The organism is Thioalkalivibrio thiocyanoxidans ARh2 (genome assembly GCF_000385215.1).
GTDB classification, from domain to species: domain Bacteria; phylum Pseudomonadota; class Gammaproteobacteria; order Ectothiorhodospirales; family Ectothiorhodospiraceae; genus Thioalkalivibrio; species Thioalkalivibrio thiocyanoxidans.
The window spans coordinates 1-57,275 of record NZ_ARQK01000055.1; the positions used below are offsets into that span (position 1 = coordinate 1).

Sequence of the window (57,275 nt, forward strand, 5' to 3'; positions counted from 1 at the left end):
CAGGTCATGCCCAAGGGCACCCTCAAGGACCTCTAAAGCCCAATAGGAAACACTGATCCATGTACACACTCGCGTTGGTACCCCAGGTTCTTCGAGACAAGGCGCGCCGTGCAGCGGGTAGTGGTTCTACCCGCAAGCGGCGCAACGCTGGATCGGGGAACTTGGGGTACCAACCCCACAAGCCACTCAATGCAGGGGCTCGGCCGCTTTTGCGCGCGCACGGCGTTGCGGCTCCCTTGTGCAGAATGACTGCACGGCAGTCGCCGCGCCTTGTTCGCACGCAAAAGCGACTCGAGCGCGAGCGTGTACATGGATCAGTGTTTCCTTAAGGGTCTTCGAATATGCGCAATTCCTTTCCGGCGTGGCTGTACGCCCTGATCGTTGTCGTGGTGGTGGGCGCGGGGCTCTATGCCGCGCCCAACCTGTTCCCGGAGGACCCGTCCGTCCAGGTCGGGAATCCGACCACTGGCGAGATCGATCAGAACATCCGTGAGCTGATGGGGACGATCCTCGGTGCCCAGGGCGTCACACCGCATACGCTCGAGGAACAGGACGACGGCCAGATTCTGTTGCGGTTCGCAACCACCGACGAACAGTCGACCGCGGCCGAGATCCTGCGCAATGCGCTGGATGACAATCATACCGTCGCGTTGAACATGGCCCCGGCGACGCCCAACTGGCTGCGCGCCATCCATGGCCAGCCGATGGCATTGGGACTCGATCTCCGCGGGGGCGTGCACTTCCTGTTCGAGGTGGACCTGGATGCGGTGATTGGCACGGCGATGGAACGTTATTCGAACGAACTGCGTGGGCGCCTGCGAGAGGAGCGCATGTCGTTCGACACCGTGGAACGCGATACTCGCGATCTGACGGTAATGTTCGAGAGCGAGGCCGAGCGCGACGAAGCCGAGAGCTGGCTGCAGCGTCAGTATCGCGACGAGCTGGTCTGGGAGTCGCGTGGCTCGGGTGACACGAGCCGCCTGGTGGCCACCCTGGATGACGACCACCTGACCGAGCTGCGTCGCCAGGCGTTGCAGCAGAACATCTCGACCCTGCGTTCGCGGGTCGACGAGCTTGGTGTGGCGGAACCGATCATCGCGCAACAGGGCGAGAACAGGATCGTCGTTCAGCTCCCGGGCGTGCAGGATACCGCGAGGGCGAAGGAGGTCCTCGGGGCGACCGCGACACTGGAATTCCGTCTGGTGTCGGAGAGCGGCGATCCGCGGGAGGCGGACGAGACCGGCCGGGCACCTTCGGGCACGCGGCTGTATCACGAGCGGGATGGAACACCGGTGCTTCTGCAGCGGCAAGTGATGCTGACCGGTGAGTACATTACCGATGCCTCTTCCGGGTTTGCCCAGGACACGGGCGGCCCGGCAGTGTTCATCAACCTGGACGGCCAGGGCGCGCGCATCTTCTCGCGGGTGACCGGCGACAATGTCGGGCGCCTGATGGCGACCGTGTTCATCGAAACCACTACCGAGACGGTGGAGGAAGATGGTGAGCAGGTCATGCGCACCTCGCGCAGCGAGGAAGTGATCAACGTCGCGCGGATCAACGAGCCGCTCGGTGCGCGCTTCCAGATCTCCGGGCTGGACAGCAGCCGCGAGGCCCGCAACCTGGCGCTGCTGCTGCGTGCGGGTGCGCTGGCAGCCCCGATGTCGATCGTTGAGGAACGCACCGTCGGCCCGAGCCTGGGGCAGGAGAACATCGACCGCGGCATGCAGTCGGTTGTCATCGGCTTCATCGCAGTGATGCTCTTCATGGTGCTGTACTACCGGGTGTTCGGTCTCATCGCGAACGTGGCACTGGCACTGAACCTGGTCTTCATCGTGTCCGTGCTGTCCATGCTGCAGGCGACCCTGACCTTGCCGGGCATTGCGGGGATCGTACTGACCGTGGGTATGGCGGTGGATGCCAACGTTCTGATCTTCGAGCGGATACGCGAAGAGCTTCGGAATGGGCTGTCACCGCAGGCCGCTATCGCCTCGGGGTATGACCGCGCGTTCACGACGATCGCGGATGCCAACGTCACTACGCTGATTGCGGCTTTGGTGCTGTTCCTGTTCGGGACCGGACCGATCAAGGGTTTTGCGATCACGTTGTCGATCGGGATCATCGCCTCGATGTTCACCGCGATCATCGTGACCCGCGCCATTGTCAACCTGACCTACGGGCGGCAGCGTCGGCTGAACCGCCTGGCCATCTGAGCGCCGGGAGACCTGCATGCTTCCGCATCTGAATTTCGCCGAATCGAATCTCGATTTTCTCGGCAAACGCAAATACGCGATCACGTTCTCGCTGATCCTCATCCTCATCTCCGTGGCTCTGCTGGCCACAAGGGGGCTGAATTTCGGGATCGACTTTACCGGCGGCACGCTGGTGGAGGTCGGGTATCCCGAGGCGGTCGAGCTGGACCCGATCCGCGACACGCTCGCCGAAGGCGGCTTTGCCGGTGCTCAGGTGCAGACCTTCGGCACTTCGCGCGATGTGCTGATCCGTCTGCCCCCGAGCGAGGATGACGACGATCCGGCCACGCTCTCCAACCGGGTGCTCAACGCCTTGCAGGACGGGGGGCCAGACGATCCGGATCTGCGACGTGTCGAGTTCGTGGGGCCTGCCGTGGGCGAGGAGCTGCGCGAGCAGGGCGGGCTTGCGATGATCTATGCCCTGGCGGGGATCCTGATTTACGTGGCGGTTCGGTTTGAGTGGCGGTTCTCGATTGGCTCGGTCCTCGCGCTGGTGCATGACGTGGTCATTACGCTCGGGATCTTCTCCCTGCTGCAGCTCGAATTTGATCTCGGGGTGCTTGCAGCCGTGCTCGCGGTCATTGGTTACTCATTGAATGACACTATCGTGGTCTACGACCGAATACGGGAGAACTTCCGCATATTGCGCAAGAAGGGTACCGAAGAGGTCATGAACATCGCAGTGAACAAGACACTGGCGCGTACGATCGTCACCAGTACGACGACCTTGCTGGTGCTGTTTTCTCTGGTGTTCCTTGGAGGGGCTGCATTGCAGAACTTCTCGATCGCGCTGATCATCGGCGTGATCGTGGGGACCTACTCGTCGATTTTCATTGCAGCCACCGCGGCTTTGTTGCTGGGCGTTGACCGCCAGGTGCTCCTGCCGGTGAAGAAGGAAGGTGCGGAGGAAGATCAGACGCCTTAGGGAATACATGATCCATGTACACGCTCGCTGCTTCGTCGCTTTTGCGTGCGAACAAGGCGCGGTGACCGCCGTGCAGTCATTCTGCACAAGGGAACCGAAACGCAGTTCCCACGCCTGTTTTTGATAACAACGGGCAGCCGAGCCCCTGCTTCAATGGCTTGTGGGGTTGGCACCCCAGGTTTTCCGAGACAAGGCGCGCCGTGCAGCGGGTAGTGGTTCTACCCGCAAGCGGTGCAACGCAGGATCGCGGAACCTGGGGTGCCAACGCGAGTTTGTACATGGATCAGTGTTTCCCTAGGCGGCGAACGCATAAAAGGCGGGTACAAAAAAGCCCGGCAAGCCTTTGGCTGCCGGGCTTTTTTTGGCTCACGCTGACAATCAGAACGCGAGCGCTTCCTTGATAATGCGCTCGACCAGTTCGTTCACGTCGCGCAGGCTCTTTTTGGAGTCCTTTTCACCGACTTCGGGGACCGGCGAATAACCCATGTAGATGGTGCCGGGCTCGTCTGTCAGTTCGTAGATGGTGATCACGTAGGGGCAGAACACCATATTGTGGGGGTCCGCCTCCATGGTGGCTCGCGAATAGGTCGCACTGCAGAACTCCACTGATCGGCCTTCCAGATAGATGCCTTCGCCCCGTTCCTGATTCGCCGTGCGATCGAGCATGCTGGCGATGTGGCCGACATTGTTGACGACCATTCCCTCGGCGCTGATGGCCTCTTCAATCATTTCGAAGTAGTGATCGAAGTCGCCCTCGATCTTGAATATGACGCGCTCGTCGGTCTCCATCACGGTCTCATAGGCGCTGGCCGTGGCGCCCAGTGCCAGTCCGGCGCTCAGGGTGAGTGCGATGGCCGAACGGCGCAGCAGTTGGGTCAATTGGGAGAATGCCTTCATGGTTCCTTCCTCGTCATGGGTTCCAGGGGGCCAGGCCCCGTTTAGTCTGCTGGGTCGAAGAAATGGCCCGCGAATTGGATCCGTGGGGCCCAGTACGGATTGTCGAGGTCCTCGATGCGAACCTGTCCGCGCGAGCTGGGCGCATGGACGAATCGGCCTTCACCGACATAGACCCCGACGTGGTCGATTTGATTCCCGTTGATTGCGAAGAACACGACATCCCCCGGACTCGGGTCACCCTTGCGCTGTGTGGCGGACTGAGCCTGCTCGGAGGTGGTGCGGGGGACGTCGCTGCCGGCTTCGCGGTAGGCGCGCTGTACCAGTGCGGAACAGTCGAGACCGTTGGCGTCGGTGCCGCCGTAGCGATAGGGCGTATCGAGGTGCCCAAGTGCCGCCAGCACGACTTCCGAACGCTTCAGCTCCGCTTCCGGCGCCAGGCTCATGGGGCCCTCGGCAACCCGGGGTTCCGGCTCGGTCTTGAGGGGTTCCGGTGCCGGGCCGCGCGGCTCCGGGCCGGCCGCGCAGCCGACGAGGGCGAGCACCATCCCGATACAGGCGAACCCGTAGACGATCCGGGCCGCTACCGGGCTAGAACATCTCGGTTTCTTCATAGCTTTCCGGTACCTGGAACAGCGCCTCGCTCAGGGAATCGGTCGACAGGCCCGCGAGCCGGGTCGTGACGCCGTCGTGCTCGCGGACTTCAAGAGGAACCCCCTCCACGCGCGGGAGCAGCGACGCCCCCATCTGGGAGGCCATGGGGCCCCCGGCCTCAAGCGCGCGGAGCGACAGCTCGTAGAGCCGGTCCATCAGGGCGCCGAGGGTCTGGAAGTCGGAGTCCTCAAGGCCCAGAGACTGCGCGTCGGCGACGCAGACGGTGCTCTGGGGCTGGTCGTCGATCAGCACGTCGATCTCGCGGCAGACAAACTCTCCGATCTCGCGCTCTTCGCCGGTCTCGCGCGTGCGGATTTCGGCCTCGAAACCCTCTGGGCCGATGCCCAGTTGCTGCTTGAGCTGCTCGCGAACGTCGGGGGGGAGCTGCTCCATCTGGCGGCGAAGGTCGCTGACCATGTCCGTCATCGCCTGGATCTGCTGATCCATTACCTCGCGCGTGAGCGGCAGATAGGTCTGCTCGTCGTCGTCCACCACGGTCAACTGGTCATTGCGTGCGTCGAACAGCATGTACCCGGAGGTCCCGCTGATGGCCTCGTTCAGCTCCATGCGGATCATGTGATCGCGTACGAGGATCTGGCTCTCGAGGCCTTCATCGTCGATGTAATGCAGGACGGCGTCGGCCTGGGCAGGCAGGGCCGCTGCCAGCAAGAGGAGCCAGGCGGCCGGGAATAGGGCGAGCGTACGGGACATGGGCATTCGCAGGTGTTGAGCCAGGCGCTATTGTGGCATGGAAGCCGGTGGTCAGGCGGGAACCGGCTGCAGGAGCTGGTGTGCCAGGGCGTCGGTGTCCAGCGGCTGCTCCGGGGCGACTTCCACGACGCCCTCGGCACTGGTCGGCCATTCCTGCTGCGGACGTTGCTGTTGCATCACCTGGTAGTCCGCGTCGGATGCGTCCTGACCGGCGGCCGCGCGCTGCTCCAGGCGCTCCTGCAAGACCCTTTCGCTGGCATGGCAGGCGACAACGGCGAAGCCCGCCTGGTGGCGGGCGGCCAGCTTCTGGAACGGTGCCCGCTGGGCGCGCGTGAGGAAGGTGGCGTCGACGATGACCGTGTGCCCGAGTGAAAGCAGGTTGTCCGCGCGCTGGCGCAGACGGTCGTAGATCTGGCCGCGGGCCTCCCTGCTGTAGGAGACGTCGTCCCCCAGGCGCTTGCGCTCGATGTCGGAGCGCAGACGCAACGCCCCGAGTGCCTCGATGACCTGCGTGCTGATCACGGTCTTGCCGCTGCCCGACACGCCGTGCATCAGTACCAGCCGGGGGGTGCCGGGCTCGGTCAGGCGTTCGGCCAGTGCCAGGTAGCGTCCCATCTCGGCGCGGTGAGCGGCCTGTTCGTCCGATGGGAGATGGGACTCCTGGGCGTGGATGCCCTGCACCTTGGCGCGAATGAGTGCCCGGTAGACCTGGTAGAGGGGCAGCAGGGTAAGGCCGGCGATGTCGTCGCGGCCGTCCAGATAGGCATTCAGCAGGCGCCAGGCATGGGCCCGGGCCTTGCGTGACAAGAGATCCATCGTCGTGAACGCGATCTCGGAGATTACGTCGATCCAGCGCAACTCGGGATCGAACTCGATGGCATCGAACGCCGCCAGGGTTTCGCCTTTTTCGTCGTCGATGTAGACGATGTTGCCCAGGTGCAGGTCGCCATGTCCGTGACGGATAAAGCCCTCGCGGTGACGCGATTCGAGAAGAGGCCCGAGTCGTTCAATCTCGCGCCGGGTCCAGTTCTCCAGCGCCTTCAGCCGGGCCCGGTCAGCCTCGCCACGGATCGCTTCGCCAAGGGCCGGGAAGTTGTCCAGCATGGGCTGGGTCGCCGCTTCGGGGGTGCCATGCGGCGAGTCGGCGCCTGCCCGCTCGGTACGCTCATGAAAGGCGGCGATGTACTGGCCGAGGTCATCCATGGCCGAGGTGGGAAGCTGATCCTTGTCCAGCAGGTTGTCTAGTTGCTTGCGGCGATCAAAACGACGCATGCATACCGCGTAATCCAGTATCGGGCCTTCGCCGTTGATGCGAGGAGCCGCGGGGTCGCCGTTCAGGGTCACGACGTCGAGATAGATCTGGGGCGCGAGGCGGCGATTCACCTCCAGCTCGGTCTGGCAGTAGTACTCGCGCGCTTCCAGGGTGGAGAAATCCAGAAACCCCAGGGCCAGCGGCTTCTTGAACTTGTAGGCCCGGTCGCCCGCGAGGATGACCGTCGAAATGTGGGTGTCGATCCGCAGGATCTGATCGCCTTGAGGGGGCGAATCCGGAAACCCGACTGTGTCAATCAGGGCCTGCAGTCGTTGTTGTTGTTCGTCCAGCGCGCTCATCACGCCTCCGTGGGATTGGCAACTCGCGATCGGGTGGACGGCTTTTGTGCCGATTCGTTCCCGGAAACACGGCCTTCGCGGCATGTCCGCGGTTCCGGGTCAGGTTAACATTGGGGCCATTCCTGTTCCTGGCCGCTGTTAGCACATACCCGATGCCCCGAAAACGTACTGCCCGTTCCCGCCGAGGTTCCCCATCTGGAGGCCTGCGCCGTTTCTTCGGTGCCGGGGCGTGGCTGCTTGCCGGGCTCTTGTTGGCCGGTATCGGGGTCGGGGCGGTGTACGTGGTCTCGCTGGACCAGGAGATCCGCGAGCGTTTCGAGGGGCAACGCTGGGCGTTGCCAGCCCGAGTCTATGCGCGCCCGCTGGAGCTCTACGACGGACGGGTGCTCACGCCGCAGGCGCTGGAAACCGAACTCGAGGCGTTGAACTACCGTAGTAGCGCCGAGGGCAGTGGGCCTGGCGAATACCGCGTAGACGGAAACCGGGTCTCGTTCACTACCCGACCCTTCACCTTCGGTGACGGGCCGGAGCCCGCCCATTCGGTCCGAGTGGACTTCGGCGATGGACGGGTCCAGTCCATCCGCGAGCAAGGGAACGACGAGCGGGTGGACCTGATGCGCGTCGAGCCCTTGCTGATTGGGAGCATCTATCCGACCCATGGCCAGGATCGCATCCTGGTCTCGATCGACGAGGTGCCGCGCGAACTGATTGGTGCGCTGCTTGCGATCGAGGACCGGCGCTTCATGTCGCACCGTGGGGTGGACCCGGCGGGGATTGCCCGGGCCGCCATGGCGAACCTGCGGGCGGGCCGGACGGTCCAGGGTGGCAGCACGCTGACACAGCAGCTGGTCAAGAACTTCTACCTCACAAGGGACCAGACGCTGGCGCGCAAGGCCAACGAGGCGGTTATGGCCCTGTTGCTGGAGCGCCGCTATTCCAAGCGGGAGATCCTCGAGGCCTATCTCAATGAGGTGTATCTGGGACAGGCTGGCGAGCGCGCCATCCACGGCTTCGGTCAGGCCTCGCAGTTCTACTACCAGCGCCCCCTGAACGAGCTGCGCCTGGATCAGCTGGCGCTGCTGGTGGGGCTCGCCCGTGGTGCGAGTTACTACGATCCGCGCCGCCACCCCCAGCGTGCCAAGGCGCGCCGCGATCAGGTGCTGCGGGCGATGCTGGAGACCGGCCTGGCCGATGCCGAACAGGTCGAGGCCGCGCTGGATACGGAACTGGATGTATCCCCCGTTGTGCCTCGGGGGCGGAGCCGTTTCCCGGCGTTTCTCGACATGGTGCGTCGCGAGCTTCGCGCCGACTACGCGGACGAGGATCTGCGCAGCGAGGGGCTCCGGATCTTCACCACGATGGACCCGGTCGTGCAGCTGACCCTGGAAGAACGCCTGGAAGCGGGCGTGGATCGTGTGATCGAACAGCGCGGCTCCAGGCTGGATGGACTGCAGGCCGCCGGGGTCGTGACTGATCCGCAGGCGGGTGAGGTGCTGGCCGTTGTGGGGGACCGGAATCCGCAGTATCCGGGCTACAACCGGGCGGTGGAGGCGCAGCGCCAGGTGGGGTCGGTACTCAAGCCATTCGTCTATCTGGCGGCGCTCACGCAGCCCGGGCGCTATACGCTTGCGACCGTGCTCGATGACAGCCCGATGACCGTCCAGCTGCCGCATGGCGAGCCCTGGACGCCACGCAATTTCGATCGCGAACACCGGGGCGAAGTAACGGCATGGGAGGCGCTGGTACAGTCCTACAACGTCGCCACGGTCCGGCTGGCCGAAGAGATCGGCATTTCGCAGCTGATTGATGTGCTGCAGACGCTTGGCCTGCAGCGCACGCCGGCACCGCTGCCCTCGCTGGCCCTCGGCGCGATCGAGTTGTCGCCGCTGCAGGTGGCCGGGCTGTATCAGGCGCTGGCCAATGGGGGCTATGCGACCGGCACCCGTGCGATCCGCGATGTCCTCGATCTCGAGGACGAGGTCCTGTCTCACTATGGTCTGGAACTGCGAGGGGCCGTACCCGATGGCGCGGTCAGCCTGCTGACCCACGCCCTCCATGATGTGACCACGGAGGGTACCGGGCGGCAGATCGCCCAGCGTCTCCCGGGACAAGTGGTCGCCGGCAAGACCGGTACCACGAACAACTTCCGCGACAGCTGGTTTGCCGGCTTCGATGATCGTTACGTCACGGTGGTCTGGCTGGGCATGGACGACAATGAAGCGACGGGCCTGACTGGCGGGGCGGCGGCAGCACCCATCTGGGCCGACGTGATGGCCGGTCTGGGTGTCCAGTCGCTGCGGCTCGATCATCATCCCGAGGTTGCCTACCAGGAGGTTGATCTGAAGTCCGGTCTCCGTGTGGAAGAGGAGGATCATGCCTGCGAGGCGGTGAAAGCACTCCCGTTCTGGCAGAATTCCATTCCCGAGGGCCGTGCCGACTGCGACACGGGCTATGCCCCGGACGAACGAGGCTTTTTCGAGAGACTGTTCCGTTGATGACCTTTATGCCCACCATGCGCCTGAGCCCGTGGCTTCGGCCCCAGCCGTTCGCTGCATTGCTGGCTGCGATGTTTCTGGCTGCCTGTGCGGTGCCGGAAACACGGGCACCGGCGCCGGAGCAGCCCCCGGCAGCCGAGGCACCCGAGCCGGAGCCGATCCCGCACGAGGATGCGCGGGAGCCCGAGCCTGCTGCGGAGCCGGAGGCCACGCCGTCGGCCGCGCTGGCCCTGGCCGAGCAGGCGGAAGGCTCGCGCAGCGAGGGCAACCTCGAGCGCGCTGCCCAGCAGCTGGAACGTGCCCTGCGGATTGCCCCGCGCGATGCCGCGTTGTGGCACCAGATGGCCCGCATCCGGCTGGAGCAGGGCAATTACCCCCAGGCGGACCGTCTGGCCGGGCGCTCGCTGCAGCTGGGCGGCGAACGGGATCGCTCCCTTGCTCTGGAAAACTGGCGGGTGATCAGGGCCGCGCGCGAGGCGATGGGTGACGAAGAAGGCGCTCGGGAGGCCCAGGAGGCCATTCAGAGGCTGGAAACCGGCGTTGTCTGAGTTCGCTGAATCACCCGCGACGGTCGAATCCGGGTCGGCAGCGGTGCGCGCTCTGAGTCCCGGGGGCGATTTGGCCGAGGCACTGCACGGGTTTCGCCCGCGCGAGCCGCAGCAGCGCATGGCGGCGGCCGTCGAGTCGGCTCTGGGGCAGGCCCCGACCGCATTGCTGGTCGAGGCTGCCACCGGGGTTGGCAAGACCTATGCCTATCTGGTGCCGGTCCTGCAGGCACGGCGCAAGGCGCTGGTGTCGACGGGCACCAAGACGCTGCAGGACCAGCTCTTTGATCGTGACCTGCCAACGGTATGCGAGGCGCTGGGCTACCGTCCGCGCACCGCACTGTTGAAGGGCCGCGCCAACTACCTGTGCCATTACCGCCTGGAACTCGCTGCCGCCGAGGCCCGGGGGCAGACGCAGCGTGGCGCCCGGCGCGAGCGCATGCCCGTGATCGAAGCGCTGCGTCAGTTCGCGCGCACCCATCCCACCGGCGATCTTGGACAGGCCGGCATACTGGCCGAAGACTCGCCCCTGTGGCCACAGGTGACCTCCACGGTCGACAACTGCCTGGGCGGCGAGTGTCCGCAGTACAACGACTGCTTTGTGGTGCAGGCGCGCAAGCGCGCACAGGACGCCGATGTCGTGGTCGTGAATCACCACCTCCTGCTGGCCGACATGGCATTGAAGGAAGAGGGCTTTGGCGAACTCCTGCCGGAAGTGGATGCCGTGATCGTGGACGAGGCGCATCAGCTGCCGGAGATCGCCGGGGCATTCTTTGGCGTGGCTGTGGGAAGCCGGGCGCTGCGCGACCTGGCGCGGGACGTGCGTCGGGAGCAAGAGCAGGCCGCCCCGGAGATGGTGGCGATTCGCGAGGCCGCGGTAGATCTCGAGACCGTGGTGAAGACGCTGCTCGATGCGACACAGGGCATGGACGCCCGCGCCGCCTGGGATGCGGTGAACGAGAGGGGCCGGATGGACCCGTCGATCGAAGAACTGGACAAGGCCCTCTGCACGTTGGTTGATGCCCTGGCGCCGGCCGTCGAACGGGGGCCCGGCCTCGAGCAGGTGCAGGGGCGTGTACTGCTGATGCGGGAACGCCTGCAGGCCTGGCGCGAAGATACGCCGGATACCGTGGCCTGGGTGGAGCGCTTCGCCCAGAGCCTGATCCTGCACAGGACGCCGCTGGATGCCGCGCGACCGCTGGCGCAACGGCGGGCCGCACGCCCCGCCGCCTGGGTATTCACCTCGGCGACGCTGGCCGTTGGGGAAGATTTCAGCCACGCCGCGCGCCGGCTGGGCCTTCCTGTGGATGTCGCCCAGGAGCGCCTGGAAAGCCCGTTCGACTTCGGCCGCCAGGCTTGTCTGGTGCATCCGCAGCCGCCGCTGCCCAACCCGAACAGCCCCGACTTTACGCGGGCCTGTGTCGCCTGGGCCTGGCCGCTGCTGCGCGATAACCCGGGTGGCGGGTTCTTTCTGTTTACCAGCCATCGTGCCCTGCAGGAAGCGGCGACACTGCTGCGGGCCGAGCTGCCCGACCGCGAACTGCTGGTGCAGGGCGAGCAGCCCCGGAACGACCTGCTCGCGCGCTTTCGCGAGAGCGGGAACGCCTGGTTGCTGGGGGCCCACAGCTTCTGGGAGGGCGTCGACATCCGGGGCGAGGCCCTGTCGGTGGTGATCATCGACCGGCTGCCGTTTGCGGCGCCGAACGATCCGGTGTTGCAGGCCCGCGCGCAGGCGCTGGAGGCCGAAGGTCGCTCGCCGTTCATGGAGTTCAGCCTGCCGCAGGCGGTGCTGGCCCTGAAGCAGGGGGCCGGGCGCCTGATTCGCGATGCCAATGACTCCGGCATCCTCGCGATCTGTGATCCCCGCCTGACTGGAAAGTCCTATGGGCGCCGGTTCCTGGCCAGCCTTCCACCGTTTTATCGGACGCGGGATCCGATTGCGGCGCTGCAGTTTCTCGCGACCGCCCGGGAGCGTGTGGGATGCGACTGATCGCCATCGAGACCTGTACCGAGATGTGCTCCGCCGCCTTGTGGGTGGACGGCGTCCTGGAAAGCGTCGAGGTCCGCGCCCCGCGCCAGCATGGCGAGCTGATTCTCCGGCAGGTGGAGGAGCTGCTGGCTCGGTCGGATATCGCTCGCACGTCCCTGGATGCCGTCGCCGTGGGGCGTGGCCCCGGGGCGTTCACGGGTGTCCGCCTCGGCTTGGGCGTTGCGCAGGGGATGGCCTTCGCGCTGGATTGTCCGGTCATCCCGATATCGACCCTGCAGACGCTCGCACAGCAGATCGTGAGTGAACGACCCGATGCCCCGCCGGGCGAGGTGCTTGCGGCCCTCGACGCCCGCATGGGCGAGGTGTACTGGAGCCTGCATGCGATTGTCGACGGGCGTGCGCAGTCTGCGCCGGAGCAGGTCACGGCACCCAGTCAGGTGTTGCCCGCCTGGCGCGGCACTCCGGATCGGGGCATTGGCGCCGGGTTCGCCGCCTATCCCGAACTGGTCGAGCGCAGCGGCCTGAGCGAGGAACGGCTCTATCCGGATGCGCTGCCGCGGGCGCGCGAGGTCGCTGTGCTGGCCGTGGATGCCTGGGAACGGGGCGAAGCCATCCCGCCCGAACAGGCCCAGCCCGTTTATCTGCGCGACAACGTCGCCGAGCCGTCGAGGCCGCGAGGGGCGGGAACGTGACCACAACGCCGCTGTACCCGTGGTCGCCGCCGATTACCGGGCGGATGAAAACGGCTCCGGAAGATTTCTGCGTGTTCGAACGCCCCGCGACCGAGCCGGAGGGCAGTGGCGAGCATCTGTGGCTGGAGATCGAAAAGCGCTTGCTCAACACCGAGGATGTTGCCGTCGCGCTGGCGCGGGCGTGCGGGGTGCCGCGGGGCCAGGTGAGCTATGCCGGGCGCAAGGACCGGCAGGCCGTCACGCGGCAGTGGTTCAGCGTGCAGTGCAGGGCCGCGGCCGAACCGGACTGGCAATCTCCGGCGAGCTTGATGGAGCGGTTGGGCGAACACGCAGACGGCGAGGTTCGGGTGATGCGTGCCGAACGGCATTCGCGCAAGCTGCGCACCGGACACCTCGCGGGGAACCGCTTTGTCGTCTGGCTGCGCGAGGTTGCGGGCGATCGCGACATGGCGGAACAGATCCTTCGGCGTATCCGGCAGCAGGGGGTGCCGAACTACTTCGGTCAGCAGCGCTTCGGCCGCCGCAACCTGGAACAGGCCGAGCAGTGGCTGGGCGGCGGAAGGGCGCCCCGGGGGCGCAACCAGCGCAGCCTGCTGCTGTCAGCGGCGCGTTCCGCGATCTTCAATGCTGTGCTGGCCGAGCGTGTGGCTGACGATACCTGGGCACGGTTTCTGCCGGGCGACGTGGCGACGTTCCAGGGGTCCGGCAGTGTGTTCGCGGTTCCCGAGGTGACCGCGGATATCGAGCAGCGCCTGGTGGAAGGGGCGATTCACCCGACGGGCCCGCTATGGGGTCGCGGAGAGGCATTAACGACAGGCGATGTGCGCATTCGGGAGGCGGAGTGCGCCCGACGTTTCGAGACCCTGGCGTCGGGTCTTGAGGCCCAGGGCATGAAGCCGGCACGCCGTGCCCTCAGGATGCTTCCCGGTTCACTCGGCTGGGAGTGGCAGGGAGATGACTTGCGGCTGGAGCTTGAGCTCGGCCCCGGCGAATACGCGACCAGTATTCTTGACGCACTGATCAGCGAGGCACCTGAAGCCCTCGCGCTGTAGTGGCCTGACGGTCAGACGGAACGGGCCCCGGTTTGCCTGAGCTCTTGTTCCGCTTTTTCGGCGCGCTGCTCGGCCTCGATCCGGGCCGTAATGTCTTTCTGGATGCCGATGTAGTAGGTCAGGTGATCTTCGTCGTTGAACACGGGTGTGAGCGACAGCTCGTTCCAGAACAACGAGCCATCCTTGCGGTAGTTGCGCAACGTGACGCGGCAGGGCCGGTTCTCCCGTATCGAGGCGCGGATCTCGGCGCGCGCTTCCTGATCGGTGTCGTCACCCTGAAGGAAGCGGCAATCGCGGTAGAGGATCTCCTCCGAGCGATAACCGGTCAGTTCTTCGAAAGCGCGATTGACGTAGATCAGGATGTGGTCGTCGCCTTCGCGTTCGGCGATCACGACGCCGTCGTTGGAGGCGTCGACCGCGAGGGCCAGGAGCTCGGCATCAATCGTTCGTGTCATGGTTCGGTCACATTCGTTTTCTGGGCGACCCGGCGGGAGCGCCCTTGAGGGGCGACCGCCCTGGCTAACCCGGTGCTTCGAAGTTATCACGAATGTTCCCCGATGCGGGGGTGGTTCTAGCGTCGGACAGGAGAAAGGCCGCCCGGAGGCGGCCTTTCAAGGGTGTTGCTGTCGGGTACTTTACATCTCTTGCGTGATGGTGAAGGCACCGCGAACCTCGCCTTCGCTGTAGCCTGTGGCCTGGTCATCGGGGTACAGGCGTTCCAGGGCGTGTTTCACGTCCCGGTCGATGTCCGTGCCATGGCAGGCGAGGCAGGCACCACCGGTTGGAATCGCCGACATGAAGCGGAAGCGGGCGCCGTCCTCGTCCTCGACCACTTCGTGGCGCGGGGCGAGTTCATTGGCCGGGATGCCGTCGGCATGCTGGGACTCAAAGTGTTCCAGCTGGATTCGTTCCCACTCGTCCGGACTGTTGTCGGGGTTGCGGATCTTCAGGCTGGTGCGGCCCACTTCCCAGCCCGTGTCGGCGGCGATGTCATCCGCGATTTCGGGGGCCCGCTCGTTACACACCTCGATGGCCTGGGTGGGGCCGCCTTCTTCCATTGCGGCGACGAGTTCACCCTGAAGGGTGCTGGCGAACTGCTCGATGGCGGCGCGCGTTTCGGCGATGCGCTCCTGCAGCTCTTCGTCGGTCATCGCCTTGCTCTGCTCGTCGCCAAGGGCGTGGCCACTTGTGCCCACGAATGCGGCCAGGCCAAGGGCGATCGGGGCTAGTTTCCTGATGTTCATGAATAGGGCCTCCCAATGCACGGTCCGTTGCGCCCCACGGGGCTATACAATACTTGTACGGATAATGGTACGAGTTCTGGGGATTTGCAAGGATCGGGACGGGAAAAATGTGAACCAGGCCCGCCTTGCCTTCCCAGCCTGGAACCAGTCTAAGGTCAACGATCAGTAAATGGGAATATGTGACTGAAGTATAGCTGGAGGGCGCCTTAACGCTGCGTTAACGGGGTTTTGCTGCGTGCCGTTTCAGGAGGACATACACAGCCCCGGTGCCACCATCGGTGGGTGGCGCAGAGCAGAACGCCAGCACATCCTGGCGCTGGCGAAGCCAGTGATCGGTCAGGCCCTTCAGTACCGGTCCTTTCTGGCGGGAGCGCATACCCTTTCCGTGGACCACGCGCACGCAGAGCCTCCCGCGTTCGCGCGCCTGATCGAGAAACAGGGCGATGGCCTGTCTGGCCTCTTCGGCGAACATCCCGTGCATGTCGAGCTCGTCTTCCACGCGGTAGTGCCCGTTTCGCAGCTTGCGGAACACACGCTGGCTAATGCCGTTGCGGGCGTAGCGGAGCTCGTCACCCGGCTGGAGATCGGATGCACCGATCGGGTCGCTGAGCCAGTCGGCATGGGCAGCGGCCTCGTCACGGTCCCGCTGGCGTGCCCGGGCGGGCGGGCGGGGTTTGCCCGTATCGGCCTGGTCATGCTGCAGGCGTCGCACATCGCCAATCGCGCGCAGGAATTCGTCCGCGTCGTTGGACATCTGGTTGGGATCGTCGCCGGAGTTCATGGCAGGATACTCGCGTTTTCAGTGGCGTGGACGGAGACGGGCCTCGGGAGTGCGAGGTTCATGATCACGCGCCCTGTTCCGATTCCAGTATATTAGGCATCTTCCCAGCGACCCCAATCCGCATGCGCATTCTGGTAAGTAACGATGATGGTATCCATGCGCCCGGCATACAGTGCCTGGCGGGTTGTCTGCGTGAAGTCGCGGAGGTGCGCGTGGTCGCGCCGGATCGAGATCGCAGCGGCGCCTCCAACAGTCTGACGCTCGTGCGGCCCGTTCGTGCCCGCGAGGTGGCAGGGGAAGGGATCCAGGTGGACGGAACGCCGACCGACTGTGTGCATCTCGCGCTGACCGGTCTGCTCGGGGACTGGGAGCCGGACGTCGTGATCTCGGGGATTAACTCCGGCGCCAACATGGGGGATGACGTGCTTTATTCGGGTACGGTTGCGGCGGCGATGGAAGGCCGTTTTCTGGGGTTGCCGGCCATTGCGGTCTCGCTGGTCGGTACAGACCTGAAACATTACGCGGCAGCCGGACAGGTCGTCCTCAACCTGCTGGACCGGATTCATCGTGTACCACTGCCGGCAGCTACGATCCTGAACGTCAATGTCCCTGATCTGCCTCGCGAGGAGATTCGCGGAGTGCAGGCGACGCGCCTGGGTAATCGGCACCGTGCCGAGCCGATGATCGCGGACGCCGATCCACGCGGGCGCCCGATCTACTGGGTGGGCCCGGCAGGTTCGGAGCAGGACGCAGGCCCAGGTACGGATTTTCATGCGGTGCGAGAGGGATATGTGTCGGTGACTCCCATTCAGGTGGACCTAACGCGTTACGACGCCATCGATACGGTGGGTCGCTGGCTGGAGGATGCAACGCCCGGGAGCCACCATGGTTCCTGATGCGCGTGGGGCCGGGTTGACGTCGGGTCGGGCGAGGGAGCGGCTGATTCGTTTGCTGGAGGGTCAGGGCATTCAGGATCGCCGGGTGTTGGAAGCCATCCGTGCCGTGCCCCGGCATTTGTTCGTGGAAGAGGCGCTGAGCCACCGTGCCTACGAGAACATCGCCTTGCCCATTGGCCACCGGCAGACGATCTCGCAGCCTTTTATCGTGGCGCGCATGACCGAGGCGCTGCTGGAGGGCGGCCCCGTGAGCACGGTGCTGGAGATCGGTACGGGTTCGGGGTATCAGGCGGCAGTGCTGGCGCCGTTGGTGGACCGGGTGTACTCCGTCGAGCGTATCCAGGCGCTCAGTCGGAACGCGAGGGAGTTGCTGAGTCGACTGGGGATCAACAATGTCAATCTGCGCCATGGTGACGGGGCGGAAGGGTGGCCCGAGCGGGCGCCCTTCGACGGGATCCTCCTGACTGCCGCTCCACACAACGTCCCGGAAACCCTGCTGACCCAGCTCGCACTCAATGGTCGTCTCGTTGCCCCCGTCGAGGGACCGGACGGGCGTCAGCAGTTGGTGCGCTACACGCGCACCGAAGAGGCCTACGTGCGCGATATCCTCGACGCGGTGATGTTCGTACCGATGTTGCCCGGTGCGGAGCAGTAAGGTGCCGGTATGGCCGAGCATGACCGATCCAGCCGACGGGATATCGCATGAAGCTGTTTGAGCCGCTCTATGACCGCGTCATGCAGTGGTCCCGGCACCGGCATGCGCCACGTTATCTGGCAACGCTCTCCTTCGCCGAGTCTTCCTTTTTTCCGGTGCCGCCGGATGTCATGCTGGCGCCCATGGCGGCTGCCCGTCCGCGGTCAGCATGGTATCTGGCCGCTCTGACCACGATCTTCTCCGTGCTGGGGGGGCTGCTGGGCTTTCTGATCGGGTGGGCGGCGTTCGAATGGATCGGGCCATGGCTGGAGCGCTGGGGATATGGCGCGGAGCTCGCGCAGGCGGAGGCATGGTTTGCGGTATGGGGGGTCTGGGTCGTGCTGATCGCCGGGTTCTCGCCGATACCCTACAAGCTGTTTACGGTGACGGCCGGGGCCTTGTCCATGGCCCTGATTCCATTCGTGATTGCTTCGCTGATCGGGCGGGGGTTGCGGTTCTTCCTGGTGGCGCTGGTCATGGCGTGGGCGGGTCCGCGCGCCGAACGGCATCTGCGACCCTATATGGAGCGAATTGGCTGGGCGGGCGTGGTGGTGCTGCTGGGTGCGATCGCGATCGTCTGGTTCATGGAATAGTCCCTTGACACGGGCATTGGGACAAGCAGTTGCACTGGTGGCGATCGCCGGGCTGGTGATCGCGCTGTTCAGCGGCTGTGCCGCGCGGGCGCCCAGCCCGGCACCCGATTCGCCGCGCACGGGCGAGCGGGTCCCCGAGACACATACTGTTCAGCGCGAAGAGACTCTGTACCGCATTGCGCAACGCTACGGTCTGGAGTGGCGTGAACTGGCCCAGCGCAATGCGATCAGCGCTCCGTACATTATCTATCCCGGCCAGGAATTGCGCCTGCGCGGTGGCGCGCGCTCGTCCCCCCCCGAAGCCCCCCGCCGGGAGCAGGAAGAAATGGGGACCGCGACCCGCAGCGACGCCGACGATGGCAGCGCCGGGGAATCCACGCGCTCTGAGCCACCGCCGGATGACCCGGGCGGTTGGCAATGGCCAGCCGACGGCGACGTGTTGCGTAACTTCTCGAGCAGCGGGGCCCGGCGCGGTCTGGCCATTGGCGGAGAACGCGGTGACGACGTACGGGCAACGCGGAGCGGTGAGGTGGTCTATGCAGGTGGCGGCCTCGTGGGGTATGGTCGACTAATAATCCTGAAACATGATGCGCGCTTCCTGAGCGCCTATGGCCACAATGACGAGCTGCTGGTGGCTGAAGGGGATCAGGTCGAGGCCGGTGACACCATCGCGCGCCTGGGGTCATCCGGAGCGGAAAGGCCCATGCTGCATTTCGAGATACGGGTGGACGGGACGCCCGTGGATCCGACGCGGTATCTGCCGGACCGCTAGGGAAACACTGATCAATGGATGGGTACTTAACATCGCGGTCGTTTGTCTCAGGCCCGCGGGGCGCGCTCCCTCGGTCAGCGGCTTGAGGGGGCCTTTGGTGTTTGGATCCGCGTTGTCGGGCCTCCAGGTGCGTGGACATCGGTTGTGCCGGTCGAGCGCCGCGGCTGGCTGCAGCGGTGGGTTCGCAGCGGGAGGCATGGGTAAACGTATGCGCCAGCATGTGGCTCACTAGCCCGGCTTAACAGGGAGTACAGTTCATCCATGGCGAAATCCCGGAAACCGGTCGACTCGGAGACGGACGCAGACCACTTGATGGGCGAGGAAAGTGGTCTGTCGAGTGGAGGAGATCCGGACCATCTACTACGTGCGAACGGTGATCCCCTGGCGACGGATCAGGGTAATCCGGAAGACGGCGTATTGCCGGCGCCGGATGACGAGAAGGAGCTTTCCCCGGAACAGGATTTGCCAGTGCGCCCCCGCACGCTGCGCGATGCGCGTCCAGCCGAGCTCGACGCGATCCAGATCTATCTGCGCGATATCGAGTATCGGCCGCTGCTGACCCCCGAGGAGGAGCGCAAGTACGCGCGTCTGGCACGGGACGGCGATGAAGCGGGTCGGCGGCGCATGATCGAATGCAACCTCCGCCTGGTGGTGAAGATCGCACGGCGCTATCTGAATCGTGGTCTCCCGCTACTGGATCTGATCGAGGAGGGCAATCTCGGGTTGATGCATGCGGTCGAGAAGTTCGACCCCGAGCGGGGCTTTCGTTTCTCGACTTACGCGACGTGGTGGATCCGGCAGACGATCGAGCGGGCCCTGATGAACCAGGGCCGGACCATTCGCATACCCGTGCATGTCAGCAAGGAACTTCGCATGCATGCACGTATCGCGCGCAACCTGACCCAGGAGTTGGGGCGCGACCCTACGGAAGAGGAACTGGCGCAACGTCTGGGCAAGCCGGTGGCCGAGGTCCAGAAACTGAGGGCGATGTCGGAGCCCTCTACCTCCATGGATCTGCCGCCAGGACCGGATGGCGAGCGATCCCTGACGGATATCCTCGCCGACGTCAACGCTCAGGAGCCGTCGTCTCTGCTGGAAGACCAGGATATCCAGCACCTGGTGGAGGAGTGGTTGGGGGAACTCGACTACAAGCAGCGCGAGGTCCTGGTGCGGCGGTTCGGGCTTCACGGGTTTGAACGCTCGACCCTGGAGCAGGTGGGGGCCGAGATCGGCGTGACGCGGGAGCGCGTGCGGCAAATCCAGATGGACGCGCTCAAGCGTCTTCGCCGCCTGCTCGAATCGCGCGGCATGAAGGGCGACGAAGTCCTGCCGAAATCCTAGGGTCTAGGGTAGGCCCGTGGCCGGGTCGGGAGCCTGCCCTTACTCGCCGCCGTCGATGATTAGCGCGGCCGCGACCTCGCGACCCTCCGCCATGATGAGATTGTACGTCCGACAAGCGGCGGCGGTATCCATGATCTCCACCCCGAATCCCTCGTTGCGCAAGTAGCGCCAGACCTTCCGGTCCGGGAATTGCTGTACCTCGCCGGTACCGATTAGCAGCACTTCGGGGGGGTGGTGGATCACGGAACTCAGGTGTTCGACTGCCAGCGCATCGATGGTATCAACCGGCCACTCCTGCTCCAGTGAGTTCGGGCGCACGATCAGGCTTCGGGTATACCCGACCTGATTGATCCCTACCGCGCCGGACTCGTAGCCGGTCACGATGTAGGTTTCCTCGCTGGTGACTTCGGAGAACAGCATGGGCTACACGCTACTCCGGGCGCGTGGCAGGCTCAAGAACAGCCATTTGCAACGTGGCCGATCCAGTGCCGGATTCGTTGACAGAGGCGGGCCCGGGTTATACTTTGGCGCGCTTTCCGGTGCAAGGGGATTCCGCGGCGTTCCCCCGATCTGCTGCCGGCTCGCTTGGCCCAACCAGGACCTGACCCGTGACCGACGCCTTTCCTCGTATCGAACGCCTACCGCCCTACGTCTTCAACATCGTGAATCAGTTGAAGGCCGAGGCGCGTGCCCGCGGAGAGGACATTATCGACTTTGGCATGGGCAACCCGGACCAGCCGACGCCGCGTCACATCGTCGACAAGCTGTGCGAGGCGGCCCAACGGGGCGACACTCACCGCTACTCTGTGTCGAAGGGGATCCCGCGCCTGCGCCGGGCGATCACCCGGTGGTACAAGACTCAATTCGACGTCGAGCTGGACCCGGAGACCGAGGCGATCGTGACCATCGGCTCCAAGGAAGGCCTGGCGCACCTCGCGCTGGCGACGCTGGGGCCGGGGGATGCCGTGCTCGTCCCGAACCCCGCCTATCCGATCCATCCTTATGGCTGCGTGATTGCCGGGGCGGATGTGCGCCATGTGCCCCTTACGCCGGAGGTCGACTTCTTCGCCGAGCTGGAACGGGCCATTCAGGACTCCTGGCCGAAGCCGAAGATGCTGATCCTGAATTTCCCGGCCAATCCGACCACGCAGTGCGTCGATCGGGAGTTTTTCGAGCAGGTCGTTGCGATCTGCAAGGAACATGGGATCTGGATCGTGCATGACCTGGCCTATGCGGAGATCAGCTTCGACGGCTACAAGGCGCCGTCGATTCTGGAAGTGCCGGGGGCGAAGGACATCGCGGTCGAGTTCTACACCCTGTCGAAGACCTACAACATGCCGGGCTGGCGTGTTGGTTTCATGTGTGGCAATCCGACGCTCGTGGCCGCGCTTGCGCGTATCAAGTCCTATCTGGATTACGGAACCTTCACACCGATCCAGGTCGCTGCGATCGCGGCGCTGGAAGGCCCGCAGGACTGCGTGGAGGAGATTCGCGAGCTTTATCGTTCTCGGCGCGACGTGCTGTGCGAAGGGCTCGACAAGCTGGGCTGGCACGTGGAGAAGCCGAAGGCGACCATGTTTGTCTGGGCACCGATCCCGGAGGCCTACCGCGAGATGGGATCGCTCGAATTCGCCAAGAAGCTGCTGCGTGACGCCAAGGTGGCCGTCTCGCCGGGGATCGGCTTCGGCAACTACGGGGACGATTTCGTGCGCTTCAGCCTGATCGAGAACGAGCAGCGCACGCGCCAGGCGCTACGGGGCATCAAGGCCATGTTCCGTGCCGACTCGATCCTGGCGGATGCGGCCACCGAGCCGCCGGCGCCGGCTCGAGGCGAATAGCAATCAGGAATTCATCCGGGCGCACCGCCCGCACGCAGAGCAGACAAGACAAGGCTTTTATGACGCCGGTAAAGATTGGAATCCTGGGACTGGGCACGGTTGGCTGCGGCACAGTCAATGTGCTGGACCGCAACGGAATCGAGATCGCGCGACGGGCAGGCCGTGGCATCCAGGTAGTGGCCGCCGCCGCGCGCGATGTCCAGCGTGAGCGCGAATGCGACTGCTCGCAGATCCGCCTGACCACGGACCCGGCGGCGGTCGTCAACGACCCGGAAGTCGAGGTCGTTGTCGAACTGATGGGCGGCACCGACCCGGCGCTGAACCTGGTCCTGGCCGCGATCGATGCCGGCAAGCACGTCGTCACCGCCAACAAGGCCTTGATCGCATTGCATGGCAATACGATTTTCCAGCGTGCCCAGGAGAAGGGCGTGATGGTGGCGTTCGAGGCCGCGGTGGCCGGGGGCATCCCGATCATCAAGGCCATCCGCGAGGGCCTGGCCGGCAATCAGATCGAGTGGCTGGCCGGGATCATCAACGGCACCGGCAACTTCATCCTGACGGAGATGCGCGACAAGGGTCGGGATTTCGACGACGTCCTGGGCGAGGCGCAGGCACTGGGCTATGCCGAGGCCGACCCGACCTTCGATGTGGAGGGTATCGATGCCGCGCACAAGCTGGCAATCCTGGCGTCCATCGCGTTCGGCATCCCGCTGCAGTTCGACCGTGTGGCGGTCGAAGGCATCAGCAATATCACGCGCGAGGATGTCGGATTTGCTGCCGAGCTGGGCTATCGCATCAAGCATCTGGGAATCGCGCGGCGCACCGACAAGGGCTACGAGCTTCGCGTTCACCCGACGCTGATCCCGGAGCGCCGATTGATTGCCAATGTCGATGGCGTGATGAACGCGGTGCTGGTCAATGCCGACGCGGTCGGCCCCACGTTGTACTACGGCGCGGGTGCCGGTGCCGAGGCGACCGCCTCCGCGGTGGTGGCCGATCTGGTCGACGTCGTGCGCGCCCTGACCACGGACCCCGAGAACCGGGTCCCGCATCTCGCCTTCCAGCCGGATGCCCTGTCGGACAAGCCGGTGCTGGACCTGTCCGAGGTGGAGACGTCCTTCTACCTGCGCCTGCGCACCCAGGACCGTCCGGGCGTGCTGGCCGATATCACCCGTATCCTGGGCGAGCACGGCATCAGCATCGAGGCGATTCTCCAGCGCGAGCCGGACCCGGAGCGCGGCGAGGCCACGATCATCATGCTGACGCACAAGGTCCGCGAGGGTGCGATGAACGAGGCGATCGCCGCACTCGAAGCACTGGACCACCTGCTGACCCCGATTACTCGCATCCGCATGGAAGGGCTGGGCCGCTGAGCCTGCGCTCTTGCTTTCGCAAAGACTAAAGAGAACACCATGGCCTTTGGACACCGCTATACCGGACTGATCGAGCGCTACCGTGACCGCCTGCCGGTCCACGACGACACCCGCATCATCTCGCTGGGCGAGGGCAACACGCCGTTGATCCGACTGAACAACATCCCGCGCGATCTGGCGCGCGAGGTCGAGATCTACGTGAAGTTCGAGGGCCTGAACCCCACCGGTTCGTTCAAGGACCGCGGCATGACCATGGCCGTCACCAAGGCTGTGGAAGAGGGTTCGCGTGCGATTGTCTGCGCCTCTACCGGCAACACTTCGGCCGCGGCCGCCGCCTATGCGGCACGGGCCGGGATCACCGCATTCGTCGTGATCCCGGATGGCAAGATCGCGATGGGCAAGCTGGCCCAGGCGATGATGCACGGGGCGACGGTCATCCAGATCGAAGGCAACTTCGACGATGGCATGCGCCTGGTGAAGGAGGTCGCCTCCAACACGCCGGTGACACTGGTGAACTCGGTCAATCCGTACCGGCTGCAGGGCCAGAAGACCGCCGCGTTCGAGATCGTCGAGGAGCTCGGCCGTGCGCCGGACTACCACTGTCTGCCGGTGGGCAATGCAGGCAATATCACCGCGCACTGGATCGGCTACAGCGAGATGGCGGCCAAGAGCAGCGACGACGTGACCGAGGCCTGTTCCTACTGCAAGGGCCACTGCAAGTACGCCGGCGGCGGCATGGTAGGGAACCGGCCGCACATGGTCGGCTATCAGGCGGCCGGGTCCGCGCCGTTCATGCGCGGGGCGATGGTCGACAACCCGGACACCGTGGCTACTGCGATCCGCATCGGGCATCCGCAGTCCTGGGACATGGCCTGGAAGGTGCGCGAGGAGTCCAGCGGCTGGTTCGACGAGTGCCAGGACGACGAGATCCTGGCCGCGCAAAAGCTCCTGGCCGAGAAGGAGGGCGTGTTCTGCGAGCCGGCGTCTGCGGCATCGCTGGCCGGCGCCCTGCGCGACATCCGCGAGGGCAGGATTCCGGAAGGGTCCACCGTGGTGTGCACCCTGACCGGTAATGGCCTGAAAGACCCGGACACCGCGATCGCGCAGAGTGTGGTGCAGCCGACCAAGGTGCCGGCGGAACTGGAAGCGGTCTCCCGCGCGATTCGCGACAACCTCGCCTGAGGGGCTGAATCAGGGCCACTGGCGCGCCCCGTCGCATGTACAGGGGGGCGTCAGGGCTTGCTGCGCAGATCCAGGTCGTACAGGGTGTCACCACCCAGACGGAAGATGCGACACGGGGGACGCAGGGCTTGATCGAGCGTCTCGATCTCGGGCAGGGTGATACCGTGCCGCCCGGACCCGATCAGCATCGGTGCGATCGTCAAATGCAGGCGGTCCAGGGCGTCACTGGCGAGGAAACGCGAGACCGTTCGGCCTCCGCCCTCGACGAGCAAACGATGCAGGCCGTGTTCCGCCGCCAGGCGGTCGCGGATCTGCGGCGGGGCAAAGCGCCCGTCCTCATCGGCTGGAATCTCCATGCATTCGACATGGGCGGGCATGTCACACGGACCAAACCCCTCTGCGTGAACAACGAGCGTTTTCACCTCGTCGTGACGGAATACATGCGCAGTCGGATCAATGCGTCCTTCGGGGTCGAGAATCACACGCACCGGATGGGCGCCCTCGGCCTTGCGGACGGTCAGACGGGGATCATCGGCGACCACGGTGCCGGCACCTACCACGACGGCGTCCACCAGCGCGCGCAATCGATGGAGATGCTCGATGTCCTCGGGGCCGGTCACGAACTGGGAATGCCCGGTGTAGGTGGCGATGCGGCCGTCGAGGCTCTGGCCGAGTTGCGCCACGGTGATACTTTCCGACTCGATAATCGGGCCGTACAGTTCCAGCAGGTCGTGTGCGGCCGGGGCGAGGGGGCCGGGCAGGGGGCAGCAGCCCGGATCGGCGCGCTGCGCCAGCAGCCAGCGCCAGGCCTGCTCCTCGGTGACTGGATAGGCCGTCACGCCGGGAATTTCCGGGTTTCGCGACCCTGAGGGCGCACATGCGATAGGCTTGGGGGAAGCTGGGGCGACTGGTCGCGGCCGGACAAGGTGGAATTCGCGTCCTGCGGGCTGGTCATAAGACAAACTCCATTGGGAAGGACCTGATGCACAACGCCGATCGTGGGATTTTCGACCTTCGCCGGGGCCATCCGGTATTGCTGAGCGGTGAACAGTCCAGTGTACTGGTAGCCGCCGTTGAAGGTCTGACCCCGGTGTTGCTGGATCGTCTGACGCACATGACCGGCGGCCGCCCGCGTCTGATTCTAACGCCCCATCGTGCGTCCGCAATGGGTTGGCCGCAACCGCTGGCCGAGGGTTGGGAAGGCGTCGCGCTGGAATTTGCGCCCGGGACCGACCCGGAGGCCCTGTTTACCCTGGCCAGTGCCCCGGAGGCCTCAAACGAGGGGGAACACCCGACCCATGCCCTGGATCAGGCAGACGTGCTTCCGGCTGAGCCGTCGGAAGTGGCGGCGCTGGAGCTGGCCCGTGCCGGGCGCCTGTTGCCGGCCGTCGTGTCTGCCCGGGTCCCCGAGCCGACGCCCGAGGCCATCCGTTCGGCACTGGCAGACGGGATGTTCCTGGATGTGGACGAACACGAGGCACGCGCGGTCGCCCATCACCCGCGGCTGGAACTGGCCTACGTGAGCGAGGCCCCGGTCCCCCTGGCCGATGCTCCGGTAACCCGCTTCATGCTCTTTCGGGAGGGGAACGGGATTCTCGAGCATGTGGCGGTCGTCATTGGCGAGCCCAGCGAGTGGCCGGAAGCGGTTCCAGTACGGTTGCATTCGGCCTGCCTGACAGGCGACTTGTTCGGCAGCCTGCGCTGCGATTGCGGTGATCAGCTGCGGCTTGGCGTGAAGGCCATCAACGAAAGCGGCGGGGGAGTACTGCTTTACCTGGCGCAGGAAGGGCGCGGTATTGGCCTGGCCAACAAGCTGCGCGCCTACACCATGCAAACAGCCGGGCTGGATACCATCGACTCCGATTGCCAGCTGGGCTTCGAGGCCGATGGGCGGCGCTACGACGCGGCCGTGGAGATGCTGGAGTTCCTCGGCATCGATACAGTGCGTGTGCTCACCAACAACCCCGCGAAGATCGAGGCGCTACGCGCCGGGGGTATTCAGGTAGCCGCTCGCGAGCCCGTACACGGGACGCTCAATCCGCACAACCTGCGCTATCTCAGCACCAAGGCGGATCGCGGCGGCCACTGGCTGCAGGAACTGCTGGCCTCGGAAGCGGAGCGGGGCTGACTCGGGCTCCTGCCTGCGAGGGGAGCCAGCGCTATACGTCAGATCAGGTTCAGGTCGCTGCGCGCCCGCACGATCTTGCGCAGGGCAATCAGATAGGCTGCCGTGCGGTAATCCAGTACCGCCCCATTGCTTTCCACCTCGCGGGTCTCGTGCATCTCGCTGAAGGCCTCGCGCATGGTGTCGTCGAGGCCGGAGCGCACCAGGTCGATCTCCTCCGCGCCACGCACGATGGACTCGCGGATCCAGTCAGGGAGCTGGTGGTCCGTGGACATCTCGATCGCGGTGACCAGATGCTGTCCCTGGGACTGGTCGTAGCGCCGTTCGAGACGGCCGAAGCGCATGTGTGCGAGATTGCGCACCCATTCGAAGTACGAGACCACGACCCCGCCGGCGTTGACGAAGACATCGGGCAGGATGGTAATGCCGCGTTCCTGGAGGATCCGGTCGGCCTCGAAGGTCACCGGGCCGTTCGCGGCCTCCGCGATCAGGCGGGCCTGGATGTTGGAGGCGTTCTCGCGATGGATCGCGCCCTCGAGCGCGGCCGGGATCAGGATGTCGCATTCGCGCTCCATGATCCGGTTGCCGTTGCGCTCGAATTCCGCTCCGGCGAAGCCCTCCATGGTCCCGGAGCGGCGTACATAGTCGTTCAGGGCATCGACATCGATGCCATCCTCGCTGTAGACCCCGCCATCACTCTTGATCACGCCGACGATCTTCGCGTGGTCGTCGTTCTGCAGGAAGTGTGCGGCGTGATAGCCGACATTGCCGAAGCCCTGCACGATGATGCGCTGGTCGCCGAGGCCGCCTTCCAGCCCCGCCTCGCGCGCGGCGTTGCCCTCGCGGAAGAAGGCCTGCAGGGCGTACTGCACGCCCCGCCCGGTGGCCTCCAGACGACCGCGCATGCCGCCCAGGTCGATTGGCTTGCCGGTCACGGCTGCGCCATGGTTGACGTCTTCCGGGTGACGGTCGCGATAGGTCTCCATGATCCAGGCCATCTCGCGCTGCGAGGTTCCGACGTCCGGGGCTGGCACGTTCTGCGAGGGACTGATGTAGTCGCGCTGGATCAGTTCGTGGGCGAAACGGCGGGTGATCCGCTCCATCTCCCACTCGTCATATTTGCGCGGGTCGATGCGCAGCCCGCCCTTGGAACCCCCGAACGGGATGTCCACGATCGCGCACTTGTAGGTCATCAGGGCGGCCAGGGCCTCGGCGTGTTCCTGGTCCATGGTGGGGGAGAACCGCAGCCCTCCCTTGGACGGGAGGCGGTGGGCGGAGTGCACGGCACGCCAGCCGGTAAACACCTCGATGCGGTCGCGAAAGCGGATCGGAAAACTTACCTGGATCACCGAGTCACAGGCCTTGATCGCCTCCATCGCACCTTCGGGCAGTTCGAGGAAGTGCATGGCGCGATCGACCATGTGTGAGACACTGTCCAGAAAGGTTTCCGGCGTTTCGTTTTCCGACATGGGCATTTATTCCTTGGCATTCCGGGCGCCACCCGCCGGGCGGGTGGCGCCGTGACTGAATCGTTGCGTATTCCCGATCCACGTTTTTCGGTGGCGCCGATGATGGACTGGACCGACTCCTGGTGTCGGCGTTTCCATCGGCTTCTGACCCGGCGCGCGCTGTTATACACCGAAATGGTACACGCCAACGCGGTGATCCACGGCGATCGCGACCGGCTGCTGGGCCATGTCCCGGCGGAACACCCGCTGGCGCTGCAGCTGGGCGGATCTGATCCCGCCACTCTCGCTCAGGCTGCACGCATCGCGGAAGAACGCGGCTTTGACGAGATCAACCTGAACGTGGGCTGTCCCTCCGACCGCGTGCAGTCGGGCACGTTCGGCGCCTGCCTGATGGCGCAGCCGCAGCGGGTGGCCGAAATGGTGCGTGCGATGCAGGATGCCGTCGCGGTTCCGGTAACGGTCAAGCATCGGATCGGGATCGATGACCAGGATTCGGAGGCCGATCTGCGCGCGTTTGTCGAGACCGTTGCGCGGGGCGGCTGCCGGCATTTCATCGTGCATGCGCGCAAGGCGTGGCTGCAAGGCTTGAGCCCCAGGGACAACCGCGATGTTCCGCCTCTGGACTACGAGCGCGTGTTCCGACTGAAAGCGGAGTTTCCGGAACTGACTATCGTGCTGAATGGCGGTCTGGACGATGTCCGCGCCGCGCGCAGCTATCTCGATCGGGTGGACGGGGTGATGTTCGGGCGGCTGGCCTACCATCAGCCGTGGGTGCTGTCCGAGGTCGACCGGCTGTACTTCGACGTGCCCGGCCAGGTGACGCGCGAGGCCGTGCTGCAGGGTCTGATCGACATGGCGCGCGACATGCACGCCGAGCGGATCCCGCTGGCGCGGCTGACCCGGCATGTGCTGGGGCTGTTTCACGGCGAGCCGGGGGCGCGCCAGTGGCGGCGCATCCTGACCGAGGGTGCACACCGGTCGGATGCTGGCCCGGAGCTAATAGAGCGCGCGGCGGAGCCCTGCCTGCGCGCCTGTGCCTGATTACAGGGGCCTAAGTGTCGGGAACTAAGGTCTGGGTTGGGTCTTCAGCGGGCTCCAGCCAGCCTTCCTCCAGTCCGTCGCGAAGCATCTCGTGAATCGCCGGCCAATGGCGCTCCCACTGCTCCGGATCGAGGGTCTCCGTCGCGCACAGCCGCTCCAGTTCCTCCGGCGAAAGCTCGTGCGCCGAATAGCTGTGGCCGGCGACGCAGAGGACCGGCCCTGCCGGTGTCCCCAGCCAGTGGCGTCGAACGCCCGGGTGAATACGGCACGCCCTCGCTGCGGCGACCGGATCACCGGGTTGCAGTTCGACGTTCGCCGCCGGCCGGCTCAGGAAGCGCCCGAGGAAGGCATCCAGTTCCGTATCGTCGGCGGCGAGCATATCGCGCAGGATACCGCGCAGGCGGGTACGGTCGTGTACCGGGAGTTCGCTTGCGTATGCGGACGCCGGGCGCTGGGGATCGCTGTATCGGGGCTCTTCGCCGACCCGGTTGGCCCGCTCCTCCAGAAATCCGGTCAGCAGGTCGAGATAGGTGGGGGCACGAAAGCCGACCGACCAGGTCATGCACCGGTCATCCAATGACAGGCCGTAGTGAGGCAGGTTGGGGGGCAGGTAGAGCAGGTCGCCCGGTTCGAGCTCCCAGCTCTCGCTTGGATCGAACTCGCGCAGGATCGCCAGAGGCAGGTCGTCGTGGCAGTCCAGCGGCCCGGGTGGCGACTGGATCTGCCAGCGCCGGCGCCCGGCCGCCTGGAACAGAAAGACATCGTAGGCATCGACATGGGGCCCGACCGAGCCTCCGGGTGCCGCGTAGGAGATCATCAGGTCGTCGCGGCGCCAGCGCGGGACAAAGTCGAACTGCGCGAGGAAGTCCCGGCCTTCGGGCCAGAACCGCTCGACGTCGCTGACCAGCAGCGTCCAGGCGCGATCGGGCAGGGAAGCGAAGCGATCTTCTTCGAACGGGCCGTATTCGACCGCCCAGTCGGCTTGGTCGGTCCCGCCGAGCACGAGCCGGGCGCTGGCATCCGGGTCACAGGCGAGCCCGGCCAGATCGTCGGGCTCGATGGGGTTGGCGAAGCCCGATACCGCGCCGCGTACGAGCAGCGGCTTTTGTTGCCAGTAGTCGCGCAGAAACTCCGCCGGTGAGAGCCCGCCCAGCAGCTCCAGGCCCTGATTCGGGTCGTGGGCGGGCACGCCTTACTCGTCGCGAGCCAGCTGGCTGGCGATCCCGGTGTACCGTCCGGGGGTCAACTCGCGCAGGCGCTGTTTGACCTCGTCCGGAATCTCCAGGCCGTCGATGAACTCGGCCAGCGCCTGTGGCGTGATGCGCTGGCCACGGGTCAGGGCCTTCAGCTTTTCGTACGGAGATTCGATCCCGTAGCGGCGCATCACCGTCTGCACCGCCTCGCCAAGCACTTCCCAGTTCTGGTCGAGATCCTCGTCCAGCCGGCCGGGCTCGATCTCCAGCTTGCCCAGACCGCGCTGGAAGGCCTTGTAGGCAATCAGCGACCAGGCGAAGCCCATGCCGATGTTGCGCAGCACGGTGGAGTCCGTCAGGTCACGCTGGAAGCGCGAGACGGGCAGCTTGCTCGCCAGGTGATCGAATACGGCATTGGCGAGCCCGAGGTTGCCCTCGGCGTTCTCGAAGTCGATCGGATTGACCTTGTGGGGCATGGTCGACGATCCGACCTCGCCGGCCACGACCTTCTGCTTGAAGTAGCCCAGCGAGATGTAGCCCCAGATGTCGCGCGAGGCATCCAGCAGGATCGTGTTCAGGCGCATGAAGGCGTGAAACAGCTCGGCCAGGAAGTCGTGCGGCTCGATCTGCGTGGTGTGGGTATTGGGGGCCAGCCCCAGGCTCTCCACCATGCGCCGCGAGAGCGACGGCCAGTCCACCTCCGGGTAGGCCGCGTAGTGGGCATTGAAGTTGCCCACCGCACCGTTGATCTTGCCCAGGCACTCGTTGGCGGCGATTGCGGCGCGCTGCCGTTCCAGACGATGGACCACGTTGGCCAGTTCCTTGCCCATGGTCGTGGGCGAGGCCGGCTGACCGTGGGTCCGGGCCAGCAGGGGCTGATCGGCGAAGCGCCGGGCGAGCTCGCGCAGCGGCTCCAGCACGGCATCGAGCGCCGGCAGCATCACGTGATTGCGAGCCTCGCGGACCATCACCCCGTAGGCGAGGTTGTTGATGTCCTCGGAGGTGCAGGCAAAGTGCACGAACTCGATCTGGCTCTGCAGATCGGACCGGCCGCGCATCTGCTCCTTGATGTAGTACTCGATGGCCTTGACGTCGTGATTGGTCGTGGCCTCGATCTCCTTCACCCGGGCACCGGCGATCTCGTCGAATTCCAGGGCGATCTCGTCCAGGAACGCCTCCGCCTCTGCGGTTAGCGGCGGCACCTCGGGGATAGCGGGCTCGGCGGCCAGGGCCTTGAGCCAGGCAATCTCCACCCGTACCCGAGCCTGCATCAGGCCCTGTTCGGAGAAATAGGGGGCCAGGTCGCGGGTGTGCCGGGCATAGCGGCCATCGACGGGACTGATCGCGGACAGTGGGCTCAGGGACATGGTGTACTCGAGTCGGAATGGATGGGTCCGTCAGGTGCATGGGGATGCGCCCATCGGACGGTCGATTGACGCGGCGCAGTATAATACATCGCCAGGGAGACGCCGATGAGTGCCCACGCCCGCGTTGACGCCCCATTTTCTCGAAACAAGGCACTGCCGTGCGGTGCTGTCGTTGCTCGGGATCAGGCGGCGCAACGGAGGTATCGGGGAAAATGGGGCGTCCACCCATCAAGGGCTCGGCCACTTTTGCGTCCTGCCGGCGTTGCGCCTCGCTTATGTAGCTCGGCTACACTGCGCTCACCGCGCCTTGTCAGAACGCAACAGTGACTCGAGCGCGGACGTGTGAACTCATCAGCGTCTCCCTCGTCCCGATCATTTGGAGGAGTGCATGTCGAAGTCCCCGACCCGCCAGGAGCAGGACAGCCTCGGACCGGTGGAAGTCCCCCGGGATGCCCTCTGGGGTGCCCAGACCCAGCGCGCCATCGACAACTTCCAGATCGCCGGCCGGCCCATGCCCCATGCGTTCATTCGGGCCCTCGCGCTGACCAAGGCGGCCTGCGCGGAGGCCAACCAGGAAGTGGGCCAGCTCCCCGATGCCGTGGCGAACGCGATTGTGGCCGCTGCAGAGGCGGTCGCCGCGGGCGAGCATGCGGACGCCTTCCCGGTCGACGTCTATCAGACCGGCTCGGGCACCAGCACCAACATGAACATGAACGAGGTGCTCGCGCGAATCGCTTCAGGTGGCGGCGAGCCGGTTCATCCGAACGATCATGTGAACCGCTCGCAGAGCTCCAACGACGTGATCCCTACCGCGTTACATGTGTCTGCGGCGCTGGCGCTGGAGCAGGAACTGGTGCCTGCGCTGCGCCACCTGATTGCCACGATTGCCCGGCGCGAGGGCGAGGTCGGGGCGCTGGTCAAGACCGGGCGCACGCACCTGATGGATGCGATGCCCGTGACGCTGGGGCAGGAACTCTCCGGCTGGCGCAGGCAACTGGAACTGGATCTGGATCGCCTGGAGCATACCCGCGCGCGCATTCAGCGTCTGGCCATTGGCGCCACTGCCGTGGGCACCGGCATCAATGCACCCGCCGGCTTCGGCGGGCGTGTGGCAGGGCGCCTGGCCGAGCGAACCGGCCTGTCGTTTGTGCATGAGGGCAATGGCTTCGCGGCGCTGGCCAGTCAGGACAGCGCGGTGGAGCTTTCCGGACAGCTGCGCACGGTTGCCGTCGGGCTCACCAAGATCGCGAACGACCTGCGCTGGATGAACTCGGGCCCCCTGGCGGGGTTGGGCGAGATTGCCCTTCCGGCCCTGCAACCCGGCAGTTCGATTATGCCGGGCAAGGTCAACCCGGTGATCCCGGAGGCGGTGATTATGGCCTCGCAACAGGTGATCGGTCTGGATGCAGCGATCGCGGCCGCCGGCGCCGGGGGTAATTTCCAGCTGAATGTCGGCCTCCCGCTGATTGCCGACAACCTGCTGACCCAGATCGGCCTGCTGGCGCGTGCCTCCAACCATCTGGCGGACCGGGCGATCGCGGGCTTTACGGTGAACGAGGACAATCTGCGTGCTGCGCTGGATCGCAACCCGATCCTGGTGACGGCCCTGAACGCGGAGATCGGCTACGAGTCGGGCGCCCGCATCGCCAAGGAGGCCTATGCCACCGGACGACCGATACTGGAGGTCGCGGCGGAGCACACGGATATCCCGCGCGAGCGGCTGCAAGCACTGCTGGATCCGGCGAAGCTGACGGGCCCGGGCGGTGCCGGCGGATAGGTTTATCCGGCCCGCGGGAGACGCGCCCGGTCCTGCAACAGGGCGTGGAACTCGTTGAATGCCATGGGGTGGGCAAAGAAGTAGCCCTGGGCCTCGTTGCAGCCGAACTCGCGCAGGATCTCGGCCTGGCGTTCAGTTTCAACGCCTTCCGCGATGATGTTCAGGCCCAGCGTATGCGCCATCTGCACGATGGCCTGGACGATCTTCGCATCGCCGTCGCTGCGCTCGAGATCCTGGACGAAGGAACGGTCGATCTTGAGGGTGTCCGCCGGGAGTTTCTTGAGCTGAATCAGCGAAGCATGGCCGGTGCCGAAGTCGTCCACGGCCAGCCGCATGCCGATCTCCCGCAGGCGCTCGAACATGCGGGCGGCACCCTTCGGGTCATCCATGATGGTGGTTTCGGTCAGTTCCAGCTCGATGCACTCGGGGGCAACGTTCGCGGTCTGCAGGATGGCGTGAAAGTCGCCGGCGAGGTCGGGCTGGCGCAGCTGTCGCGCGGAGACGTTGACCGCGATGCGGAAGGCCTGATTCCGGGCCGGAGAGGGCAGGCGCTTCAGATCCCGACAGACCTGGCGGAGCACCCATTCCCCAATCGCCTCGATCAGCGTCATGTCCTCTGCCAACTCGATGAAGTGGCTGGGGGGCAACAGACCGAGTTTCGGATGCTGCCAGCGGATCAGGGCCTCCGCGCCCAGGATGTCACCTGTATACAGGTCGACCTTCGGCTGGTAGTGCAGGACCAGCTGGTCTTGCTCGATGGCGGTCCCCAGTTCCTTTTCCAGTTCGAAATGGCGGAAGGTGCGGGAATTCAGGTCCTGGGTGTAGAAGCGAAAGCCGTTGCGGCCGCGTTGCTTGGCCTCGTACATGGCGGCATCGGCGTTGCTGAGCAGGACATCGGAGTCTTCCCCGTCGTAGGGAAATACGGCGATTCCGCACGACGCGCTGGTCACCACGGGGTGATCGAAGATCGTGCGTTCTACCGCGGTCGTGCGCACGATGTCGGTCACCAGCCGGACACAGCCCTCCAGGCCCTGCAGATCCTCGACCAGGATGCCGAACTCGTCGCCCCCCAGGCGCGACAGGGTTGCGCGCAACGCGCGCCCCGCGCGGTCACGGCCACGTTCCAGCAGTCTGCCCAGGTCCTGTGCGACCTTGCGGATCAGCTCGTCCCCGGCGCGATGCCCCAGCGAGTCGTTCAGGCGCTTGAAGTTGTCCAGGTCCAGCAGGATCAACGCAATGTGATGATCGGTGCCCCGATGGCGATCAATCGCCTGTGAGAGCCGGTCGCTGAACAGCATCCGGTTGGGCAGGTTGGTCAGGGAGTCGTGCGACTGGTGATGGAGCAGTTCGCGCGACTGGTGTTCGGTAATCCGCTGCAAGGCCTTTTGCCGCCGTTCCATCATCTGGAACAGGTCCGCGCTCTCCAGCGCATAGGCCGTGTTGAACAGCACCATGGTCAGCGTCGAGAGGGTCATCTCGTGGCGCTGGAGGTCGTTCTGGCGAAAACGGGCGGCGAACATGCCGCGAATACGGGTTCGGGTCGAGATGACATGGAGCAGCACGCTCTCGCCCTCGAAGTGTGAAGGCAGGCAGACAGGATGATTCTGGTGCAACGCCCAGGAGAAGGTGCCTTCCCGAATCAGGTCCTCGACCGCATCCGCGAGATCGTATGCATCCTTTTGAGGGTGCTGCTGATAGGCGAGATCAAACGAAGACTCGCCGTCGAGGATGTAGACCGCCATGTCGCGGGCCGGCAGCAGACGTCGGATGGATTCCAGACTGCTCTGGATGATCAGGTCCGGGCTGCGATTGCGGTCGGTGTCGCCAAAGATCGCGGTGGTCGAGGCGAGCACGTCCATCGCGTAGGCGTTTGCCTCCAGCGCTTCCTCGAGGAAGCGGATGCGCTCGTGCAGCGCATTGACCTCGTCAGGCGTCTTGTAGGAAGGGCTCATGCCGGGTCGTCCTTTACCTGCGTCCGTGCGCTCATCCGTCCCTCGTCAGTCCAGCAGGATCGCCTGCATCTGTCCGAGCTGCTTCCGGGCATCGCCGATCACGGCTTCGTAGGTCTCGATCTCAAGGCCGATGCGGTCAAAGGTCTCCGCCTCCACGGGCGGGACGAAGCGTTCGCCCGACGACCCCAGTCGAAAGGCGTTGGCGATGCTGTCGGCTACATGGACGATCGCGGTCTCGACCGGGAAGGCCTGTGCTTCGGTCGGCGCATGGTGGAAACGGGTGGCCTCCACCTGTGCCGGTGACATGCCCCATTGCTCCATCAGCTCCGCGCCAATGGCCGCATGGTCGAAGCCGAGAAACTCCGTCTCCGCCTCGAACAGCAGGATGCGCTCCCGCTCGCGGATGTTGATCAGCTCCTCGGTGCGACTGGACAGATGCAGGAACATCAGCAAGCGCCCGAGGTCGTGCATGATCCCGTAGAGATAAAGTCGTTCGATGTTGGCCTCGCGCCGGAACCGCGCGATTGAACGGCTCAGCACGCCGACGGCGAGGCTGTGACGCCAGAAGGACTCCATGTCCACGCCGATCACCGGAACACCGCGAAAGTGTTCGATCACGACCGTCGACATCACGATCTGCCGCATCTGTTGCAGGCCGATGATGGAGACCGCCCGGTGCAGGGTGTCGATCGGCTCCGGGAAGCCATAGAGCGAGGAGTTGGCCACCTTGAGTGTCTTGGCTGCGATCGTGGGGTCCAGCTCCACGGCCTCGGTGATGGCCGCGACATTGGCTGTCGGGTCGCTGAGGCGCGTAAAGATGGTGTTGTAGCTTCCGGAGAAGCTGCACAGGGCATCGTCCGCGGCGAGAAAATCGTCGACCGTCATGCCTGTTCGCTCCGCCTTCTCGGTGCGTAGCGGCACAGCTCGTCCAGCAGGGCCTGCCGCGCCAGGCGGTAGATGCCGGACATGGGGTGCTCGTCCACCGTGCAGTGCTGAAAGCGCTCGGCAAGGATCTCGTCGGCGCGGGCCTCTATCTCGGGGGTGGGTTCGGCGGCAGGGGGTTCTTCGTTGTCCTGCGGGGCCGACATCGGTGCGTCGTCGGCACCCTCCTCGAGCACCTCGACGGCCGTGATCCCCCAGGACAGCAGTACTCGAATCTGCTTGTCCTGGAGAACCATGCCAGCGGGGACCAGAAGCCGGCCGGAGCGGTCATGGACCGCAGCCGCCAGCGTATGGCCGGACCTCACGTCCTCTATGGGTACCCGCCGCGTCATGCTGTGACCTTAGTCTCATTGTGCCAGTTGGCGCAACACATAGGGCAGGATGCCCCCGTGGCGGTAGTAGTCGATCTCCTGCGGGGTATCCAGCCGCACACGGACGTTGAAGGTCGTGCGCTCGCCGTCATCGGCCACGGCGGTGACGGTGGCCTCGCGGGCCTCGCCGTTGTTCACGCCGGTGATCGAGAACGTCTCGCGACCGGTCAGACCCAGGCTGGCCGCGTTGTCGCCCGGCAGGAACTGCAGCGGCAGCACACCCATGCCCACCAGGTTGGAGCGGTGGATTCGCTCGAAGCTCTCCACGATCACGGCCTTCACGCCCAGCAGCAGCGTGCCCTTGGCCGCCCAGTCGCGCGAAGAGCCGGTGCCGTATTCCTGCCCGGCGATCACGATCAGGGGCGTGTCTTCCTCCTTGTACTGCATGGCCGCGTCATAGATGGACATCGGCTCGCCATCCGGCAGGTGGACCGTGACGCCGCCCTGGGTGCCGGGGGCCAGCAGGTTGCGCAGGCGCACATTGGCAAAGGTCCCGCGCATCATCACCTCGTGGTTGCCCCTCCGCGAGCCATAGGAGTTGAAGTCCGCGGGCTTCACGCCCTGTTCCTCGAGGTAGCGTCCGGCCGGGCTGTCCTTGGCGATGGAGCCGGCCGGCGAGATGTGGTCGGTGGTCACCGAGTCGCCCAGCAGCGCCAGTACCCGGGCACCATCGATATCGGTTACCGGCTTGGGCGTCATGCCCATCCCCACGAAGTAGGGCGGGTTGCGCACGTAGGTGGAGTCGTCCTGCCACTCGAAGCGGTCCCCAGTGGGGGCCTCGAGATTGCGCCAGCGATCCTCGCCGGTGTACAGGTCGCCGTAGGCGGTGGTAAAGCTCTGGGCATCGACATGCGCCTGGACGGCCTGGTTGACCTCTTCGGTGGTCGGCCAGACGTCCTTCAGGAACACGGGGCTGCCCTGGGCGTCCTCGCCGATGGGGTCGTTGTACAGATCCAGCGTGCTGCGCCCGGCCAGCGCATAGGCCACCACCAGCGGTGGCGAGGCGAGGAAGTTCATCTGCACCTCGGAATGGATCCGCCCCTCGAAGTTGCGGTTGCCGGAGAGCACGGAACTGACGATCAGGTCGTCCTTGATGATGGCCTCGCTGATCGGCTCGGGCAGGGGCCCGGAGTTGCCGATGCAGGTCGTGCAGCCATAACCGACCACGTGGAAGCCGAGCGCCTCGAGATCCTCGAGCAGCCCGGCCTTTTGCAGATAGTCGGTCACCACTCTGGAGCCGGGGGCCAGTGATGTCTTCACCCAGGGCTTGACCTGCAGGCCGCGTTCGCGGGCCTTGCGGGCGACCAGGCCGGCCCCCAGCATGACCGACGGGTTCGAGGTGTTGGTGCAGGAGGTGATGGCTGCGATCACGATGTCGCCGTGGTCGAGGGTGAAGCTCTCGCCGTTCATCTCGATGGCCGTGTGATGCGGCTCTTCCGCCTGGTGCTCCACACCGACCGCGGTATGACCACCCTCCGCGGCGAAGCGCTCGGCCTCCTCGGGTTCGTCCGCGCCGCTGTCGCGCTCCTTGAGCATGGTGTCCAGGTGGCGGGTGATCTCGGCTCCGGCCTGGCTCAGGGCGATGCGGTCCTGCGGGCGCTTGGGCCCGGCCAGGCTGGGTTCGACGGTGGACAGGTCGAGCTCCAGCATGTCGGTGTAGCGCGCCACCGGGGCATTGTCGTTGCGCCACAGGCCCTGGGCCCTGGCGTAGGCCTCGATGAACTCGATATGGCCCGCCTCGCGGCCGGTCAGGCGCAGGTACTCCAGGGTCTCGTCGTCGATCGGGAAGATGCCGCAGGTCGCGCCATATTCCGGCGCCATGTTGGCGATGGTCGCGCGGTCGGCCAGCGGCAGATCCGCCAAGCCGTCGCCGAAGAACTCGACGAACTTCCCGACCACACCCTTCTTGCGCAGCATCTCGACGATCACCAGCACGAGGTCGGTCGCGGTCGCGCCTTCGGCCAGACGACCGGTCAGGCGGAAGCCCACGACCTGCGGGATCAGCATGGAGATCGGCTGGCCGAGCATCGCGGCCTCGGCCTCGATGCCGCCGACGCCCCAGCCCAGCACCCCCAGGCCATTGATCATCGTGGTGTGGGAGTCGGTGCCCACCAGGGTGTCGGGGTAGGCGAGGCAGCTGCCATCGGCGCGGTCCTCGACAAACACAGTGCGGGCCAGGTGCTCCAGATTGACCTGGTGCACGATCCCGGTATCCGGCGGCACCACCTTGAAGGTATCGAACGCCTGCTGGCCCCACTTCAGGAAGCTGTAGCGCTCGCGGTTGCGCGAGTATTCCAGCTCTGCGTTCAGGTTCATCGCATTCGCATTGCCGTACTCGTCGACCTGCACCGAGTGGTCGATCACCAGCTCGGCCGGCTGCAGAGGCGTGATCTTCTTGGGATCGCCGCCGAGGGCCTCCATCGCGTCGCGCATCGCCGCCAGATCGACGACCGCGGGCACGCCAGTGAAGTCCTGCAGCAGTACGCGGGCCGGGCGGAAGGCGATCTCCTGCGTGGGCTCGGCCTTCGGATCCCAGTCCAGCAGGGCCTCGATATCGGCGCGCCTGACCGTGCGCTCGTCCTCGAAGCGCATCAGGTTCTCGAGCAGGATCTTCAGCGCGTAGGGCAGGTCCCGGGCGCGCGGGTCATCGGTGATCGGAACGTACCGGCACTCGCGGCCGCCGGCAGAGAGGTTTTCGGTCTTTTTCGGTTCTGCGTGGCTCATGATGCGCTATCCGCTGTCAGGTGTTCAGTCGTTGAAGGATGTGGTCCGCTTGGCGAATCAGTCGTTTGCGGCCCAGAAGGAGTTTCCAGCGAGATCCACCCGCCTGGCGCCAGAGCACGGCGGCACGGATGCCGGCCAGCAGCAGGGCGCGAACGCGCGCGGCGATCTCGGGATTGGAAAGATGATTCTGTTCGCCCTGGACGACGATACGCGGACCCAGCTCGGAGATGGTCTCCTTGTAGATCTCGGCCAGGCGCGCGATCACGCTCTCGTGCGTGATGGTGAAATAGTCCACCTGCCGTTGGGCACCCTGCAGCCCGTCGCCCAGTTTCTGCAGCATGTCCGGGCGTTTTTGCAGCTTGCGTTCCAGAAAGATCAGGCCCACCGCGTAGCGTGTGATCTCCATATCCGGTGGTTTGCCGCCATTTTGCAGCTGGCTGTGCACCCGCTCCAGGCCCGGGCGCAGGCTGCTGGCGCCGCGGTAGACATCCTCGGGCGTCTCCGCGTCGAACGCGAACAGGCTGCCGATCAGGATCTCGAATTCGTATTCGTCGCAGCTGCCGCGCCAGGCCAGGTCCTTGACCAGGCTGGCGCATTGGAAGAGGGCGGCCAGCGCCAACGTGCGGTTGTGGTCGTTACGGTCCAAGCCGGAGGGCTCCCGGAACAGGCGTGAGTGGGTGGCTGCGTAAAACGCGCCTACTATACCGGAACCGAGGCTTCTGACTCACTGGCCAGTGTGCGGCGGCTGGCAATCACGGCCCCGCCCAGACAGACGTCACCGTCATAAAAAACCGCCGACTGGCCGGGTGTGGCCGCACGCTGAGGGGTCTCGAAGCGAACACGTAGCCGACCCCCATCCATGGATTCCAGCCGGCAGGTTTGCAAGGGCTGGCGATGACGCAGGCGCAGCATCAACGGCTGTCCCGGCTCAGGCGGCCGGTGAATCCAGTGCGCGGTCTCCGTCTCGACCGCGGGACTCATCAGCAGCGGATGCTGCGGGTCCTGCGCGACGACAAGCCGATTGCCCCCCAGATCCTTGTCCACGACATACCAGGGGGCCTCGGGAAACCCGTCGATCCCGCCGATGCCGAGCCCCTGGCGCTGGCCCAGGGTGTAGAACATCAGGCCCTGGTGGTGCCCCACGACCCGACCTTCCGGCGTGCACATCTCGCCCTCCGGCGCGCGCAGGTACTGCGCCAGGAAGTCGCGGAAGCGGCGTTCACCGATAAAGCAGATGCCGGTGGAGTCCTTGCGGGCATGGTTGGGCAGCCCCAGCTCGCGGGCGCGCTCGCGCACCCTTTCCTTGGGGATGTCGCCGAGCGGGAACAGCGCGGGGCGCAGCTGCTCCTGCGTCAGGGTGTGCAGGAAATAGGTCTGATCCTTGTTGGCATCCGCGGCCATGCACAGCTCGCTGTGGTCGGGGCGGTGGCGCACACGGGCGTAGTGGCCGGTCGCGATCCATTGCGCGCCCAGTTGGCGGGCGTGATCCAGGAATGAACGGAACTTGATCTCGCGGTTGCACAGGATGTCCGGATTCGGCGTCCGGCCGGCCTCGTATTCGTGCAGGAAGTGGCGGAACACCCGCTGGCGATAGTCCTCGGCGAAGTTCGCCTTGTGCAGGGGGATCTCGAGACAGTCCGCGACCTCGCGGGCCATCTCGTAGTCGGCCTCGGCCGCGCAGTATTCCGCGTCGTCGTCATCCTCCCAGTTCTTCATGAACAGGCCTTCCACGCGATAGCCGGCCTCCAGCAGGCGGCTGGCCGCCACGGCCGAATCCACCCCGCCCGACAGGCCCACGATCACCCGCTCGGGACCGCTCACGGCCCCTCCGCATGAACCAGTGAGCCGGCCGCGGCGAGCGGAAGGCGTACGCCATCCTGATAACGGCGGATGGTGCGCAGGACCAGCGGGCTGCGCAGCGGCCAGCCGCGACGCGCCTCGTCCGGTGTCAGCCAGTGGAGCGCATGGATGGCGGGATCGCGGGCCGGCGGGTGGCTCGGTTCGCTCGCCGTGCCGCAGAATGCGACGCGCAGCGTCACCGCGCCATTGGCGAGCGCGAGCAGGTCGCAGCCAAGCAGGGCCTCCGGCTGGAAGTCCAGACAGGTCTCCTCGCGGACCTCGCGGATCACCGCTTCCACCAGGTGCTCCTCGGCATCGAGATGGCCGGCCGGCTGGTTCAGTACATGGCGTCCGTCATCGGTCTCCTCGACGAACAGGAAGCGCCCGTCCCGCTCGATGACGGCGGCGACGGTGATATGGCAGGGCAGGCGTTCGGTCATGCCGCGAATGATAACGCAGCGGCCCGTCTTGCTGGCGTTCTCGAGACCACGTTCCCCTCGGCGGGGGCGGATGGGTATGTATAATCCGGGAGAACGATTTCAATTCTTGCGCACAAGGAGTTTGCATGGCCTACCAGCACATTCAGGTCCCGGAAAAGGGCGAACGCATCACCGTCGACGAGCAGGGCAAGCTGGTGGTGCCAGAACGCCCGATCATCCCCTTTATCGAGGGGGACGGGATCGGTGTGGACATCACGCCGGTGATGCGCCGGGTGACCGATGCGGCCGTGGAAAAGGCCTACGGTGGCCAGAAGGCGATCGAATGGATGGAGGTCTACGCGGGCGAGAAGGCCACGCAGGTCTACGACGACGACTCCGGGTTGCCGGATGAGACTCTGCAGGCGGTCAAGGACTACAGCGTGTCCATCAAGGGCCCGCTGACCACGCCGGTGGGGGGTGGTTTTCGCTCCCTGAATGTCGCGCTGCGCCAGAAGCTGGACCTGTTCGTCTGCCTGCGCCCGGTGCGCTACTACGACGGCACCCCGAGCCCGCTGAAGGAGCCGGAAAAGACCGACATGGTGATCTTCCGCGAGAACTCGGAGGACATCTACGCCGGCATCGAGTTCGAAGCGGGCACGCCGGAGGTGAAGAAGGTCATCGACTTCCTGCAGAACGAGATGGGCGTAACCCAGATCCGCTTCCCGGATACCGCCGGCATCGGCGTCAAGCCGGTCTCCAGCGAGGGCACCAAGCGCCTGGTGCGCAAGGCGATCGAGTACGCGATCGACAACGATCGCCCCTCGGTGACGCTGGTGCACAAAGGCAACATCATGAAATTCACCGAGGGTTCCTTCAAGGCCTGGGGCTACGAGCTGGCGCGCGAGGAGTTCGGTGCGAAAGACCTGGACGGCGGGCCGTGGCAGACCTTCAAGAACCCGAAGACCGGTCGCGACATCGTGATCAAGGACGTGATCGCGGATGCCTTCCTGCAGCAGATTCTGCTGCGCCCGGAGGACTACTCGGTGATCGCCACGCTGAATCTCAACGGCGACTACATCTCCGATGCACTGGCCGCCCAGGTCGGGGGCATCGGGATCGCCCCCGGCGCCAACCTGTCCGACACCACGGCGATGTTCGAGGCGACCCACGGGACCGCCCCGAAATACGCCGGTCAGGACAAGGTCAACCCGGGCTCGCTGATCCTGTCGGCCGAGATGATGCTGCGCCACCTCGGCTGGTCCGAGGCCGCCGATCTGGTGGTGAAGGGCATGGGCGGCGCGATCAGTGCCGGCGAGGTGACCTATGACTTCGCCCGCTTGATGGACAACGTCGAGCCGGTGAGCTGCTCGGCCTTTGGCGAGGCCCTGATCAAGCACATGTAGTGACTGAGGGTGCGGGCACTTGGCCCGGGCCCGGAACCGAACGACCATGAACATAGCCTAAGGACACAGGGAGACATTGGATCAGTGTTTCCCTGGATGGCCGAACTGGCATGACCAACCGCTGAAAGCGTGAGTTCGACCGATGAGTGAGAAAAAGCCCCAGATCCCCGATCATGACAGCAATACCGCCGTCGAAGAATCGAGGCCGGAGCTCAAGCCACCGCGGCAGTACAAGGTGGTGTTGCTCAACGACGACTTCACGCCTATGGAGTTCGTGGTCGAGGTGCTGGAGACCTTCTTCAGTATGGATCGCGAAAAGGCCACCCAGGTGATGCTGCACGTGCACACGCGCGGCAAGGGAGTATGCGGCATCTATACCCGGGATGTGGCCGAGACGAAGGTGGCACAGGTGAACGATTACGCCCGTAGCCACCAGCATCCACTGCTTTGCTCGATGGAGGAGGTCTGACTCCCATGCTCGACAAGGAACTCGAATTCAGCCTGAACATGGTCTTCAAGGAAGCGCGGGAGAAGCGCCACGAGTTCGTGACCGTGGAGCACCTCCTGATGGCGCTCGCGCAGAACCCCAGCGCCGCGACGGTGTTGCGCGCCTGTGGCGGTGATCTCGACCGCATCCGCGACGAGCTCGAGGCCTATATCGACGAGAACACGCCGCGCATCCCGCCGAACGATTCACGCGAGACGCAGCCGACCCTGGGGTTCCAGCGGGTCCTGCAAAGGGCGGTGTTTCACGTGCAGTCCAGCGGCCGCAAGGAGGTCTCCGGGGCGAACGTCCTGGTCGCGCTGTTCGGCGAACAGGACAGCCAGGCCCTTTACGTGCTCGGCCAGCAGAACATCAGCCGCCTGGACGTGGTGAATTTCATCTCCCATGGCATCTCCAAGGTCGGAGAAGATGAACTGGGGGGACAGCAGAACCCGAACGAACCACAGCCGGAGCCGGTCGAGGGCGAGCGCGAGGAAAAGACAAACGCTCTGCAGCTGTACGCGACCAATCTCAACGCGAAGGCGAGCAAGGACGAGATCGACCCGCTAATTGGGCGCGACCACGAGATCGAACGCACCATCCAGATCCTCTGTCGTCGGCGCAAGAACAACCCGCTTCTGGTGGGCGAGGCCGGTGTCGGCAAGACCGCCATTGCCGAGGGTCTGGCGCGGCGTATCGTCGACGAGCAGGTGCCCGAGGCAATCGAGTCCGCGACCGTCTACGCGCTCGATCTGGGCGCGCTGGTGGCCGGCACCAAGTACCGCGGGGATTTCGAGAAGCGCCTGAAGGGTGTGCTGGCGCAGCTGAAGAAGGAACCCGGCGCGGTGCTGTTCATCGACGAGATCCACACCATCATCGGTGCGGGCGCCGCCTCCGGCGGGGTAATGGACGCTTCCAACCTGATCAAGCCGATGCTCGCCTCGGGCGAGCTCAAGTGCATCGGCTCGACCACCTATCAGGAATATCGCGGGATCTTCGAGAAGGACCGCGCCCTGGCCCGTCGCTTCCAGAAGATCGAGGTGCCGGAGCCGACCGTGGACGAGACCGAGCAGATCCTGCGGGGGCTGAAATCGCGCTTCGAGGCACACCACAATGTCCGCTTCACGCGCCCGGCGCTGCGCGCCGCAGCGGAACTGGCGGATCGCTACATCACCGACCGGTTCCTGCCGGACAAGGCGATTGACCTGATCGACGAAGCAGGTGCCAGCCGGCAGCTGCTGCCGATGAGTCAGCGCAAGAAGACCATTGGCGTGCAGGATATCGAGACGATCGTGGCCAAGATCGCGCGCATCCCGCCGAAATCGGTCTCCAGCTCCGACAAGGAGACGCTGCGCAACCTCGAACGCAACCTGAAGATGACCGTCTTCGGCCAGGACGAGGCGATCGGGACGCTCGCGACCTCGATCAAGATGGCGCGTTCCGGCCTGGGCGACATGGACAAGCCGATTGGTTCGTTCCTGTTCGCCGGCCCGACCGGGGTCGGCAAGACCGAGGTTACGCGTCAGCTGGCACAACAGCTGGGGATTCATCTGGCGCGCTTCGACATGTCCGAGTACATGGAGCGCCACACGGTCTCGCGCCTGATCGGCGCGCCGCCCGGCTATGTCGGCTACGACGAGGGCGGGCTGCTGACCGATGCGATCCTGAAGCATCCGCACTCGGTGCTGCTGCTGGACGAGATCGAGAAGGCCCACCCGGATGTCTTCAATGTGCTGCTGCAGGTGATGGACCACGGCACCCTGACGGACGCCAATGGCCGCGAGGTGGACTTCCGCAACGTGATCCTGGTGATGACGACGAACGCCGGGGCGGAGCAGGCCAGCCGCCCGTCCGTGGGCTTTACCCAGCAGGATCACTCAAGCGATTCGATGGAGGCGATCAAGCGGACCTTCACGCCGGAGTTCCGCAACCGCCTGGATGCCACCATCCAGTTCGGTCCGCTGGACGAGGCGACTATCCTGAATGTCGTGGACAAGTTCCTGACGCAGCTGCAGGCCCAGCTGGACGAGAAGAAGGTGCACCTGACGGTGGAGCCGGACGCCCGTGCCTGGCTGGCCGAGCATGGCTACGACGTCAAGATGGGCGCACGCCCGATGGCACGCACGCTGCAGGAGCATATCAAGAAGCCGCTGGCCGACGAGTTGCTCTTCGGGCGTCTGGCGCAGGGCGGAGAGGTCGTGGTCCGGGTGGCCGAGTCCGGGCTGGAGCTCGATATACGCGAGCCGGCCGTCTCCTGAGGGAGCCACTGGGCCGAATCCTGGCCTGCAGAAACCACGAAGCCCCGGTCCGGCCGGGGCTTCGTCATTTAGGGGTAGGCCATGCTCTTTCGAGTGGGCCCGCAACCCCTGGGGCGGGACTACTTGTTACGGTAGACGATACGGCCCTTGGTCAGGTCGTAAGGGGTCATCTGCACGATCACCTTGTCGCCACGCAGGATGCGGATGTAGTGCTTGCGCATCTTGCCGGAGATGTGGGCGGTGATGGTGTGCCCGTTTTCGAGCTCTACCCGGAACGTGGTATTCGGCAGGGTCTCCACCACCGTTCCTTCCAGCTCGATTTCGTCTTCCTTCGCCATGCAGGTCCTCGCGTATTGAATTCGGTGGCGACATTATCCGGATGCTACGCGCGAACACAAGTCAACACGGGGTTTCCGGCGCGATGTTGGCGGTTGCGGATCGCCGAGTGATCCACGTTCGCCGAGGATTAGAGGCTGTTTGCCGACGTTGCGTCTAGGGCCTACACTACGCCCGCTTTTCTATGCGCGAGACGATTGGCGAATGACCACTAAATGGGCCGCAGTCTTTCCGGGGCAGGGTTCCCAGTCCGCCGGCATGCTCACCGATCTGGGCGACGACCACGCGGTCGTACGCGATACCTTTCAGGAGGCGTCGGATTGCCTGGATGCGGATCTGTGGAGCCTGTGTCAGCACGGTCCAGTCGAACAACTGAACCAGACCGAATGGACACAGCCGGTCATGCTGGCTGCCGGGGTGGCCACGTGGCGCTTGTTGGCACAGCAGACCGATGTACGCCCCGCTGGGGTCGCGGGTCACAGCCTTGGCGAGTACAGCGCGCTGGTGGCGGCCGGGGCGCTGCGATTCCCGGATGCCGTGCGTCTGGTGGCCGAGCGCGCCCGTGCCATGCAGGCCGCAGTACCCGAGGGCGAGGGCGCAATGGCCGCGATCCTTGGTCTCGACGACACCGCGGTCGAGCAGCTTTGTGCGGACAACGCCGAGGGGCAGGTCCTTGAGGCCGTTAACCTGAATGCACCCGGGCAGGTGGTGATCGCGGGTGCGGCCGCGGCGGTCGATCGAGCGGTTGGTGCCGCCAAGGACACCGGGGCAAAGCGCGCGCTCAAGCTGCCCGTGTCCGTTCCGTCGCACTGTGCGCTGATGCGTCCGGCTGCCGAGCGCCTGCAGTCGGCACTCGATGCAACCACCTTTGCGACTCCGGAAATCCCCGTTTGGCAGAACGTGACTGCGGCGCCGGCCGAGACGGCCGAGGCAATCAAGGCGAATCTGGCCGCGCAGCTCTATCGGCCGGTACGCTGGGTGGAGACCATCCAGGGGCTTCGCGCGCAGGGTGTCGAGGTACAGGTGGAATGTGGCCCCGGGCGCGTGCTCACGGGGCTGGCCAAACGGATTGACAGGGGCCTGGAGCTGTTCGACGTGGCCGACCGTGAAAGCCTGGATGCCACCGTCGGCCGACTGAAGGCTGGTTGACGCTCTACACTCGATTCCGAGCACGTCCAAAAACAAAAGGCGAATGATGTCCGATAACAAACGAGTGGCCCTGGTGACCGGGGCCAGCCGCGGCATTGGCGCGGCCATTGCCCGCCGTCTGGCGGAACAGGGCCTGCAGGTCGTCGGGACCGCGACCAGCGAATCCGGTGCCCAGCGCATCACCGAGGCGCTGTCCGAATGGAACGGGCGGGGTATCGCCATGGATGTAACCGACGCGGATTCGGTTGCGGCCGGCCTCGCCAGCGTCCAGGAGCAGGAAGGGGCGGTGGAGGTGCTGGTGAACAACGCCGGCATCACGCGCGACAACCTGTTCATGCGGATGAAGGACGAGGAGTGGGATGCCATCATCAACACGAACCTGTCCGCCGCCGCTCGCCTGACACAGCGCCTGCTGAAGGGCATGATGAAGCTGCGCCGCGGCCGCATCATACTGGTGGGCTCGGTGGTGGGGTCCACCGGCAATGCCGGTCAGACCAACTACGCGGCCGCCAAGGCGGGGTTAGCGGGGTTCGCGCGCTCGCTGGCGCGCGAGGTGGGCAGCCGCAACATCACGGTCAATACCGTCGCCCCGGGCTTCATTGATACCCACATGACCCGCGAACTCGGGGACGAGACGAAGGAACACCTGCTGGGCCAGATCCCGCTGGGGCGCCTGGGCGACCCGGAGGAGATCGCGGCGGCGGTGGGCTTCCTCGCATCCGAGGAGGCCGGCTACATCACCGGCGAAACGCTGCATGTGAACGGCGGGATGTTCATGCACTGATCAACCCGCGGGGCCTGGGGTCCAGCGCAGCCCAAGAGGCTCGCGTCTCCCTGGATCGCGGCCGGGCTTTTCTCTAGAATGGCGAACCTTCAAACGAAGCCGCCTCAATTGGAAGGGGATTTCTGAACCATGAGTAGCATTGAAGAACGCGTCAAGAAGATCGTTGTCGAGCAGCTGGGTGTCAAGGAAGAAGACGTCACCAACAGTGCCGCCTTTGTCGACGACCTGGGTGCCGACTCGCTCGACACCGTGGAGCTGGTGATGGCGCTCGAAGAGGAATTCGAGACGGAAATCCCGGACGAGCAGGCGGAAAAGATCACCACCGTGCAGCAGGCGATCGACTATATCAACGAGCACATGAAGGACTGATTGGGCGCCCCTGGGCGCTCGAACAGGACACGGACGGGCCTCTCTGCGAGCAGAGTGGCCCTTCGTCGTTTCGTTGAGCGCTTATTTCAGTCTTTCCAAGGAGAACATCATTGGCTAAGCGACGTGTCGTGATTACCGGGCTGGGCATTGTGTCCCCGGTCGGCTCTACCATCGACAAGGCCTGGTCCAACATCAAGGCCGGCAAGAGCGGCATTTCACCGATCGACGTGTTCGATGCATCGGAGATGCCGGTCAAGATTTCCGGGGCCGTGCGGGACTTCGAAGCCAATGAGTATGTCCCGCCCAAAGACCAGAAAAAGATGGACACGTTTGTCCTCTACGGGCTCGCGGCCGGGATTCAGGCCCTGGACGATTCCGGTCTCGAGGTGACCGAGGAGAATGCGGACCGTATTGGTGTCGCGATCGGTTCCGGGATCGGTGGCCTGCCGTATATCGAACGCTCTTACGCCGCGTACCTCAAGGGTGGCGCGCGCAAGATCTCGCCGTTTTTTGTCCCCAGCGCGATCATCAATATGGTCGCGGGAAATCTCTCCATCATGCGCAACCTGCGCGGTCCGAATATCTCGATTGTGTCGGCCTGTGCGACGGCTACGCACAACATCGGCGATGCCGCCCGCATGATTGCCTACGGCGATGCCGATGCGATGGTGGCCGGCGGGGCCGAGATGGCGACGACGCCGCTCGGCATCGGCGGGTTTGCGGCCGCACGTGCACTGTCGACCCGTAACGATGACCCGGAACGCGCCTCGCGTCCCTGGGATCAGGATCGCGACGGCTTTGTGCTGAGTGACGGGGCCGGCGTGATGATGCTCGAGGAGTACGAGCATGCGAAGGCCCGAGGCGCCAACATCTACTGCGAGGTAGCCGGCTTTGCCTGGAACGCCGATGCGCATCACATGACCCAGCCCTCGCAGGATGGGGCGGGAGCTGCTCGGTGCATGCTTCGTGCCCTGAACGACGCGGGCGTTAATCCGGAGGAAGTCGGATACATCAACGCCCACGGCACCTCGACGCCGGCCGGCGACGTGGCCGAGACACAGGGGCTGAAGAAAGCCTTTGGCGATCACGCCTACAAGCTGCTGGTGAACTCCACGAAGTCCATGACTGGACATCTGCTGGGTGCAGCCGGTGGCATCGAGGGCGTGTTCACGGCGCTGGCGCTACGCGATCAGGTTTCCCCCCCGACGATCAACCTCGACCAGCCGGGTGAGGGTTGTGATCTGGATTACGTGCCCAACGAGGCGCGCGAGATGAATACGAAGGTGGGTCTGTCGAACTCCTTCGGGTTTGGGGGCACCAACGGGACTCTGGTGTTCCGCAGCCTCTAGTCCGCCAGCATATGGCAGTCGAGCGGCTGGGGCGCGGGATCGATCTGGCGCCCCTGGCCCGGCGCTTTCCGGAGCGCTATCCACACCTGCTCGAGTCGGCCCTGATCGGTCAGGCGCCGGCTCGTTATTCCATCCTGTTTGCCTTTCCGGGCATCACGCTGGATGCCCGAGGCGATGACGCTCTGTGGTCCGTGCTCGACCAGGACCTGAGCGATGCAAGGGCCGACTCGGAAGTCGAGCCCGGTTATGACCACCTCCCGTTTCTCGGGGGCTGGTTTCTCTATCTGGGCTATGAATGGGCCTGGCAGCTGGAACCCGCGCTGGGCGCCTGCCGCTCGGACCCCTGGCTGCCCCCCGCCCGGGTCACCCGGTTTCCCGCCGCGATCATTGTGGATCATCACGACGACCAGACCTTCCTGGTGAGCGAGGAGGGGGCAGACCCAATCGCCTCCATGCGCGCTGACGTCGAGGCGTGCCGGGAGGAGAGTCTGGGAGCAGGGGCCTTGCCGGCGCTCGCGATCGACGAGGAAGAGCCGGAACGTTATCGCGCGGCGGTGCGGCAAGGGCTGGAGTACATTCGCGCGGGCGATACCTTTCAGGTGAATCTGTCGCGCGAATGGAGGGCGTCCAGCCGGGAGGCACTCGACGGAGGTGCGCTGTATGCGCGCCTTAGGAACGCGAATGCGGCGCCCTTTGCCGCCTGGCTGCAGTTTCCCGAGGGGCAGGTGATCAGTTCGTCGCCCGAGCGCCTGGTGTCGGTGGAAGGGGGTGAGGTTGAGACCCGGCCGATCGCGGGTACCCGCCGGCGCGATGATAACGCGGAAAAAGATTCAAGTCTTTTTAGCGAGTTACGGGGAAACCTTAAGGAGCGTTCCGAGCATGTAATGTTGGTGGACCTTGAGCGCAACGACGTCGGCCGGGTGGCCTCTGCCGGGAGCGTGCGGGTTGCCGAACTGATGACCGTCGAGAGCTACCGACGCGTCCATCACATTGTGTCGAGTATCGTGGGGCGATTGAAGCCGGAGACGCGTGCGGGCGATGTGCTGCGAGCCGTGTTCCCTGGCGGGACGATCACCGGGTGTCCGAAGATACGCAGCATGCAGATCATCCAGGAGCTGGAGGCCGGCGCACCCCGCGGGGCGTACACCGGGTCCTGCGGCTACTTGAGCCGGCATGGGCGGATGGACACGAACATCCTCATCCGTACCCTGGTGCTGCGCGGCAACGAACTGCGCTTTCGGGCGGGGGCGGGCATCGTGGCGGACTCGGATCCCGATCGCGAGCTGGCCGAGACCCGCCACAAGGCGCATGGGCTGCTGGATGCGCTTGGGGGCCGGGCGTGATCCTGGTCAACGGCATCGAGGCCCACGTCCCGGGCGACGACCGCGGCGTTTTGCTGGGCGATGGCTTGTTCGAGACGGTGATGATGGATTCCGGCCGCCCCCGGCTGTGGCCTTATCATGTCGCTCGGCTGGAACGGGGGCTGGAACGACTCGGATTCCCGCCCGTGGATGAATCGCACCTGCGTGAGGAACTACAGCGAGTCGCGCCAGAGGGGCGTTGCATGGCTCGCGTTACGCTGACGCGAGGGCAGGGGCCCCGTGGTTACTTGCCGCCCGACCACGTCACCATGACCCGGATTGTCGCCGGTGGCCCCGCGCTGGCTCAGTCCATGGGGGTGGAACCGAAGCCGTTGCGGATGGGCTGGTCGCCGGTGTCGATGGCGATTCAGCCAGCGCTCGCGGGCCTGAAACATACGAGTCGCCTCGAACAGGTCGTGATCCGGCAAAGCTGGGAAGCCGGATGGGACGAAGCCATTGTCTGCGATACACAGGGGCGTCTGGTCAGCGCGACGCAAGGCAACCTCTGGTGGCGCCAGGGGACGGACCTGTTCACGCCTCCAGTGGACGAGGCGGGGATTGCGGGTACGCGCAGGGCGTGGATATTCGACCATGCAACGGCCCACGGTTTCACCGTCCAGGAGCAGCGCGCGACCCCCGAGGCCTTGCAGCGGGTCGACGGCCTTTATGTCAGCAATGCGCGCCTGGGATTATACCCAGGCCGCCTGATCGAAACGGACATGCCTGATACGACATGGCAGGATGACCCGGTTCGGGTTCTGAGTATGGCGCTGCATGAAGCGGATTAGTGGTCTGATAACCGGGGTCTTGCTGATCGGCCTGCTGGCGGGAGGCTGGTGGTTCGGGGATCGCTATCACCAGGATCTCAACCAGCCGCTGGCGCTGGATCAGACGGAACGGTTCCAGCTCGAGCGGGGCCAGGGGCTGCGTCAGGTGAGCAAGGAATTCGAGCGCCGCGGCTGGGTCGAGCAAGCCTGGATGGTCGAACTGTACGGGCGCCGCCAGGGCCTGGCACCGCGACTGCAGGCAGGCGAGTACGCGGTGGATGCCGGTGCGACCCCGCGCAGCCTGCTGCACGCCATGGCACGCGGAGAGGTCGTGCAGCACCGGCTGACGGTTCCGGAGGGTTGGACCATCGCGCAGGCCCTGCGCGCCTTGCGCCAGCACCCCGAGATCGAGGGGCCGTCGGAATCCGTTGGGGTGGAGAACCTGCTGGAGGCGCTGGGGCTCGAAGAACTGGAGCATCCCGAGGGCTGGTTCTTGCCGGACACCTACTTCTTCGGGTCCGGGACCGATGCCCTGGAGGTGCTGCGGCGCGCATACCGCGCAATGGATGCCACGCTGCACTCCGCCTGGGAGTCACGCACCGAGGACCACCCGGTGGAGTCACCGTACGAACTCCTGATCCTGGCCTCGATCATCGAGCGCGAGACCGGGCGCGGCGAGGAGCGTGACCGGGTCGCGGGCGTGTTCGTCAATCGGCTGCGCCGAGGGATGCTGCTGCAGACCGATCCCACGCTGCTCTATGTGCAGGAGCCTGGCGTGCAGCGGCTGACCCGTGCGGAGCTGCAGCGCGACCATCCCTATAACACCTATACCCGTACCGGGCTGCCACCCACGCCGATCGCACTGCCGGGACGAGCAGCGATCGAGGCGGCTGCGCGGCCGGCCGAGACAGACGATCTGTTCTTCGTTTCCCGCGGCGACGGCACACATCACTTCTCCGAGACCTATCGCGAGCATCGCCAGGCCGTGATTCGCTATCAGCTCGGCGGTGATGGGTCCCGCTACGGCATCCGGAACCGCCGATGACCGCCGACGCATCCACCGAACACGTGTCCAGTGGCGCCCGCTTCGTAGTCCTGGAAGGTATCGAGGGCTCGGGAAAGTCCACACAGCTCGCTACTGTGGTGGAGACCCTGCGGGCAAGAGGGATCGAGCCCGAATGCACCCGCGAACCGGGTGGCACGGCACTGGGCGAGCGACTACGGGGTCTATTGCTGGATCCCGACCTTCCCGGTATGTGCCCCGAGGCGGAGCTGCTGTTGATGTTCGCCGCCCGTGCACAGCACCTCGCCTCGGTGATACGGCCGGCACTCGCGGCGGGCCGCTGGGTCGTCAGTGACCGCTTCACCGATGCGAGCTTTGCCTATCAGGGTGCGGGGCGAGGGCTGGGCACGGAGCGCGTGGCCCGACTGGAAGACTGGGTGCAGGGCGATCTGCGCCCCGACCTGGTCCTATTGCTGGATATCGATCCGGCCACCGGGCTGGAACGAGCGGTGCAGCGGGGTCGCCGAGACCGCATCGAGCGGGAGGCCCTGGAATTCTTTGCACGGGTGCGCGAGGCCTACCTGGAGCGTGCCCGCGCGCACCCGGATCGCTACCGTGTCATTGATGGACATGCCACTCCCGAGCAGGTGGCCGACTCGGTCCGTCGGGCACTGGAGGAATGGCAGACCCATACCATGGCTCGGGGAAGCTGATGTCGACGCAACCACCCTGGCTGGACCCCATACGGCAGCGCCTCGTGCGGCGCGGGCGGGACGGCAGGCTGCCCAGCGGGATTCTGGTCAATGGAAGCCCCGGGGTGGGCAAGGCCCTGCTGACGACGAGCGTCGTCCAGAGCCTGCTGTGCCAGCGTGTGGACGGCGACGAGCCCGCCTGTGGCGAGTGCAATGCCTGTCGCAGCCTGGAGGGCGGCGTGCACCCGGAGGTACGTCTGCTGGAGCCGGCCGAGCCCGGCAAGGACATCCTGGTCGATGCCGTGCGTGACGCCACGGAGTTTCTGACCCTCAGTGGCTCGGGCGGGGCGCTGCGGGCGCTGATCATCCGTCCGGCCGATGCGCTCAACATGAACGCGGCCAATGCGCTGCTCAAGACCCTGGAGGAACCACCCGCCGGGGCCGTCGTGTTCCTCGAGTCCGCGCGTCCGGCCAGTCTGCCGGCCACCATTCGCAGCCGCTGCCAGCAAACGGATATTGCCAGCCCTGCCCTGGGCGAAGTGCACGAGTGGCTCGCCTCGGAAAGCGATCAGCCTGAACGGGTCGCGGAGGCCTATGCCGCCAGCCTCGGGCGTCCGCTTCTGGCGCGGGAGATCCTGACGGATGCCGCGGCCCTGGAAGCCTGGGAAGCCGATCGTCAGATCCTGACCGCGGTGCTGAATGCGACCGATCTGCATTCCACCGCCGCCGTGCTGCAGCGCAGCGTGCCCGAGCGCCTGATCCCGCGCCTCCAGGCCCTGCTGCTGTCGGCGCAGCGCCTTTTGCTGGTGGGGCAACTGGATGCCTTTGGCGAGCAGTTCCCGCGCGATCAGTTACTCAACTTTGCACGGACGCGAGGTGCACGTCGCCTCGCGTGGCTGGTGCAGCAGTCACTCGAATGGCAGCGCCAGAATGGTGCCAACCTGAATCCTGCGCTGCGCAGCGAGGCCATCGCACTGGCGCTGGGCAGGCGCTGATCGGATTGCGCATTCGCGCTCGCGGTGCTGTTGCCGTGCGGGCATGCTGCAAAACGGACCCGCAACGCTGCGTGAAACAGGGCAGTCGACGCGCCCGGGTTTCAGGCAGCGTCGCCCCGGGGGGGTGGCGCACGCCAGCCGGGATGGGGGATACTCGCGGGTCCAGACAACGTGGTGGGAGGGAACATGGCCGGGCAGGGCATGCTGACCTTGGCAATCAAGGAAAAACCCGCACTGTACGCCGCGTACATGCCCTTCGTGACCAACGGCGGGCTGTTCATCCCTACGGACAAGTCCTACAAGCTCGGGGACCAGGTGTTCCTGCTGTTGTCCCTGCTGGACGATTCCGACCGCCTGCCGACACCATGCACCGTTGTGTGGATCACGCCCGCCCGGGCGCAGGGCAACCGCCTTCGTGGTATCGGCGTTCAGTTCAACAAGTCCGACAAGGGCGTGACGCACCGCCGAATCGAGGAACACCTCGGCGGTATGCTCAACTCGGACCGCAAGACCCACACATTCTGAGCATCTGAACCCGGGACCGGTCGTCAGGCCGCGATCCCAAGTGCCTTCTGCACCTGATCCAGGGCACGCTCAATCTGCTGATCCGTCAGGTAGTAGTGGGGCGAGAAGCGGATCCCCCCGCCACGCACCGCGCACAGGACTCCGCCGGCCTGAAGGCGCGCGTAGACGGCGTCGAGATCCGCCGAGGGGGGGCGGAAGGTCAGGATCCCTGCCCGTCGGCCGCGCGGCGTGAGCACCTCGCAACCCATCGCTTCCAGCTCCTCGGCCAGGTGATGCCAGTGAAAGCAGATGTCGTGATCGACGTTCTCGATGCCCACCTCCAGCAGTAGCGACAGGCTGGCGTGCAGCGCATGGATCCCCAGCATGTTGTGGCTTCCCGGCTCGAACCGGCGGGCCGACGGGGCAGGGGTCAGCCCCGGGTTCGAGAAATCACCGGCATGCGCCAGCATGTTCCACCCGTACTCCTGTAGCCGGAGTTGCTCGCGAATCTCCGGGTTGACGTAGAAGATCCCGATCCCCTCTGGCGCCAGCATCCACTTGTGGCCGTCCGCCATTACAAAATCTGCGTGGCAACCCGGGGCATCGAAGGGCAGCGCCCCCAGATGCTGAATCGCGTCGACACAGAACAGGATCCCCCGGGCCCGCAGCTCTGCCCCGAGTGCCTGGATATCCACGCGGATGCCCGAGTCGTAGCGAACCGCGCTGGTCGCCACCAGCCGCGTCTGGCGGTCGCAGGCGGCCAGCAGGTCGCGTTCGGGTTCATCGCCCACCTCGACCTCGCGCACCTCGATGCCGAATCGTTCGCCCGCTGCGTGCCAGACGACCCGATTGGACGGGAACTCTCCGGTCGGGAGAACAATGTTGTCCCCCTCCGACCAGGGCAGGCCGAACGCCACCATCGACAGCGCTTCCGAGGTGTTCTTGACGAAGGCGATATCCGCCGCGTCGCTGGCCCCGATCAGGGCGCGGGCCAGCTCGCGCGTCGCATCCACCCGCTTGAGCCACTGGCCATAGTCCTTCGAGCCCTGACGCACGTTCTCGCGGGCGAACTCGCAAACCGCCTCTTCGGTACGTCTGGGCCAGGCACCCACCGCCGCGTGGTTGAGATGGATGATGTCCTGCTGCGGAAATTCGGGGTGCATGGGATCCTCCTGGCCGGCAGGAAAGGGTACCTCATAAGCGCGCCCGCGCTAAATCCCGAATCCCGACGGGGAAGGAGCCTTGTTCGCCCCCGGGGGGGCTGCTACTTTCCGCGCACTGAATTACGGCCCCCGGCAAGCCGCTTGCGGGGGGCTAACCCACTGCCCCGAGAGCCCACCGCATGGACAACGAACAGCTCAAACGCCGGGACCTGCGCGCCCTCTGGCACCCCTGCACCCAGATGAAGGATTACGGAGAGGAGGGGACCTTGCCCCTGCTGCCGATCCAGCGCGGGGAGGGCGTATGGCTGTACGATTTCGACGGCAACCGGTATCTGGATGCGATCAGCTCATGGTGGGTCAACCTTTTTGGCCATGCGAACCCTCGCATCAATGCCGCGGTCCGCGACCAGCTGGACCAGCTCGAACACGTCATCCTTGCGGGCTGCACGCACGAGCCTGTCGTGGAGCTGTGCGAACGCCTGATCGACCTCACACCCGAGGGTCTCGATCGGGTGTTCCTGGCCGATAATGGCAGCGCCGGTGTCGAGGTGGCGCTCAAGATGAGCTTTCACTACTGGCTCAACTGTGGCCGCGGCGAAAAGACCCGTTTCATCCGCCTGTCCAACAGCTACCACGGCGAGACTCTGGGTGCCCTTTCAGTAAGCGATGTCCCGCTCTACAGCGCCACCTACAAGCCCCTCATGCTGGATGTCATCACCGTTCCCGCGCCGGACTGCTACGAGCGCGAGCCGGGCGAGAGCTGCGCCGATGTCGCCCGGCGACAGTTTGTCCATATGGAGGCGGCCCTCGCGAACCACGCAGAGGAGGTCTGCGCCGTCATCGTCGAGCCGCTGGTGCAGTGCGCAGGGCACATGCGCATGTACGACCCGGAATACTTGCGCCTGCT

General features: G+C 65.4%; 53 protein-coding genes (1 of these 53 running past the window's edge). 32 read left to right on the top strand and 21 right to left on the bottom strand.

What is annotated here, in order from left to right; all coding sequences use genetic code 11:
• Positions 1-341 precede the first annotated feature (341 nt).
• The gene (secD, locus tag G372_RS0109090; protein WP_018864245.1) at positions 342-2,210 is read left to right on the top strand and encodes a protein translocase subunit SecD; all 1,869 of its coding nucleotides are present in this window, start codon (positions 342-344) and stop codon (positions 2,208-2,210) included.
• 16 nt (positions 2,211-2,226) lie between these two features.
• The gene (gene secF / locus G372_RS0109095; protein WP_018864246.1) at positions 2,227-3,174 is read left to right on the top strand and encodes a protein translocase subunit SecF; all 948 of its coding nucleotides are present in this window, start codon (positions 2,227-2,229) and stop codon (positions 3,172-3,174) included.
• Between the two features lie 378 nt (positions 3,175-3,552).
• Here the strand turns inward: secF and G372_RS0109100 are convergent, their stop codons facing one another.
• From G372_RS0109100 to G372_RS0109115, 4 genes are read right to left on the bottom strand one after another with little or no spacing between them, the layout of a single operon-like run.
• Positions 3,553-4,071 carry a DUF302 domain-containing protein gene (locus G372_RS0109100; protein WP_018864247.1) on the bottom strand — a complete coding sequence of 173 codons (519 nt, stop codon included), beginning with the start codon at positions 4,069-4,071 and terminating at the stop codon, positions 3,553-3,555.
• 41 nt (positions 4,072-4,112) lie between these two features.
• Positions 4,113-4,616, bottom strand: coding sequence for a C40 family peptidase (locus tag G372_RS0109105; protein ID WP_018864248.1), 504 nt, complete (start codon positions 4,614-4,616; stop codon positions 4,113-4,115).
• Positions 4,617-4,659: 43 nt separating this feature from the next.
• A complete protein-coding gene (locus G372_RS0109110; protein WP_019624193.1) occupies positions 4,660-5,433 on the bottom strand; it encodes a hypothetical protein in 774 nt (257 codons plus the stop codon).
• A 51-nt stretch (positions 5,434-5,484) separates the two neighbouring features.
• A complete protein-coding gene (locus tag G372_RS0109115; protein ID WP_019624194.1) occupies positions 5,485-7,044 on the bottom strand; it encodes a bifunctional aminoglycoside phosphotransferase/ATP-binding protein in 1,560 nt (519 codons plus the stop codon).
• Positions 7,045-7,196: 152 nt separating this feature from the next.
• On the opposite strand from G372_RS0109115, the gene mrcB reads away from it, so the two are divergent.
• Genes mrcB through truD form a run of 5 tightly spaced genes read left to right on the top strand, consistent with a single transcriptional unit; the run spans position 7,197 to position 13,818 of the window.
• Positions 7,197-9,539, top strand: a complete 2,343-nt coding sequence (mrcB, locus tag G372_RS0109120) for a penicillin-binding protein 1B (RefSeq protein WP_038070561.1) — start codon at positions 7,197-7,199, stop codon at positions 9,537-9,539.
• A complete protein-coding gene (locus tag G372_RS0109125; RefSeq protein WP_019624196.1) occupies positions 9,539-10,087 on the top strand; it encodes a tetratricopeptide repeat protein in 549 nt (182 codons plus the stop codon). The genes mrcB and G372_RS0109125 overlap by 1 nt, the downstream gene beginning before the upstream one ends.
• Positions 10,088-10,130: 43 nt before the next feature.
• Complete coding sequence (gene yoaA / locus G372_RS0109130) at positions 10,131-12,074, top strand: DNA repair helicase YoaA (protein ID WP_026278997.1); 1,944 nt, start codon at positions 10,131-10,133, stop codon at positions 12,072-12,074.
• Positions 12,065-12,766, top strand: coding sequence for a tRNA (adenosine(37)-N6)-threonylcarbamoyltransferase complex dimerization subunit type 1 TsaB (tsaB, locus tag G372_RS0109135; RefSeq protein WP_019624197.1), 702 nt, complete (start codon positions 12,065-12,067; stop codon positions 12,764-12,766). Before yoaA ends, tsaB begins: the two co-directional genes overlap by 10 nt.
• Positions 12,763-13,818 (top strand): tRNA pseudouridine(13) synthase TruD, encoded by a 1,056-nt coding sequence (gene truD, locus G372_RS0109140; protein ID WP_155998821.1) that lies wholly within the window; start codon positions 12,763-12,765, stop codon positions 13,816-13,818. Before tsaB ends, truD begins: the two co-directional genes overlap by 4 nt.
• An 11-nt stretch (positions 13,819-13,829) precedes the next feature.
• Here truD and G372_RS0109145 read toward each other — a convergent pair whose 3' ends face one another.
• The 3 genes from G372_RS0109145 to G372_RS0109155 all read right to left on the bottom strand — a co-directional run bounded on the left by G372_RS0109145 (position 13,830) and on the right by G372_RS0109155 (position 15,843).
• Positions 13,830-14,273, bottom strand: coding sequence for a PAS sensor domain-containing protein (locus tag G372_RS0109145; protein WP_018864256.1), 444 nt, complete (start codon positions 14,271-14,273; stop codon positions 13,830-13,832).
• Between the two features lie 180 nt (positions 14,274-14,453).
• On the bottom strand, positions 14,454-14,969 hold the full coding sequence (locus tag G372_RS0109150; protein WP_026340376.1) for a Tll0287-like domain-containing protein: 516 nt from the start codon (positions 14,967-14,969) through the stop codon (positions 14,454-14,456).
• 310 nt (positions 14,970-15,279) lie between these two features.
• On the bottom strand, positions 15,280-15,843 hold the full coding sequence (locus G372_RS0109155) for a Smr/MutS family protein (RefSeq protein ID WP_018864258.1): 564 nt from the start codon (positions 15,841-15,843) through the stop codon (positions 15,280-15,282).
• A gap of 122 nt (positions 15,844-15,965) precedes the next feature.
• Between G372_RS0109155 and surE the strand changes: the two genes are divergently transcribed.
• The 5 genes from surE (at position 15,966) to rpoS (ending at position 20,139) form a co-directional block, all read left to right on the top strand.
• Positions 15,966-16,739, top strand: coding sequence for a 5'/3'-nucleotidase SurE (gene surE / locus G372_RS0109160; protein WP_018864259.1), 774 nt, complete (start codon positions 15,966-15,968; stop codon positions 16,737-16,739).
• Positions 16,729-17,394, top strand: a complete 666-nt coding sequence (locus tag G372_RS0109165) for a protein-L-isoaspartate(D-aspartate) O-methyltransferase (protein WP_026340377.1) — start codon at positions 16,729-16,731, stop codon at positions 17,392-17,394. The genes surE and G372_RS0109165 overlap by 11 nt, the downstream gene beginning before the upstream one ends.
• 47 nt (positions 17,395-17,441) lie before the next feature.
• Positions 17,442-18,026, top strand: coding sequence for a YqaA family protein (locus G372_RS0109170; protein ID WP_018864261.1), 585 nt, complete (start codon positions 17,442-17,444; stop codon positions 18,024-18,026).
• Positions 18,027-18,063: 37 nt separating this feature from the next.
• Positions 18,064-18,798, top strand: coding sequence for a peptidoglycan DD-metalloendopeptidase family protein (locus G372_RS0109175; protein WP_019624201.1), 735 nt, complete (start codon positions 18,064-18,066; stop codon positions 18,796-18,798).
• A 261-nt stretch (positions 18,799-19,059) separates the two neighbouring features.
• Positions 19,060-20,139, top strand: coding sequence for an RNA polymerase sigma factor RpoS (gene rpoS / locus G372_RS0109180; RefSeq protein WP_026278999.1), 1,080 nt, complete (start codon positions 19,060-19,062; stop codon positions 20,137-20,139).
• Positions 20,140-20,178: 39 nt separating this feature from the next.
• Here the strand turns inward: rpoS and G372_RS0109185 are convergent, their stop codons facing one another.
• On the bottom strand, positions 20,179-20,559 hold the full coding sequence (locus G372_RS0109185) for an Mth938-like domain-containing protein (RefSeq protein WP_018864264.1): 381 nt from the start codon (positions 20,557-20,559) through the stop codon (positions 20,179-20,181).
• Between the two features lie 188 nt (positions 20,560-20,747).
• Here G372_RS0109185 and alaC point away from each other — a divergent pair, with 188 nt between their 5' ends.
• Genes alaC through thrC form a run of 3 tightly spaced genes read left to right on the top strand, consistent with a single transcriptional unit; the run spans position 20,748 to position 24,532 of the window.
• Positions 20,748-21,977 carry an alanine transaminase gene (gene alaC / locus G372_RS0109190; RefSeq protein WP_018864265.1) on the top strand — a complete coding sequence of 410 codons (1,230 nt, stop codon included), beginning with the start codon at positions 20,748-20,750 and terminating at the stop codon, positions 21,975-21,977.
• Between the two features lie 59 nt (positions 21,978-22,036).
• Positions 22,037-23,350 carry a homoserine dehydrogenase gene (locus G372_RS0109195; RefSeq protein WP_019624203.1) on the top strand — a complete coding sequence of 438 codons (1,314 nt, stop codon included), beginning with the start codon at positions 22,037-22,039 and terminating at the stop codon, positions 23,348-23,350.
• Positions 23,351-23,389: 39 nt separating this feature from the next.
• Positions 23,390-24,532 (top strand): threonine synthase, encoded by a 1,143-nt coding sequence (gene thrC, locus G372_RS0109200; protein ID WP_018864267.1) that lies wholly within the window; start codon positions 23,390-23,392, stop codon positions 24,530-24,532.
• Between the two features lie 50 nt (positions 24,533-24,582).
• Here the strand turns inward: thrC and G372_RS0109205 are convergent, their stop codons facing one another.
• A complete protein-coding gene (locus G372_RS0109205) occupies positions 24,583-25,371 on the bottom strand; it encodes a RibD family protein (RefSeq protein WP_018864268.1) in 789 nt (262 codons plus the stop codon).
• A gap of 143 nt (positions 25,372-25,514) precedes the next feature.
• On the opposite strand from G372_RS0109205, the gene ribA reads away from it, so the two are divergent.
• Positions 25,515-26,660, top strand: coding sequence for a GTP cyclohydrolase II RibA (ribA, locus tag G372_RS0109210; protein ID WP_018864269.1), 1,146 nt, complete (start codon positions 25,515-25,517; stop codon positions 26,658-26,660).
• A gap of 38 nt (positions 26,661-26,698) precedes the next feature.
• On the opposite strand, the gene G372_RS0109215 is transcribed toward ribA, so the two are convergent.
• Positions 26,699-28,126, bottom strand: a complete 1,428-nt coding sequence (locus G372_RS0109215) for a Glu/Leu/Phe/Val family dehydrogenase (RefSeq protein ID WP_019624204.1) — start codon at positions 28,124-28,126, stop codon at positions 26,699-26,701.
• A gap of 99 nt (positions 28,127-28,225) precedes the next feature.
• Here G372_RS0109215 and dusA point away from each other — a divergent pair, with 99 nt between their 5' ends.
• A complete protein-coding gene (gene dusA, locus G372_RS0109220) occupies positions 28,226-29,167 on the top strand; it encodes a tRNA dihydrouridine(20/20a) synthase DusA (RefSeq protein ID WP_019624205.1) in 942 nt (313 codons plus the stop codon).
• Positions 29,168-29,177: 10 nt separating this feature from the next.
• Here the strand turns inward: dusA and G372_RS0109225 are convergent, their stop codons facing one another.
• Positions 29,178-30,356, bottom strand: coding sequence for a cupin domain-containing protein (locus G372_RS0109225; RefSeq protein WP_018864272.1), 1,179 nt, complete (start codon positions 30,354-30,356; stop codon positions 29,178-29,180).
• 3 nt (positions 30,357-30,359) lie between these two features.
• On the bottom strand, positions 30,360-31,727 hold the full coding sequence (purB, locus tag G372_RS0109230) for an adenylosuccinate lyase (RefSeq protein WP_019624206.1): 1,368 nt from the start codon (positions 31,725-31,727) through the stop codon (positions 30,360-30,362).
• 388 nt (positions 31,728-32,115) lie between these two features.
• Here purB and G372_RS0109235 point away from each other — a divergent pair, with 388 nt between their 5' ends.
• Positions 32,116-33,504 carry a class II fumarate hydratase gene (locus G372_RS0109235; RefSeq protein WP_019624207.1) on the top strand — a complete coding sequence of 463 codons (1,389 nt, stop codon included), beginning with the start codon at positions 32,116-32,118 and terminating at the stop codon, positions 33,502-33,504.
• A gap of 2 nt (positions 33,505-33,506) precedes the next feature.
• On the opposite strand, the gene G372_RS0109240 is transcribed toward G372_RS0109235, so the two are convergent.
• Genes G372_RS0109240 through G372_RS0109270 form a run of 7 tightly spaced genes read right to left on the bottom strand, consistent with a single transcriptional unit; the run spans position 33,507 to position 41,772 of the window.
• The gene (locus tag G372_RS0109240) at positions 33,507-35,456 is read right to left on the bottom strand and encodes a putative bifunctional diguanylate cyclase/phosphodiesterase (protein WP_019624208.1); all 1,950 of its coding nucleotides are present in this window, start codon (positions 35,454-35,456) and stop codon (positions 33,507-33,509) included.
• 45 nt (positions 35,457-35,501) lie between these two features.
• Positions 35,502-36,341, bottom strand: coding sequence for an HDOD domain-containing protein (locus G372_RS0109245; protein ID WP_018864276.1), 840 nt, complete (start codon positions 36,339-36,341; stop codon positions 35,502-35,504).
• The gene (locus tag G372_RS0109250; protein ID WP_019624209.1) at positions 36,338-36,730 is read right to left on the bottom strand and encodes a hypothetical protein; all 393 of its coding nucleotides are present in this window, start codon (positions 36,728-36,730) and stop codon (positions 36,338-36,340) included. Before G372_RS0109250 ends, G372_RS0109245 begins: the two co-directional genes overlap by 4 nt.
• A gap of 15 nt (positions 36,731-36,745) precedes the next feature.
• Entirely contained in the window at positions 36,746-39,493 is a 2,748-nt protein-coding gene (gene acnA / locus G372_RS0109255) for an aconitate hydratase AcnA (RefSeq protein WP_019624210.1), read from the bottom strand.
• Between the two features lie 16 nt (positions 39,494-39,509).
• Positions 39,510-40,139 (bottom strand): high frequency lysogenization protein HflD, encoded by a 630-nt coding sequence (gene hflD, locus G372_RS0109260; RefSeq protein WP_018864279.1) that lies wholly within the window; start codon positions 40,137-40,139, stop codon positions 39,510-39,512.
• 53 nt (positions 40,140-40,192) lie between these two features.
• Positions 40,193-41,314: a tRNA 2-thiouridine(34) synthase MnmA gene (mnmA, locus tag G372_RS0109265; protein ID WP_018864280.1), complete on the bottom strand. Its 1,122-nt coding sequence runs from the start codon at positions 41,312-41,314 to the stop codon at positions 40,193-40,195.
• Positions 41,311-41,772 carry an NUDIX hydrolase gene (locus tag G372_RS0109270; protein ID WP_019624211.1) on the bottom strand — a complete coding sequence of 154 codons (462 nt, stop codon included), beginning with the start codon at positions 41,770-41,772 and terminating at the stop codon, positions 41,311-41,313. Before G372_RS0109270 ends, mnmA begins: the two co-directional genes overlap by 4 nt.
• Positions 41,773-41,897: 125 nt before the next feature.
• Between G372_RS0109270 and icd the strand changes: the two genes are divergently transcribed.
• The 3 genes from icd (at position 41,898) to clpA (ending at position 45,896) form a co-directional block, all read left to right on the top strand.
• On the top strand, positions 41,898-43,154 hold the full coding sequence (icd, locus tag G372_RS0109275; RefSeq protein ID WP_019624212.1) for an NADP-dependent isocitrate dehydrogenase: 1,257 nt from the start codon (positions 41,898-41,900) through the stop codon (positions 43,152-43,154).
• Positions 43,155-43,296: 142 nt separating this feature from the next.
• Complete coding sequence (gene clpS / locus G372_RS0109280; RefSeq protein WP_018139417.1) at positions 43,297-43,623, top strand: ATP-dependent Clp protease adapter ClpS; 327 nt, start codon at positions 43,297-43,299, stop codon at positions 43,621-43,623.
• Between the two features lie 5 nt (positions 43,624-43,628).
• On the top strand, positions 43,629-45,896 hold the full coding sequence (clpA, locus tag G372_RS0109285; RefSeq protein ID WP_018864283.1) for an ATP-dependent Clp protease ATP-binding subunit ClpA: 2,268 nt from the start codon (positions 43,629-43,631) through the stop codon (positions 45,894-45,896).
• Between the two features lie 119 nt (positions 45,897-46,015).
• Here the strand turns inward: clpA and infA are convergent, their stop codons facing one another.
• Positions 46,016-46,234 carry a translation initiation factor IF-1 gene (gene infA, locus G372_RS0109290; protein WP_012982660.1) on the bottom strand — a complete coding sequence of 73 codons (219 nt, stop codon included), beginning with the start codon at positions 46,232-46,234 and terminating at the stop codon, positions 46,016-46,018.
• Positions 46,235-46,436: 202 nt separating this feature from the next.
• On the opposite strand from infA, the gene fabD reads away from it, so the two are divergent.
• The 10 genes from fabD (at position 46,437) to G372_RS0109340 (ending at position 55,226) form a co-directional block, all read left to right on the top strand.
• On the top strand, positions 46,437-47,381 hold the full coding sequence (gene fabD, locus G372_RS0109295; RefSeq protein WP_081621274.1) for an ACP S-malonyltransferase: 945 nt from the start codon (positions 46,437-46,439) through the stop codon (positions 47,379-47,381).
• A 46-nt stretch (positions 47,382-47,427) separates the two neighbouring features.
• On the top strand, positions 47,428-48,165 hold the full coding sequence (gene fabG / locus G372_RS0109300; protein WP_026340378.1) for a 3-oxoacyl-ACP reductase FabG: 738 nt from the start codon (positions 47,428-47,430) through the stop codon (positions 48,163-48,165).
• A gap of 129 nt (positions 48,166-48,294) precedes the next feature.
• Complete coding sequence (acpP, locus tag G372_RS0109305; protein WP_012982657.1) at positions 48,295-48,534, top strand: acyl carrier protein; 240 nt, start codon at positions 48,295-48,297, stop codon at positions 48,532-48,534.
• Positions 48,535-48,662: 128 nt separating this feature from the next.
• Positions 48,663-49,883, top strand: coding sequence for a beta-ketoacyl-ACP synthase II (gene fabF / locus G372_RS0109310; protein ID WP_018864286.1), 1,221 nt, complete (start codon positions 48,663-48,665; stop codon positions 49,881-49,883).
• Between the two features lie 11 nt (positions 49,884-49,894).
• On the top strand, positions 49,895-51,226 hold the full coding sequence (locus tag G372_RS0109315) for an aminodeoxychorismate synthase component I (protein WP_019624215.1): 1,332 nt from the start codon (positions 49,895-49,897) through the stop codon (positions 51,224-51,226).
• Positions 51,223-52,032: an aminodeoxychorismate lyase gene (gene pabC, locus G372_RS0109320; protein WP_019624216.1), complete on the top strand. Its 810-nt coding sequence runs from the start codon at positions 51,223-51,225 to the stop codon at positions 52,030-52,032. Before G372_RS0109315 ends, pabC begins: the two co-directional genes overlap by 4 nt.
• On the top strand, positions 52,019-53,056 hold the full coding sequence (gene mltG / locus G372_RS0109325; protein WP_026279002.1) for an endolytic transglycosylase MltG: 1,038 nt from the start codon (positions 52,019-52,021) through the stop codon (positions 53,054-53,056). The genes pabC and mltG overlap by 14 nt, the downstream gene beginning before the upstream one ends.
• Positions 53,053-53,727 (top strand): dTMP kinase, encoded by a 675-nt coding sequence (gene tmk / locus G372_RS0109330; RefSeq protein ID WP_019624217.1) that lies wholly within the window; start codon positions 53,053-53,055, stop codon positions 53,725-53,727. Before mltG ends, tmk begins: the two co-directional genes overlap by 4 nt.
• On the top strand, positions 53,727-54,701 hold the full coding sequence (locus G372_RS0109335; RefSeq protein WP_155998823.1) for a DNA-directed DNA polymerase: 975 nt from the start codon (positions 53,727-53,729) through the stop codon (positions 54,699-54,701). Before tmk ends, G372_RS0109335 begins: the two co-directional genes overlap by 1 nt.
• 186 nt (positions 54,702-54,887) lie before the next feature.
• A complete protein-coding gene (locus G372_RS0109340; RefSeq protein ID WP_018864292.1) occupies positions 54,888-55,226 on the top strand; it encodes a PilZ domain-containing protein in 339 nt (112 codons plus the stop codon).
• A gap of 23 nt (positions 55,227-55,249) precedes the next feature.
• Here G372_RS0109340 and G372_RS0109345 read toward each other — a convergent pair whose 3' ends face one another.
• Positions 55,250-56,368 carry an aminotransferase class V-fold PLP-dependent enzyme gene (locus tag G372_RS0109345; protein WP_018864293.1) on the bottom strand — a complete coding sequence of 373 codons (1,119 nt, stop codon included), beginning with the start codon at positions 56,366-56,368 and terminating at the stop codon, positions 55,250-55,252.
• Between the two features lie 179 nt (positions 56,369-56,547).
• On the opposite strand from G372_RS0109345, the gene G372_RS0109350 reads away from it, so the two are divergent.
• Positions 56,548-57,275, top strand: the 5' portion of a protein-coding gene (locus G372_RS0109350) for an adenosylmethionine--8-amino-7-oxononanoate transaminase (RefSeq protein WP_019624219.1). It continues 634 nt past the right edge of the window; the window shows 728 of its 1,362 coding nt (coding positions 1-728); it begins with the start codon at positions 56,548-56,550; its stop codon lies beyond the right edge, outside the window.

Coding starts and splice junctions, on each gene's coding strand:
- secD (WP_018864245.1), top strand. CDS start 342: ATGCGCAATTCCTTTCCGGCGTGGCTGTACGCCCTGATCGTTGTCGTG.
- secF (WP_018864246.1), top strand. CDS start 2,227: ATGCTTCCGCATCTGAATTTCGCCGAATCGAATCTCGATTTTCTCGGC.
- G372_RS0109100 (WP_018864247.1), bottom strand. CDS start 4,071: ATGAAGGCATTCTCCCAATTGACCCAACTGCTGCGCCGTTCGGCCATC.
- G372_RS0109105 (WP_018864248.1), bottom strand. CDS start 4,616: ATGGTGCTCGCCCTCGTCGGCTGCGCGGCCGGCCCGGAGCCGCGCGGC.
- G372_RS0109110 (WP_019624193.1), bottom strand. CDS start 5,433: ATGTCCCGTACGCTCGCCCTATTCCCGGCCGCCTGGCTCCTCTTGCTG.
- G372_RS0109115 (WP_019624194.1), bottom strand. CDS start 7,044: ATGAGCGCGCTGGACGAACAACAACAACGACTGCAGGCCCTGATTGAC.
- mrcB (WP_038070561.1), top strand. CDS start 7,197: ATGCCCCGAAAACGTACTGCCCGTTCCCGCCGAGGTTCCCCATCTGGA.
- G372_RS0109125 (WP_019624196.1), top strand. CDS start 9,539: ATGACCTTTATGCCCACCATGCGCCTGAGCCCGTGGCTTCGGCCCCAG.
- tsaB (WP_019624197.1), top strand. CDS start 12,065: ATGCGACTGATCGCCATCGAGACCTGTACCGAGATGTGCTCCGCCGCC.
- G372_RS0109145 (WP_018864256.1), bottom strand. CDS start 14,273: ATGACACGAACGATTGATGCCGAGCTCCTGGCCCTCGCGGTCGACGCC.
- G372_RS0109150 (WP_026340376.1), bottom strand. CDS start 14,969: ATGACCGACGAAGAGCTGCAGGAGCGCATCGCCGAAACGCGCGCCGCC.
- G372_RS0109155 (WP_018864258.1), bottom strand. CDS start 15,843: ATGAACTCCGGCGACGATCCCAACCAGATGTCCAACGACGCGGACGAA.
- surE (WP_018864259.1), top strand. CDS start 15,966: ATGCGCATTCTGGTAAGTAACGATGATGGTATCCATGCGCCCGGCATA.
- G372_RS0109165 (WP_026340377.1), top strand. CDS start 16,729: ATGGTTCCTGATGCGCGTGGGGCCGGGTTGACGTCGGGTCGGGCGAGG.
- G372_RS0109170 (WP_018864261.1), top strand. CDS start 17,442: ATGAAGCTGTTTGAGCCGCTCTATGACCGCGTCATGCAGTGGTCCCGG.
- rpoS (WP_026278999.1), top strand. CDS start 19,060: ATGGCGAAATCCCGGAAACCGGTCGACTCGGAGACGGACGCAGACCAC.
- G372_RS0109185 (WP_018864264.1), bottom strand. CDS start 20,559: ATGCTGTTCTCCGAAGTCACCAGCGAGGAAACCTACATCGTGACCGGC.
- G372_RS0109195 (WP_019624203.1), top strand. CDS start 22,037: ATGACGCCGGTAAAGATTGGAATCCTGGGACTGGGCACGGTTGGCTGC.
- thrC (WP_018864267.1), top strand. CDS start 23,390: ATGGCCTTTGGACACCGCTATACCGGACTGATCGAGCGCTACCGTGAC.
- ribA (WP_018864269.1), top strand. CDS start 25,515: ATGCACAACGCCGATCGTGGGATTTTCGACCTTCGCCGGGGCCATCCG.
- G372_RS0109215 (WP_019624204.1), bottom strand. CDS start 28,126: ATGTCGGAAAACGAAACGCCGGAAACCTTTCTGGACAGTGTCTCACAC.
- dusA (WP_019624205.1), top strand. CDS start 28,226: ATGATGGACTGGACCGACTCCTGGTGTCGGCGTTTCCATCGGCTTCTG.
- purB (WP_019624206.1), bottom strand. CDS start 31,727: ATGTCCCTGAGCCCACTGTCCGCGATCAGTCCCGTCGATGGCCGCTAT.
- G372_RS0109235 (WP_019624207.1), top strand. CDS start 32,116: ATGTCGAAGTCCCCGACCCGCCAGGAGCAGGACAGCCTCGGACCGGTG.
- G372_RS0109240 (WP_019624208.1), bottom strand. CDS start 35,456: ATGAGCCCTTCCTACAAGACGCCTGACGAGGTCAATGCGCTGCACGAG.
- G372_RS0109245 (WP_018864276.1), bottom strand. CDS start 36,341: ATGACGGTCGACGATTTTCTCGCCGCGGACGATGCCCTGTGCAGCTTC.
- G372_RS0109250 (WP_019624209.1), bottom strand. CDS start 36,730: ATGACGCGGCGGGTACCCATAGAGGACGTGAGGTCCGGCCATACGCTG.
- acnA (WP_019624210.1), bottom strand. CDS start 39,493: ATGAGCCACGCAGAACCGAAAAAGACCGAAAACCTCTCTGCCGGCGGC.
- G372_RS0109270 (WP_019624211.1), bottom strand. CDS start 41,772: ATGACCGAACGCCTGCCCTGCCATATCACCGTCGCCGCCGTCATCGAG.
- icd (WP_019624212.1), top strand. CDS start 41,898: ATGGCCTACCAGCACATTCAGGTCCCGGAAAAGGGCGAACGCATCACC.
- clpS (WP_018139417.1), top strand. CDS start 43,297: ATGAGTGAGAAAAAGCCCCAGATCCCCGATCATGACAGCAATACCGCC.
- clpA (WP_018864283.1), top strand. CDS start 43,629: ATGCTCGACAAGGAACTCGAATTCAGCCTGAACATGGTCTTCAAGGAA.
- infA (WP_012982660.1), bottom strand. CDS start 46,234: ATGGCGAAGGAAGACGAAATCGAGCTGGAAGGAACGGTGGTGGAGACC.
- fabD (WP_081621274.1), top strand. CDS start 46,437: ATGACCACTAAATGGGCCGCAGTCTTTCCGGGGCAGGGTTCCCAGTCC.
- fabG (WP_026340378.1), top strand. CDS start 47,428: ATGTCCGATAACAAACGAGTGGCCCTGGTGACCGGGGCCAGCCGCGGC.
- acpP (WP_012982657.1), top strand. CDS start 48,295: ATGAGTAGCATTGAAGAACGCGTCAAGAAGATCGTTGTCGAGCAGCTG.
- G372_RS0109315 (WP_019624215.1), top strand. CDS start 49,895: ATGGCAGTCGAGCGGCTGGGGCGCGGGATCGATCTGGCGCCCCTGGCC.
- mltG (WP_026279002.1), top strand. CDS start 52,019: ATGAAGCGGATTAGTGGTCTGATAACCGGGGTCTTGCTGATCGGCCTG.
- tmk (WP_019624217.1), top strand. CDS start 53,053: ATGACCGCCGACGCATCCACCGAACACGTGTCCAGTGGCGCCCGCTTC.
- G372_RS0109335 (WP_155998823.1), top strand. CDS start 53,727: ATGTCGACGCAACCACCCTGGCTGGACCCCATACGGCAGCGCCTCGTG.
- G372_RS0109340 (WP_018864292.1), top strand. CDS start 54,888: ATGGCCGGGCAGGGCATGCTGACCTTGGCAATCAAGGAAAAACCCGCA.
- G372_RS0109345 (WP_018864293.1), bottom strand. CDS start 56,368: ATGCACCCCGAATTTCCGCAGCAGGACATCATCCATCTCAACCACGCG.